At 44.8% G+C, this 57671-nt stretch carries 52 protein-coding genes (2 of these 52 only partly in view); 32 read left to right on the top strand and 20 right to left on the bottom strand.

The features are described 5' to 3' along the window. Both FR741_RS22515 and FR741_RS22510 read right to left on the bottom strand, forming a co-directional pair. Window positions 1–860, bottom strand: partial view of a S1 family peptidase gene (locus FR741_RS22515; protein WP_395185959.1) — the 5' portion only. 145 nt of this gene lie to the left of the window's left edge; only the first 860 of its 1005 coding nucleotides appear in the window; the start codon lies at window positions 858–860; its stop codon lies off the left edge, out of view. 125 nt (window positions 861–985) lie between these two features. Then, window positions 986–1876: a LysR substrate-binding domain-containing protein gene (locus tag FR741_RS22510; protein ID WP_046875754.1), complete on the bottom strand. Its 891-nt coding sequence runs from the start codon at window positions 1874–1876 to the stop codon at window positions 986–988. A gap of 129 nt (window positions 1877–2005) precedes the next feature. Here FR741_RS22510 and FR741_RS22505 point away from each other — a divergent pair, with 129 nt between their 5' ends. The 5 genes from FR741_RS22505 (at window position 2006) to FR741_RS22485 (ending at window position 5398) form a co-directional block, all read left to right on the top strand. Then, window positions 2006–2929: a DMT family transporter gene (locus tag FR741_RS22505; RefSeq protein WP_167427766.1), complete on the top strand. Its 924-nt coding sequence runs from the start codon at window positions 2006–2008 to the stop codon at window positions 2927–2929. Window positions 2930–3028: 99 nt separating this feature from the next. Continuing rightward, window positions 3029–3475 (top strand): SRPBCC family protein, encoded by a 447-nt coding sequence (locus FR741_RS22500; RefSeq protein ID WP_005394850.1) that lies wholly within the window; start codon window positions 3029–3031, stop codon window positions 3473–3475. Window positions 3476–3558: 83 nt separating this feature from the next. Next, the gene (locus tag FR741_RS22495) at window positions 3559–4311 is read left to right on the top strand and encodes a phosphatase (RefSeq protein ID WP_167427875.1); all 753 of its coding nucleotides are present in this window, start codon (window positions 3559–3561) and stop codon (window positions 4309–4311) included. 155 nt (window positions 4312–4466) lie between these two features. Next, entirely contained in the window at window positions 4467–4856 is a 390-nt protein-coding gene (locus tag FR741_RS22490) for a cytochrome b562 (RefSeq protein ID WP_005394852.1), read from the top strand. A gap of 176 nt (window positions 4857–5032) precedes the next feature. Beyond that, window positions 5033–5398 carry a hypothetical protein gene (locus FR741_RS22485; protein ID WP_080619260.1) on the top strand — a complete coding sequence of 122 codons (366 nt, stop codon included), beginning with the start codon at window positions 5033–5035 and terminating at the stop codon, window positions 5396–5398. On the opposite strand, the gene gloA2 is transcribed toward FR741_RS22485, so the two are convergent. The 3 genes from gloA2 to FR741_RS22470 all read right to left on the bottom strand — a co-directional run bounded on the left by gloA2 (window position 5378) and on the right by FR741_RS22470 (window position 7272). Further along, complete coding sequence (gene gloA2, locus FR741_RS22480; protein ID WP_048625392.1) at window positions 5378–5761, bottom strand: SMU1112c/YaeR family gloxylase I-like metalloprotein; 384 nt, start codon at window positions 5759–5761, stop codon at window positions 5378–5380. The two genes, FR741_RS22485 and gloA2, sit on opposite strands and share 21 nt — an antisense overlap. Window positions 5762–5791: 30 nt before the next feature. Further along, the gene (locus tag FR741_RS22475) at window positions 5792–6721 is read right to left on the bottom strand and encodes a LysR family transcriptional regulator (protein ID WP_167427765.1); all 930 of its coding nucleotides are present in this window, start codon (window positions 6719–6721) and stop codon (window positions 5792–5794) included. A gap of 77 nt (window positions 6722–6798) precedes the next feature. Continuing rightward, on the bottom strand, window positions 6799–7272 hold the full coding sequence (locus FR741_RS22470; RefSeq protein ID WP_167427764.1) for a hypothetical protein: 474 nt from the start codon (window positions 7270–7272) through the stop codon (window positions 6799–6801). 288 nt (window positions 7273–7560) lie between these two features. Here FR741_RS22470 and FR741_RS22465 point away from each other — a divergent pair, with 288 nt between their 5' ends. The 4 genes from FR741_RS22465 (at window position 7561) to FR741_RS22450 (ending at window position 11317) form a co-directional block, all read left to right on the top strand. Beyond that, window positions 7561–8244 (top strand): spondin domain-containing protein, encoded by a 684-nt coding sequence (locus FR741_RS22465; RefSeq protein ID WP_085342552.1) that lies wholly within the window; start codon window positions 7561–7563, stop codon window positions 8242–8244. 9 nt (window positions 8245–8253) lie between these two features. After that, entirely contained in the window at window positions 8254–8949 is a 696-nt protein-coding gene (locus FR741_RS22460; protein ID WP_114322784.1) for a spondin domain-containing protein, read from the top strand. Window positions 8950–9095: 146 nt separating this feature from the next. Beyond that, the gene (locus FR741_RS22455; protein WP_167427763.1) at window positions 9096–9827 is read left to right on the top strand and encodes a response regulator transcription factor; all 732 of its coding nucleotides are present in this window, start codon (window positions 9096–9098) and stop codon (window positions 9825–9827) included. 116 nt (window positions 9828–9943) lie between these two features. Continuing rightward, a complete protein-coding gene (locus tag FR741_RS22450; protein WP_167427762.1) occupies window positions 9944–11317 on the top strand; it encodes a sensor histidine kinase in 1374 nt (457 codons plus the stop codon). Window positions 11318–11347: 30 nt separating this feature from the next. Here the strand turns inward: FR741_RS22450 and FR741_RS22445 are convergent, their stop codons facing one another. Beyond that, complete coding sequence (locus FR741_RS22445) at window positions 11348–11863, bottom strand: superoxide dismutase family protein (protein ID WP_167427761.1); 516 nt, start codon at window positions 11861–11863, stop codon at window positions 11348–11350. Window positions 11864–12404: 541 nt separating this feature from the next. Between FR741_RS22445 and FR741_RS22440 the strand changes: the two genes are divergently transcribed. The 11 genes from FR741_RS22440 (at window position 12405) to FR741_RS22390 (ending at window position 26100) form a co-directional block, all read left to right on the top strand. Beyond that, window positions 12405–13814 carry an aminotransferase class V-fold PLP-dependent enzyme gene (locus FR741_RS22440; protein WP_006741963.1) on the top strand — a complete coding sequence of 470 codons (1410 nt, stop codon included), beginning with the start codon at window positions 12405–12407 and terminating at the stop codon, window positions 13812–13814. A 62-nt stretch (window positions 13815–13876) separates the two neighbouring features. Beyond that, entirely contained in the window at window positions 13877–14809 is a 933-nt protein-coding gene (locus tag FR741_RS22435; RefSeq protein ID WP_005394865.1) for a transporter substrate-binding domain-containing protein, read from the top strand. Continuing rightward, complete coding sequence (locus FR741_RS22430) at window positions 14806–17136, top strand: putative bifunctional diguanylate cyclase/phosphodiesterase (protein WP_167427760.1); 2331 nt, start codon at window positions 14806–14808, stop codon at window positions 17134–17136. Before FR741_RS22435 ends, FR741_RS22430 begins: the two co-directional genes overlap by 4 nt. A 212-nt stretch (window positions 17137–17348) precedes the next feature. Beyond that, window positions 17349–18542 (top strand): glycine C-acetyltransferase, encoded by a 1194-nt coding sequence (locus FR741_RS22425; protein WP_005394869.1) that lies wholly within the window; start codon window positions 17349–17351, stop codon window positions 18540–18542. Window positions 18543–18586: 44 nt separating this feature from the next. Beyond that, window positions 18587–19618 (top strand): L-threonine 3-dehydrogenase, encoded by a 1032-nt coding sequence (gene tdh / locus FR741_RS22420; protein WP_167427759.1) that lies wholly within the window; start codon window positions 18587–18589, stop codon window positions 19616–19618. Between the two features lie 377 nt (window positions 19619–19995). Beyond that, window positions 19996–20529: a Csu type fimbrial protein gene (locus FR741_RS22415; RefSeq protein WP_233059815.1), complete on the top strand. Its 534-nt coding sequence runs from the start codon at window positions 19996–19998 to the stop codon at window positions 20527–20529. Continuing rightward, window positions 20530–21066 (top strand): Csu type fimbrial protein, encoded by a 537-nt coding sequence (locus FR741_RS22410; RefSeq protein ID WP_233059814.1) that lies wholly within the window; start codon window positions 20530–20532, stop codon window positions 21064–21066. A gap of 39 nt (window positions 21067–21105) precedes the next feature. Then, complete coding sequence (locus FR741_RS22405) at window positions 21106–21864, top strand: fimbrial biogenesis chaperone (RefSeq protein ID WP_167427758.1); 759 nt, start codon at window positions 21106–21108, stop codon at window positions 21862–21864. Then, on the top strand, window positions 21857–24271 hold the full coding sequence (locus FR741_RS22400; RefSeq protein ID WP_167427757.1) for a fimbria/pilus outer membrane usher protein: 2415 nt from the start codon (window positions 21857–21859) through the stop codon (window positions 24269–24271). The genes FR741_RS22405 and FR741_RS22400 overlap by 8 nt, the downstream gene beginning before the upstream one ends. Next, window positions 24268–25239 (top strand): Csu type fimbrial protein, encoded by a 972-nt coding sequence (locus FR741_RS22395; protein WP_167427756.1) that lies wholly within the window; start codon window positions 24268–24270, stop codon window positions 25237–25239. The genes FR741_RS22400 and FR741_RS22395 overlap by 4 nt, the downstream gene beginning before the upstream one ends. A 141-nt stretch (window positions 25240–25380) precedes the next feature. Further along, window positions 25381–26100: a carbonic anhydrase gene (locus FR741_RS22390; RefSeq protein ID WP_104972908.1), complete on the top strand. Its 720-nt coding sequence runs from the start codon at window positions 25381–25383 to the stop codon at window positions 26098–26100. A 72-nt stretch (window positions 26101–26172) separates the two neighbouring features. Here the strand turns inward: FR741_RS22390 and FR741_RS22385 are convergent, their stop codons facing one another. Then, window positions 26173–27276: a mechanosensitive ion channel family protein gene (locus tag FR741_RS22385; protein WP_167427755.1), complete on the bottom strand. Its 1104-nt coding sequence runs from the start codon at window positions 27274–27276 to the stop codon at window positions 26173–26175. 300 nt (window positions 27277–27576) lie between these two features. On the opposite strand from FR741_RS22385, the gene FR741_RS22380 reads away from it, so the two are divergent. After that, the gene (locus tag FR741_RS22380) at window positions 27577–27924 is read left to right on the top strand and encodes a helix-turn-helix domain-containing protein (protein ID WP_005375109.1); all 348 of its coding nucleotides are present in this window, start codon (window positions 27577–27579) and stop codon (window positions 27922–27924) included. Between the two features lie 91 nt (window positions 27925–28015). Here FR741_RS22380 and lldD read toward each other — a convergent pair whose 3' ends face one another. Next, on the bottom strand, window positions 28016–29155 hold the full coding sequence (gene lldD / locus FR741_RS22375; RefSeq protein ID WP_005383962.1) for an FMN-dependent L-lactate dehydrogenase LldD: 1140 nt from the start codon (window positions 29153–29155) through the stop codon (window positions 28016–28018). A 315-nt stretch (window positions 29156–29470) separates the two neighbouring features. Further along, on the bottom strand, window positions 29471–31162 hold the full coding sequence (locus FR741_RS22370; RefSeq protein WP_006741952.1) for an L-lactate permease: 1692 nt from the start codon (window positions 31160–31162) through the stop codon (window positions 29471–29473). A 162-nt stretch (window positions 31163–31324) separates the two neighbouring features. Between FR741_RS22370 and FR741_RS22365 the strand changes: the two genes are divergently transcribed. After that, window positions 31325–32224 carry a LysR family transcriptional regulator gene (locus tag FR741_RS22365; RefSeq protein ID WP_005375112.1) on the top strand — a complete coding sequence of 300 codons (900 nt, stop codon included), beginning with the start codon at window positions 31325–31327 and terminating at the stop codon, window positions 32222–32224. 121 nt (window positions 32225–32345) lie between these two features. Further along, window positions 32346–34379 (top strand): prolyl oligopeptidase family serine peptidase, encoded by a 2034-nt coding sequence (locus FR741_RS22360; protein ID WP_167427754.1) that lies wholly within the window; start codon window positions 32346–32348, stop codon window positions 34377–34379. A 241-nt stretch (window positions 34380–34620) separates the two neighbouring features. Here the strand turns inward: FR741_RS22360 and FR741_RS22355 are convergent, their stop codons facing one another. After that, window positions 34621–36252, bottom strand: a complete 1632-nt coding sequence (locus FR741_RS22355; RefSeq protein ID WP_167427753.1) for an ABC transporter ATP-binding protein — start codon at window positions 36250–36252, stop codon at window positions 34621–34623. 86 nt (window positions 36253–36338) lie between these two features. Beyond that, window positions 36339–36836, bottom strand: coding sequence for a hypothetical protein (locus FR741_RS22350; protein ID WP_085342565.1), 498 nt, complete (start codon window positions 36834–36836; stop codon window positions 36339–36341). A 187-nt stretch (window positions 36837–37023) separates the two neighbouring features. On the opposite strand from FR741_RS22350, the gene FR741_RS22345 reads away from it, so the two are divergent. From FR741_RS22345 to FR741_RS22335, 3 genes are all read left to right on the top strand, one after another. After that, window positions 37024–39384: a Lon protease family protein gene (locus tag FR741_RS22345; RefSeq protein ID WP_005394880.1), complete on the top strand. Its 2361-nt coding sequence runs from the start codon at window positions 37024–37026 to the stop codon at window positions 39382–39384. Window positions 39385–39678: 294 nt separating this feature from the next. Next, window positions 39679–41307 (top strand): methyl-accepting chemotaxis protein, encoded by a 1629-nt coding sequence (locus FR741_RS22340; RefSeq protein WP_005394881.1) that lies wholly within the window; start codon window positions 39679–39681, stop codon window positions 41305–41307. A gap of 398 nt (window positions 41308–41705) precedes the next feature. Beyond that, a complete protein-coding gene (locus FR741_RS22335) occupies window positions 41706–42665 on the top strand; it encodes a porin (protein WP_005394882.1) in 960 nt (319 codons plus the stop codon). A 122-nt stretch (window positions 42666–42787) separates the two neighbouring features. On the opposite strand, the gene FR741_RS22330 is transcribed toward FR741_RS22335, so the two are convergent. Continuing rightward, a complete protein-coding gene (locus tag FR741_RS22330; protein ID WP_408646623.1) occupies window positions 42788–43534 on the bottom strand; it encodes a flagellar brake protein in 747 nt (248 codons plus the stop codon). 127 nt (window positions 43535–43661) lie between these two features. Here FR741_RS22330 and FR741_RS22325 point away from each other — a divergent pair, with 127 nt between their 5' ends. Both FR741_RS22325 and FR741_RS22320 read left to right on the top strand, forming a co-directional pair. After that, a complete protein-coding gene (locus FR741_RS22325) occupies window positions 43662–43937 on the top strand; it encodes a GNAT family N-acetyltransferase (protein ID WP_006741945.1) in 276 nt (91 codons plus the stop codon). Window positions 43938–43939: 2 nt separating this feature from the next. Next, window positions 43940–44914, top strand: a complete 975-nt coding sequence (locus tag FR741_RS22320; protein WP_408646639.1) for a phosphotransferase — start codon at window positions 43940–43942, stop codon at window positions 44912–44914. 46 nt (window positions 44915–44960) lie between these two features. On the opposite strand, the gene FR741_RS22315 is transcribed toward FR741_RS22320, so the two are convergent. Beyond that, on the bottom strand, window positions 44961–45461 hold the full coding sequence (locus FR741_RS22315) for a GNAT family N-acetyltransferase (protein WP_005462908.1): 501 nt from the start codon (window positions 45459–45461) through the stop codon (window positions 44961–44963). A 395-nt stretch (window positions 45462–45856) separates the two neighbouring features. Here FR741_RS22315 and napG point away from each other — a divergent pair, with 395 nt between their 5' ends. The 4 genes from napG (at window position 45857) to FR741_RS22295 (ending at window position 49349) form a co-directional block, all read left to right on the top strand. Next, window positions 45857–46627 carry a ferredoxin-type protein NapG gene (gene napG, locus FR741_RS22310; protein ID WP_167427751.1) on the top strand — a complete coding sequence of 257 codons (771 nt, stop codon included), beginning with the start codon at window positions 45857–45859 and terminating at the stop codon, window positions 46625–46627. Beyond that, complete coding sequence (napH, locus tag FR741_RS22305) at window positions 46627–47481, top strand: quinol dehydrogenase ferredoxin subunit NapH (RefSeq protein ID WP_167427750.1); 855 nt, start codon at window positions 46627–46629, stop codon at window positions 47479–47481. The genes napG and napH overlap by 1 nt, the downstream gene beginning before the upstream one ends. 203 nt (window positions 47482–47684) lie before the next feature. Continuing rightward, the gene (locus FR741_RS22300) at window positions 47685–48866 is read left to right on the top strand and encodes an MFS transporter (protein ID WP_167427749.1); all 1182 of its coding nucleotides are present in this window, start codon (window positions 47685–47687) and stop codon (window positions 48864–48866) included. Between the two features lie 171 nt (window positions 48867–49037). Beyond that, window positions 49038–49349, top strand: coding sequence for a YrhK family protein (locus tag FR741_RS22295; RefSeq protein WP_043884592.1), 312 nt, complete (start codon window positions 49038–49040; stop codon window positions 49347–49349). Window positions 49350–49473: 124 nt separating this feature from the next. Here FR741_RS22295 and FR741_RS22290 read toward each other — a convergent pair whose 3' ends face one another. From FR741_RS22290 to FR741_RS22260, 7 genes are all read right to left on the bottom strand, one after another. Beyond that, window positions 49474–50313 (bottom strand): energy-coupling factor transporter transmembrane component T family protein, encoded by an 840-nt coding sequence (locus FR741_RS22290; protein WP_005394899.1) that lies wholly within the window; start codon window positions 50311–50313, stop codon window positions 49474–49476. Then, a complete protein-coding gene (locus FR741_RS22285; RefSeq protein ID WP_167427748.1) occupies window positions 50310–52049 on the bottom strand; it encodes an ABC transporter ATP-binding protein in 1740 nt (579 codons plus the stop codon). Before FR741_RS22285 ends, FR741_RS22290 begins: the two co-directional genes overlap by 4 nt. Window positions 52050–52055: 6 nt before the next feature. Continuing rightward, entirely contained in the window at window positions 52056–52604 is a 549-nt protein-coding gene (locus FR741_RS22280) for an ECF-type riboflavin transporter substrate-binding protein (protein WP_005375133.1), read from the bottom strand. A gap of 338 nt (window positions 52605–52942) precedes the next feature. Further along, window positions 52943–54073, bottom strand: a complete 1131-nt coding sequence (locus tag FR741_RS22275; RefSeq protein ID WP_005394904.1) for an HlyD family secretion protein — start codon at window positions 54071–54073, stop codon at window positions 52943–52945. Then, window positions 54073–54453, bottom strand: coding sequence for a DUF3302 domain-containing protein (locus FR741_RS22270; RefSeq protein WP_006741936.1), 381 nt, complete (start codon window positions 54451–54453; stop codon window positions 54073–54075). The genes FR741_RS22275 and FR741_RS22270 overlap by 1 nt, the downstream gene beginning before the upstream one ends. A 243-nt stretch (window positions 54454–54696) precedes the next feature. Beyond that, window positions 54697–56280, bottom strand: a complete 1584-nt coding sequence (locus FR741_RS22265) for a diguanylate cyclase (protein ID WP_167427747.1) — start codon at window positions 56278–56280, stop codon at window positions 54697–54699. Further along, window positions 56264–57671: the 3' portion of a hypothetical protein gene (locus tag FR741_RS22260; protein WP_167427746.1), read on the bottom strand. 77 nt of this gene lie beyond the right edge of the window; only the last 1408 of its 1485 coding nucleotides appear in the window; its start codon lies off the right edge, out of view — the gene reads right to left on this strand; its stop codon occupies window positions 56264–56266. The genes FR741_RS22265 and FR741_RS22260 overlap by 17 nt, the downstream gene beginning before the upstream one ends.

The following is a 57671-nucleotide window of genomic DNA, read 5'->3' as shown; positions in this document are numbered from 1 at the left end:
TCACCTTCACTATGATAATCTTCTGTGCTTGCTAAGAGGGCATTGTAACGAGTCTTCACTCCCGAACTGGTTTGGGCTTCAATCCATGTTGTGTAATTTAGAACCTCAGTAAACACACTCGGAATCGCAGCGGATTCACAAACAGAAGAACCATAGCTTACAATACCGATTTGTTGATACATTCCGTTATTGTCTTGATAGGTGAGAGGGCCACCAGAGTCACCGCTACAAATACCGGTATAACTGCGCTCAGGAAACCCATTGGCACATAAGCTTTCTTGAGCATTAAACCCCGTCACTAAAGAAGCACATTGCGCATCAGTGAGTGGTTTTACTTCCGCCCATCGCAGATAATTTGGTCCATTTTCATCATCGGTCGAGGTTTGCCCTAAACCGAATATCTGATAAACCGATTTGCTGCTGTAATCACCAAAATCTTGCGGCAACGTAATGGATTGAACGTTGTCGGTGATCGGGTGGGTAAGTTCAAGTACGGCGATATCATTAATCCATAAATCACTAGGCTCGTAATTTGGATGAATGGTGATAGAGCGAACATCTTTGAATTCCTCAACAAACACATCGTTCATTGTCGGGTTTTTTACTAAGACTCGCAGATCATTGATTGTCCATCCATCAGAAAAAACACTCGGCTCTACACAATGAGCGGCGGTTAAAATGAAGCGGTCATTAACAATCGTGCCGCCACAGATGTTGGCAAATTGATTAGCGCCAGTTTTGTGTAGAATGAGTCGTGCGAAAAAGGGCAATTGATTTTGAGTGGCTTGTTGGCCGCCTATGATTGCCGTTGAGATGCCTTGCTCTGAATGAGCGTCTTCACTTTCAGCGACTGCACTCATGGGTACTGTGAGGCAGAGTACGCTTAACCATATTTGATACCGCTTCATAAACCATCCTTGGATGAAAAGTGCTCTTTCTAACTTTATACTAATTTTTCAATGAATGTGCTTAACAAAAGGTTTCTTTAATTGAATGATTGTTGCAACCACGAGCGCAGCAGATGAAACGATTCCAACTTTAGCTTGTGTGGCGGGCATACAAAGTAAAGCTGTTGATGAGGATTAATTACGGGTTCGCCCAGCTCGATTAACTGGCCATATTTGATGTCATCTTTCACAAACAAGCGATGAGTGACCAATAACCCCAAACGACGAGTTGTGGCCTGGACGGCTTGTATCGACATATTAAAAGTGATTGGTTTTTTGCTTTTAGGTCGCAGGATGCCAGTCGCATTCTGCCACACGTTCCAGTCATTTTTTCTTCGTTCGTTAGTGACTTCAATGATGGGATACTGCTTTAACAGTTGAGCGATATTTGAGTCATTCGTCTTAGCTATCAATTCAGGGCTACACACCAAAACCAGTTCATCTTCACTGAGCTTTTCACAGTAATAATCTTGCCATTCCTCGGTGTTTCCATGCACGAGTGCTGCGTCGATGCCTTCTTGTTCTAGATTAAACCTGCCAGACAGGTTGGATAAACGAACGTCTAATTGCGGAGCAAAGTCCTGCAAACTCGACATTCGCGGAATCCACCAATGCAGCGCCAAGGAATTCACCATATTAAGCGTAATACGTTGCAAGTTTTGGTCTTGGATTAGCGCTTCTGTGGCATCGACAATTTGTTCTAAAGCTGGCGCAACTTTTCGATAATATTTTTTACCGTCAGCATTAAGTTGAACTTGTCTGCCTACGCGATCAAACAGAGGTTTGTTGACCTGAGTCTCCAGTGATTTTATCGCCTGACTCACCGCCGAATGACTCACACTTAATATCTGCGCTGCTTCTGTCATGCTGCCAGATTCCGCCACAGCGACAAATGCATAGATGGATTTTAGAGGGACTAATTTACGCATATTTTAGAAACCATAACATGATGAGAGATAAGTTGACCTGTAAGTTTTTCTTACATTAATGGTTAATATTACTCGCTATTTACAATAAGTGATATCTCATAAAATACTCCATATATTAAGGAGTATCGAATGAATGCAGTAAATAAATCTATTCTTTTCATGCTGATGTCTACGTTAAGCTTATCTGTTACTGGGTTGTTAGCAAAGCAGTTGACAGGTGAACTTTCCGTCACACTGTTTAGTTTCTTACGCTTTTTGGCTCCTGCACTTATTTTGCTTGTCTTACTTCGTTTCAAAAATCTTACCTTTCCTAAAGCTGGGACGTTAAAATCGATTTTGCTTCGCGCCTTCTGTATCGGCTTATCACAGTTGTGTTTCATCGCGTCACTACAAACGTTAACGCTGGTAGAAGGGGTGGTATTGTTTGCCACTGGCCCATTATTTATTCCTTTGGTTGAAAAGCTGTTTATGGGAGGCCACATTCGCGTTTCAACATTGGCGGCTTTAGCAATGGCGTTTACTGGAGTGGTTATGTTGGCGGGAGTTGGTGGGGAGTTTACTTGGCGCTCGGATTTATTACTCGGTCTAGCTGGTGGACTCTTCAATTCCGGCTCTCAGCTTACGCTATATAAAGTGAGTAAAACTGATATGTCGCCATTAGAAATCAACTTTTGGGCGTTTGGGTTTGCTGCCGTATTTCTGTTACCGCTAACGTTGTTTAACGACATCGATGTTTTCCTCAAAGCCAATGTGATGGAATCTACGGTTTCTTCTAATATGCTGTGGCTCGGTGTGATGTCCCTGATGATCATTAACACCCAAGTTTTCCGCTCCAAAGCGTATCAATTGGCAAGCAGCGGCTCTCAACTTGCACCACTTATTTTTACTAACCTACTGTTCACCGCGGTTTGGCAGAGTGCGTTTTTCGATGACCGAATGAGTCAAAGCCAAATTATCGGGATGAGTTTAATCGTGCTCGCAACCATACTGAACACATGTTGGGTTCGCTTTACGGCGCATCGTGGTGGTAGGTTACAAGCGAGAACTTCTTAGCCTGTCGGAAAATAGAGGATTAAGTAAGGCAAATCAGAGGTGAGGTTTGATTTTTTCTGACAATGAACTAGCGTCAAGAAAGGTTCAGGGAGAGAAATAATGCTTACGCTAAATTATTACGTTGAGATTTCAGCTACACCGCAACGGGTGTGGGAAGTGCTAACCGATGCTGAGTTATACAAACGCTGGGCACAGGCTTTCTCACCCCAGTCTCAATTTGATGGGATATGGGAAGAAGGGCAAGACATCACTTTTTTTGATCCCGATATGGGCGGAACGCGAGCGACTATCGATATCGTGCAACCGCAACAGCGTCTTGAATTTCATCACATTGCCATTTTTAATCCGGATAATAGGCAGCAATTGGATGGGGATTTAGCATCTAAGTGGATTGGATCACGAGAGATCTATCAGATCGACACCAATAGTGATCGTTTGTTACTCAATGTCACCATTCATACGCACAGCGACTTTGTTTCTATGTTTAATCACGGATGGGAAAAAGCGTTGCCCCTAATAAAAGCCATCAGTGAGGAGCAAGCTTAAGTCTGATACTCATCTTGGGCTGACGGTACGTCACGTGTAGGTATACAATAGCACGCAAGATAGCGCACCTAAGAGAGTGGATGATGGAATTTAAAGTTGATACCCATACACATACGTACGCCAGTGGTCATGCGTACAGCACCTTGATTGAAAATGCAAAATTGGCGAAAGAGAACGGCTTGGATATGTTCTGTACGACTGATCACGCGGAATCAATGCCGGGCGCGCCGCATTACTGGTTTTTCTCCAACCAAAAAATCCTGCCTCGATTTTTAGACGGTATCGCGATCATTCGGGGTGTGGAATCCAACATTCTTAATACCGAAGGCGACATCGATATTCCGCTGAGTGTCGATCGTAACCTAGATTGGGTTATTGCAAGTTTCCATGAACCTGTTTTTCGTCCTGCAAACAAAGAAACTCATACGGAAGCGCTCATTAATGTGATTCAAAACGGTCGTATTGATGCGCTTGGCCATCTTGGGAATCCAAATTTCGACTTTGATTTTCAGGCCGTTTTAGCGTGCGCGAAAGAGTATAATGTTGCGATTGAAATCAATAACACCACGCTAAAAGGGAATAGCCGAGTGGGTAGCGTAGACCGTTGCCACGAGATTGCACAAATCGGTAAAGATCTCGGTGTCTTCTTCACAACAGGAAGTGATGCACATTTCTGCCATGATGTTGGTAATCTGGATTTGGTTGGAGAGCTAATGGATAAAGTGGGTATCGATAGCAAAAAAGTGATTACTCACACCGCCCAGCAGTTTTTGTCTTTCTTAGCTCTGAGAGGCCGTAAGCCAATTCCAGAGTATGACGACATTCGCAACGCATAAACTTGATTACATTTTAGGTATGCACCTGGCGTAAGATTGCTTTACACTGCGACCCGGAAATACTCAACTAAGCTAGTTTGTCGCCTTTTATGGCGTGGGTTATTTGGGTAAATAAAGCCGACACAGAATTCGGCACTATAAATGGAGAAGTGAAAATGTTACGTCCTTTAGTCCTAGGGTGTGCGATTGCGTTTGGCTCAACATACGCAATGGCAGAAGCGGTTGATTTAAAACAAAACATGAAGCAGATGAAGATGGAATTCAAACAGGCGGCAGAAGCGTCGGATGTTGAAACCATGAAGTCTGCAATTGATAGCTTGCAAGCAATCGTCGAGCAATCTAAGCGCGGTAACTATCCACCAGAGAAATTCGATACCTACTTAGAAGGCTTTAATAAACTAACGGTAACGTTAGACAAGATTGAAGCAGACTTAGACGCTGGTAACCTGCAAGACGCGAAAGCACAATTACGTGAAATTGATAGCCTACGTGAAGAATACCATGACAAGCGTAACCCAAGTATTTGGAGTAAGCTGTTCGGCTAATCGCGATAAAAGCTGACAATAGAATATGAAAATAGCCTGCCGTTTTGGTGGGCTTTTTTGTGTCTGTCAATTGCGTTATTGAAGAAAAGCTGTGAGGTGGCAACCACTTATTGATCCTGTTTTTGAGCTAGCACTCAGAATTAGTTACGCTGAATTAAATTTGTTAAGTCACCGTTATGCGTAGATTAATTCCTTTTTATCGCTCCATGCTATTTGCTAGTGCTCTAAGTTGGGTGCTAGTGACCCTGATGCCTGTTATCAATGCTCATGGTAACAGCATGGGTGTGTGGGCGACGCTATGTACGCTTAACGGTTTTGAATTGGTTCAAATCGAAGAAAGTGACAATGCCGTCAGCCATAAAGGCAAACCTTGTCCTTTTAGCCACTTCTCGACCTTTCATCATGATTCACTTCCAACTACACCAATACTTCCACAACTGAGCTTGGTCATTTCTGAAAGCTACACTTTTTTGGCTCTAAGTGTACGATTTGAAACGCCAGTTCCTCGTGCCCCACCAAAGTTAGCGTTGATAAACTTCTAGCGGCAAGCCATCTGGATCTTTGAAAAAGGTAAACGCTTTGCCTGTAAATTCATCGATGCGAATGGGCTCTACCTCAATTTCTCTCGTCTCTAAATATTCTTTAACATGCTCGACATCATCCACTTGAAAAGCAAGGTGGCGTAACCCCTGAGCTTCAGGAAAGCTCGGTCTCTCTGGTGCGTCCGGAAAGCTAAACAATTCAACTTGGCTGCCGTCAGGTAAAGCGAGGTCAAGCTTGTAGGAGTCTCTGGCTTCACGGTAATTTTCAGCAATGACTTTTAGCCCTAACAATTCGGTGTAAAAGCGTTTTGACCTTGGATAATCACTGCAAATGATCGCGACGTGATGAATGGCATTAAACATGGTTAACCTCTTCAAACATGGCTAGTATCCTCAAGCATGGTTAGCGTCCTCGGAGACTAAATGCTCCTTAACGAAGTCGATAAACACGCGCAGACGAGCAGGCATGTATTTGGTTTGCGCATACTGCATCGCGATAGCGCCGTGGTAGTTACTCTTGATCATCCAATCCGGCAATACTTCCACCACTTCTCCTTGCTCTAACGCGTCTTTGATCACGAAGTCATGGAAGATCCCAATTCCCAAGCCAGACTTAACCCCGTTCAAGCGCATTTGAGAGTGGTTGACGGCGTAGCGTCCACTCACGGCAATGGAATGAAAGGCTTCCTCTTTAAAGAATGACCAGATGTTGTCTTTGTCGTTCTCGGCAAGGTAAATACAGTCGTGTTGCTCAAGCTCGGTTGGGTGCTCAGGCATACCGTGTTTGGCAAGGTAATCTGGAGAGGCACACAAAACAAGATTGGTCTTGCTGATCTCTTTGAGTACCAGATTCTCATCGGGTTTGTCGGTGAGCTTAAATGCTACGTCGATACCTTGGCGAAAAAGATCAATCTCACCATCAGCAGCACGTAGCTTGAGCTGAATGTTTGGGTAGCGATCTAGGAATGGCAACACAAATGGTTGAAGCACCGAGTTAAGAAACGCTTCGGGCGCAGCCACTGTGAGTGCACCCGTGGGCTCGGCATGATCTTCAGCCGATAATTCAACCGCTTGCTGCGCCGCATTCACCATGGCGATGCTTTGGTCGTAAACCTTTTGCCCGGCTTGAGTGATGATCAACTTGCGAGTCGTTCGCTCGAACAGTTTCACTGAGAGGGCTTGTTCTAACCGTGTGATCAACTTACTTAAAGCCGATGGCGTCACGCCAAGCTGTTTGGCTGCAGCGGTAAAACTGCCCTCGTTTACCACTAAGATAAACGAAGCAAGATCAGGAAGTAGGGCAATGAGTTTTGGATTAACCATAATTGTTCAGTTCTGCGCAGCGGAATAACGATATTGTCTGGTACGGTTTCACGAGGTTCAAGTGTCACCGTCTCGCTTTAACGATATTTTGCCAAAAATGCATTGAGTGCAGGCAAGCCAGGTTCACCAGTATGGTGTTGCTGCCAGCAGTGATAAATGGCCGTTTCGTGGTCTGCAATCAACTCGATAGCTTCTCGCTCAGCGGTTGAATACTGCTGTGAAGCTTTCACTTCTTCATGCCACTCTCGATATTTGACCTCATAAGGTTCTACCCACTTCAGAAGAGTCGCCACCAACTCTTGCCATGGTAAACCAATCCACTTGGTTGCATCTGCCAAGCCTTTATCAAACATCTCTTGGTGTCGGCTTTCGATATTCATGCCATTTGTCAGCAGTACAGGTTTGAGCTTTTCTGCGGTTAGCTCTTCCACTTCAATCAAGGTTTTCCACAGTGTTTGTTGTTCACTTTGGGTGTAATGGCTCAAGTAGTGGTTGAAAAAAGAGATGCCGTAAATTTCGCCATAGTAGGCAGACAGAACGTTATGAATCATGGTGAGAATCGTGATTTAAACAGGGAATACTGCATTTTAGGAGGGGAAAGCGCGAAGTGTAAATAGCTGATTAAGAGTAAAAAAGTGCTGCTGACAGAATTCGTACAGAACTTGTGAGAATTTTATGAGAATTCGATGAAGTTGCTGATAGATTTGCTCGTCATTCTTAGAGGCAAGAACGCAAAACGTTCGAAACGTAATGCTTAACCTACTCAAGTCACGAACAAAGAAGTAAAGCCGTACACATGGGCTTGGGTAGTTCAACCCTCATTAAAGGATGGAATCACAATGAAAAAACGTACCCAACTCGGACTCGTCATGACTTCAGTCGCTATGGCGCTAGGCTCTGCATCAGTGAATGCGGCGGAATTGGAAATCACCGTGACAAACGCAACCAAAGGCATCTACTTTACGCCTCTTATTGTTGCCGCACATGGTTCTGAGCTTCAAATGTTCAGAACGGGTCAAGCAGCAACGCCAGAACTAGAAGCAATGGCAGAAGGCGGTGATATCTCTGGTCTTGCTAGTGTGATTGGTAACGCAGGTGGTGCGGTGGTTGAGAATCCTGCTGGTGGCATTTTGAATCCGGGTGTTGCAACCACCTTCACCTTGGACAGTGGCGACCACGGTTATCTTTCTTTGAGCGCGATGCTGCTGCCAACCAATGACGGTTTCGTCGGTCTAGATAGCTGGAAGATTCCAACGGAAGCGGGTACATACCGAGCAACGCTAAGAAGTTACGATGCTGGTACAGAAGCGAACGATGAGCTTGCGTCTAGCATGCCAAACCCACCTTTCATTACCTTTGGTACTGGCGGCACAGGCGTTGAAGCAACGGTAACTAACGATAAAGTCCACGTGCATCCGGGTAACCTTGGTGATAGCGACCCAACTGGCGGCATCAGTGACCTAGACAGCAGCAGCCATCGTTGGTTAAACCCAGTCGCAACCATCACAATCGTTGTGAAGTAAGGGGGATGTATGAAAGTCAGAATCTTACTAGTAGCAGCTTCAGTCGGCTTGCTCGCCGGTTGTCCAAGCGATGATGATAACGATGTAGTTAAGTCGTATCGCTACACCGTCAACGTCGCTAATCTAACCGCGAACCAACCTATGTCTCCGCTCGCAGTGCTCACTCATAACGGTGACTACCAACTGTTTGAAATTGGACAAGCCGCATCTGTTGAACTTGAGCACCTTGCCGAAGGCGGTAGTAACGCTGAGCTGATTGAGTTGATGAACAGCAATGACAGTGTTTACCAAGGTATTTCGGGCAATGGATTGGTGTTGCCGGGTGCATCGGACGAAGTCACCATCACGGTTGACCCAAGTCGTTACGGTTACTTGTCTGTGGCGTCTATGTTCGTGAATACCAACGATGCCTTTGTTGGCGAAACGGGGCTATCGCTCAAATCGCTCGCAGTGGGTGAAAGCTATGAAATGAGCATGAACGTTTGGGATTCTGGCACGGAACTGAACGATGAACTTGCCGCAACCATTCCGGGCCCAGCAGGTGGCGGTGAGGGCTTCAATGCCGCTCGTAATGACAGCAGTGACGTTGTTGCATTCCATGCCGGTGTTGTTAGCCACGATGATGGATTAGCAAACTCAGCACTTTCTGCGAACCATCGTTTCTTGAATCCAGGTGCGAAAGTCACCATCACTCGAGTCGAGTAACACAGGCTCCGATGACGTCTCCTTTCCAAAGCGCTTGTAGCCGAGCGCTTTATCCCTCATGGCGTCATCGGAACCTTTTTTGAAAGAATTTCTAATTTGTTCCGGTCATCTGCAAAGTGAGGATACTCGAAGGCAAGGAAAGGACCATGGAACAACAGGCAATCAATTTAGTCGCGAACATCTTGTTGGTGGAAGATGACGATGATTTGGCAGAACTGGTTCAGATGCATCTCAAGTTTCAAGGACACCAAGTGTCGCGAGCCACAAATGTCGCCGATGCTAAAACGCAATACCAACAACAACCCTTTGATTTATTGATCCTTGACCGAGGTTTACCAGACGGCGATGGCCTAGACATCTGCCATTATTTGCGTCAGCAACAAGATTGGAATCCAGTGCTCATGCTGACAGCCAGAGACGGTGAAATGGACAAGGTTGACGGTTTAGAAGCGGGCGTTGATGACTACATCACTAAGCCATTTAGCGTATTAGAATTCCAAGCACGAGTGCGAAACGTGCTGCGCCGAGTCAGTCAAACCGCAGAGGCCAAAGTAGCAAATGAAGTCCTCGACGAAGCGATGGATTTTGGTCCGCTAAGAATCATTCCGGAGTTGCACCAAGTATCCCTAAACGACAAGGATGTCACTCTTACCGCGACAGAGTTTACTTTGCTGCAGTTTCTCGCGACTCGTCCGGGCAGAGTCTACAGTAAAGATGAATTGCTCGATCACGTATGGAACACCAGTCACTCTGGTTATCACCACACGGTGTGTAGCACCATTAACCGTTTACGCAGCAAATTGTCTTTGTCTGATTCAGATCATCACTTCATCCAAACCGTGTGGGGCGTTGGGTATAAGTTTCAACCAAGACACTAATGCAAAAAAGCAAGTCAAAACATCAAGCCAAGACAGTAAGTCGGCAGTTGTTTTCACCGTCATTTTTCAATCATCACGGGTGTTTCAAAAACACCGCTGTTTAAGGAGGCGATAGGATGAGCTTCAAATCTCGCTTAGTGGTATTTACCAGCTTGTGGTTCTGCCTCGCGGCGGTGGTGATTGCACTGACTTACAATTGGCAAAAAGAAACCATTGAGTTACGCACTAAGCAAAGCCTGCACAAAGAGCTAGCCAGCCACATGCGCGATGATAATCCGCTGATGATTGGTACGGATTACAACCCTAAAGCGCTCAAGTCGATCTTTCATACCCTTATGCTGATCGGCCCTGATTTTGAAATCTATTTCCTCGATAGCCAAGGCAATATCACCACCCATGCTGCGCCAGATGGGGCAAAGCTTATGGACTCGGTGGATCTGAACCCCATTCAGCAATTCTTAAACAACGAACCGCTTCCCATCTTAGGCGAAGATCCTCGTAATCGCGGTGAACACAAAGTGTTTTCTGTTGCGGCGATAGAGGAATTAGGCTCTACGGTCGGTTATCTCTATGTGGTGATTGGCAGTACCCGACATGACGCCATTGCTAATGCGCAAGTCGATACCCCTTACATCGCGCTGGCAGGATTGGTCTTAGTGTCCATTTTAGGCTTTGCTCTAGGGGCTTATGTGCTGGTGAAACGTAGCCTATTGAACCCGATTGAGCGCGTGACCAAGCAACTTCAACAGCAAGCCGAACATGATTTTCACCTGCAACCTGACTTTACTCACCAAGTGCCGGAACTCGTGCCGATTGCGCACTCTTATCAGATGATGGCGAAGCACATTCAGCAGCAGTTTTTACAGTTGGAGTATCAGTCTTCTCATCGTCGTCAGAGCTTGTTGCAGCTCAGTCATGATTTAAAAACGCCGTTATCGAGCGTGCTTGGCTATCTAGAAACGTGGCGTTTGCAACATCCGGAATCCGATCCTTTGATTGAGGTCGCTTTCCGAAATTGTGAGAAGCTCTCAACTCAATTGCATGCTTTATTAGACGCCGCGCGTAAAGAGGAACCAATGCCAAACTACGAATACCGCCCCATAGATCTTGGCGCGTTGATGGCAGAATGTGCCGAGACGATGCAGAGCCAGTTTTCTCGTAAAGAAGTGGTGTTGAAAGTGGATATCGATAGCGAGATTCAAACTGTGGGTGATAAAGGACTCTTAGAGCGGTTGGTATTGAACCTGCTTGAAAATGCGTTGCGCCACAGCCCAATCGGCTCGGAAGTGCATTGCCAAGCGCATTTGAGTGAGGATAAGTCGCGAATCCTGTTCACTTTTGTCAACCGAATTGATAAAGATGCCGTCGGTGGCGCATTAGGAATTGGTACAAAGATAGTGCAGTCAATTTTAATGTTGCACCACAGCTACTTAGAGACGTGTGAGACGGACACTGAGTATCAACAAAAATTCGCACTTCTCGCTGCCTGAGGAGAAGCGCGAATTTGGCTTATCGAATGACTACTTAATAACGCCACATACAACGCGCGCACCGCCGCCGCCTAATTTAGCAGGATGGTCGGAATGATTGTCACCACCAGCATGAATCATTAATGCTCGGCCTTTTAAATCTGATAATTTTAGGCGAGGCGCGACAACGGGCTGATTAGCATTACCATCCATGTCCACGTAGAGTGGAGGCAGGTCGCCTAAATGATTGTCATCGGTCCAAGGGTAGCCATGTTTCCCTGTGTTGCTGGGGTCATAGTGACCACCTGCTGCACCGCCAAGGACGGTTTTGCCATTCTTCTCCGCGCTATCGCACGATGGATTAGTGTGAACATGGAAACCGTGCACCCCTGATGACAAACCTGATAACTGAGGCATAAATACCACGCCATAGTCACTTTGTGAAATCTCAATGGTGCCAGCGCTCTTCTTGCTGTTGAGATCGTTCATCGCGACAGTCTGCGCAAGTACGTTAGGTGCGGCTACGAGAGTGGCAGCAACTGAAATGCATAGCAATCCTTTTAACATGGGACTTCCTTCTTTTTGGTTGTACGCTCAAGCACATATTAGTGAAAACTTCTCTTCCTTATGTCTGTTGAGCGGTGGGTTTATGTCAGAGAGTGATGTGTCTCACTCTATGGTCTTAAACTGGTATCTATCTGCGAAACCAGCTCTCCATTATTAAGACTTAACATATTGAGTTTGTTCAGATATAAAAAGAATAGACGTCAATCAAAAAATAGCCTGAATATTTTTAAATTAACGCAAAGTTAAATTTTTAATGACTTTATAACAAAGCTCATAATTGTTTTATAAAGAAGTTGTCGGAATTGTCTTCTATAAAAAATAATCAATTTAATGAATATTTTAATGTGAATATGGTTGTTTATAGGTTTGTGGTCAAACTGTTGCTTATATCATCAAATAAGATAAAAAATTGGAACTAAAGTCACTTAATGGCAGAGGAAAAAATTAAACTCTGGTTTTAATGGGTAATAATGTTTTAGTAACAGATAGTTACGCACTTAAAATTAATAATATGGCTAATTTCCGACAAGGATTGAAAAAGATGAAAGACAAGGAATCTATTCAGACTAATAGCAGCCGCCGTAATTTTCTGAAAGGCGCAACAGGAGCTGTTGTTGCTGGTGTGAGTGCTTCCGCTTTCTCGGGCGCAGTTCAAGCACGAGAACAGAAAATTGATTGGAGCAGCCGCGGGCTAGGTAGAAAACACGATAAGCGCTTTTGGCGTAAAGTGCAACGACAGTTCGTTTTGGATAAACGTACGACTTACATGAACATTGGCACAACGGGTTCTATGCCAAGACAAGTTCTTCAAGATTACGAGCATAACAACAAGTTGGTGGCTAAGTATCCTTGGGATATGAAGGGCAAATTTGGCTCTTGGCCTTATGTCTCTGAGATGGTTCAAGAAGTAGCGCCTGGCTTTGGTGCTAACCCAGAAGAAATCATTCTCAGCCGCAATACTACTGATGGTCTATGTTCGATCATTAACGGCTTACACTTTGAACCAGGCGATGTGATTCTAACGACGCACCATGAGCATATGGCTGCAACATCACCGATGAACGTCGCAAAACATCGTTTTGGCGTCGATGTTGTTGAAATTCAACTACCAGTATTTACCGGTACTGAAGACGTTTCTGAACAAGATTACATCCAAGCTTTCCGCGACGCGCTTGATGCGCATCAAAACGTTCGCCTCATCATGTTCTCTCATATCACCTATAAAACGGGAACGGCGTTACCAGCCAAAGCCATTTGTGCTTTAGCGAAAGAATATGGTGTGCCTACGCTTGTAGATGGAGCGCATACTGTCGGTATGTTTGACCTCGATTTCCATGATATGGACTGTGATTTCTATGCAGGTTCTGGTCACAAATGGCAGTGTGGTCCTGGCGCAACCGGTATTTTGTACGTACGTGATAACGCCAATCGCTTGAATGAGTATTGGAGTGATCGTGAAAACCCGTTGTGGTTGATCAACTCTTCACTTTCTCATGCGGATTACTTAGGCAAGCAGTTACAGATGCAGTACATCGGGAACGACAACTATCCTGCGAAACAAGCGTTAGTTGATAGCTGCAAAATGTGGGATGAGATTGGTCGTGACCGCATTGAGGAACGTGTTCTAAGTCTTGGTAGTTTGTGTAAAACCTTACTACAAGAGTACTTGCCACAAGCCCAAATGTACTCGCCAAACGTGGAAGGTTTAACGAGTGGCTTAACCACAGTTAACCCATTCTCTGATGTGACGAATGAAGACATATTGACTGAATTCAGAGATCGTCTGCGTGAAGAATATGGCTATATCATTCGAACAACCAGCTTTAAGCTGCATAAAGATGATGACTTTGATACTTACGCACTCCGTATCTCCACGCACTTGTTCCATGACGAGCAGGATGTTGAAGGGCTCGTGGTGGCGATGACGAATTTGTATTACTCGTCGTTCTAACATCGTTGTTTATCACTCAAGCGCCCATGATTGGGCGCTTTGTGAAAGGTAAGGATATTATTATGTCAGTCAAAACATTCAAAAGAACTTTAGCGGCGATGGCGCTTATGGCGGCCTCTGTTATGTCCTCTTCCGCTTGGTCAGACGACTTACAACAGATCCGTGATCGCGGAGTGTTGCGCCATATTGGTGTGCCGTACGCTAACTTCGTTTCTTATATTGAACAAGGTGAAGTGGAAACCTTGACTGGCTTAGATGTAGAGATAGTCAAAGGCTTTGCCAAGTCGTTGGGCGTTAAGTACCAATATGTTCCAGCTCAGTGGAGCGATATGGTCGGTAAGCTGACGGGCCAAGATGTTCAATACCATAATAAGCAAGCCGTCGTGGGAGAAAGTGTTCCAATCGAGGGGGACTTGATCGCAAATGGCGTTACCATTCTTGACTGGCGTTCTGAAGTTTTAGACTTTTCACAAGATTACTTCCCGTCGGGCGTTTGGTTAGTTTCCAGAACAGATTCCACGCTGAGTCCGATTAAACCCAGTGGTTCGGTTGATGAAGATGTAAAAACCGTCAAGCAGCTTATTCATGGTCGCGAAGTGTTAGCGTTGGAGCACTCTTGCTTGGACCCTAACCTTTATGACTTATATGACACGGGCGCAAAAGTCATACTGCCTGATGGGGCTCGTCTTCTTAATGAGATGGTGCCAGCGATAATGAAAAATGATGCGGAAAGCACATTACTAGACGTCGCCGATACGTTAATTGCATTAGAAAAATGGCCAGGTGAAATAAAAGTCATTGGTCCAGTATCCGAAAATCAGAAAATGGCTGTTGCATTCCGTAAAAACTCGCCGGAATTACGCAAAGCATTTGATCGTTATTTAGATTCAATAAAGAAAGATGGAACCTACGAAAAATTAGTAAAAAAATACTATCCATCTATTTACTACTTTTATAACGATTACTTCATAGAAGATAGTAAGAAAACCCGATGAAAAAGGCCGTTAAAAAAATATCCAGTAAAAAATTTATTGCAATAAGCGCAATATTAGTCTCTATTTATTTAGCTATGCTTATTGTTGTGACAAGTTTGGGGCAAAATAAATTAAAAGAATCCCAACATAGGGAACTTGGTTTAAAAGTAAAAAGTTACGCAAGCACACTCGATAATTTATTTACCATTGCTAGTGAAGATGTTGATAACTTATCTACAGATAAAACAGTACAAACATTCTTTGCTAATTTAGCCTCTGGCATGTCAATGGAGTACGGATTAGGAGCGAGTTTAATTAACTTGAAGCGTCGTTTCGATGAAAAGATAGATGGTAAGTTAATTAATAGCAGCCAAATCTATAAAAAGCTCACACTGGTAGGCAGTGATGGCACAACGATTGTCACGACGGGCTCTGAAGACAACATAGAGCAGAAGATGGATATCCAAACCTTAATGACTCAACATGGGCATCCCGAAGAGGTTTGTGCAACTCGATATAACGACGACGTGCGTATTCAAGTCATTAAGCAAGTCAAGTTCTCTGGAAAGCCAGTTGCCTTTCTAATTGCAGATCTCAATAAAAACATTGTTATTGATCAGCTCACTAATCAAGAGCACGAAGACAGTTATAGCCGGCTGGTGCTCAAAATAAAAGACGTTGAGATGGTCGTATGGGATACAATAAATAAAACGTCTTCTCATAATAAAGATGAGAATTATTTAATATCTGAAGCCGTTGATGGAAAAATATATTTTGAAGTGCCTGTTGAAAAACATCACTTCAAACTTATGGCTTGGTTTGAGCCTTTGAGTGAGCGAGATATTTTCACATCACGGATCTTCATTCTCGGTTTGAGTATTCTTGCTGTTATGGTTGTTATTGCGCTGTGTTATGCGTTCATCACAAATAATAATAGAATTGAATTGAAAATTAAACTTGAAGAAGAGAAAAAGCGAAAAGACATTCTTTCTCAACAGAACCGAAAACTAACTAACGAAATTGAACGCCGAAAAGCGTCTGAAAAAGAACTCGCCTTCCAAGCTAAATACGATACGTTGACTAACTTGCCTAATCGCAGCTACGGTTCTGAGAGACTGGCTTTGGAGTTGATTAGAGCGTCACGTAGTGGTTCAAAAGTATTGGTCATGTTTATTGATTTAGACCACTTTAAGCAGATTAACGATTCAATGGGTCACTTTGTTGGGGACGAGATCCTTAAACTTAGTGCTCAACGACTTCATCAAGTTGCGAGAAAAACAGACTTACTGGCGAGAATTGGTGGGGATGAGTTTTTATTAGTGATTCCTGACTTGCCTGATAATGACACCGCGAAGCGCGTTGCTTCAAGCGTGCTTTCGGCGTTTAACGATCCATTTGTATGGAACAATCATGAATTCTTCTTGAGTAGCAGCGTCGGAATGTCCGTATTTCCGGATGATGGAGATAATGCCGAGCAGCTCCTCGCCTGTGCTGACATGGCGATGTATCGCGTGAAGCAAGATGGACGCGATGCCTTCTGCTTTTATAACCACAATATGAACCAAGACTTGCAACGCTATTTGGATTTGGAAAATCGACTAAGAAATGCCATCTCTAGTCAATTACTAGAGTTGTATTATCAACCTATTATTGAGCTAAGCAGTGGTAAAATTGTTGGCGCAGAAGCGTTAATGCGTTGGAATGATGAGAAGTACGGATTCGTAAATCCTGAAGAGTTTATCTCTATTGCTGAGAAAAATGGCTTGATTCATCAAATTGGTGAATTCGCTATCCAGCAAGCGTGCCGCCAAGCGGCGCAATGGCAAAATCTGACGCCGCTGTTTGTTTCTGTGAATTTCTCCAGTGTTCAATTTAGGTATTGTGATCGCTTACTTGCGTTTATTAAGAAGAGCCTTGAGGAGTCTGGTCTTCCATCAGATAAGTTCGATATTGAGGTGACAGAGAGCCTTCTCTTTAACCACGACTCAGAGCTATTAGACATGCTCAATAACTTAAGAGCGTTAGGCACTAAGCTTACCATCGATGACTTTGGTACTGGCTATTCTGCGTTGAGTTACTTACAGAAATTCCCGTTCGATCGCCTTAAGATTGATCGCAGCTTTATGCAAAATATGTTCGAGAACGACTCCGATCGTGAGCTCGTCAACGTGATCATTGCAATGGCGAAAGCGCTGAACCTTAAGATTGTTGCTGAAGGCATTGAAGAACAGCGTCATGTCGATTATCTAAAAGACTTAAACTGTGAGTTCGGGCAAGGTTTCCACTATAGCCGCCCGTTACCAGCTAAGGACTTTGAAGCACTACTTAAACAACCAACTGGGCTATAACTCCTTTTATTACAATATTATAGGAAAGCATTAATTGAATTTGTGCCTTGGATTCATTAATGCTTTTCCACCTTAAGGGATAATCCTTCTTCCTTCCTTGAATTACACTACAATTAATTGATGAGTGATAGCCCGTGATGCCCGTCACATAAAGGCTCAACCTAATTCTAAACGAGTAAATACTCGCCAAAATAACCAGGAAGGAATTTCAAATGTCTTCTGCATTCTACCAACAGATTCAGCAGCAAATTGAAGAAGTGAAGGCTGAAGGTCTTTACAAATCAGAGCGCGTAATCACGTCTCAGCAGCAAGCGGCTGTTAAAATCTCTACCGGTGAAGAAGTATTAAACTTCTGTGCAAACAACTACCTTGGTCTTGCTAACCATCCTGCGCTAATTGAAGCGGGTAAAGCGGGTATGGACGAGCACGGCTTTGGTATGGCTTCAGTACGTTTCATCTGTGGTACTCAAGACATCCACAAAGAGCTTGAGCAGAAGTTGTCTAAGTTCCTAGGTAAAGAAGATACGATTCTTTACACCTCTTGCTTCGATGCAAACGCAGGTCTGTTTGAAACCATTCTCGGTAAAGAAGACGCAATTATTTCAGACGCACTAAACCACGCGTCAATCATCGACGGTGTTCGTCTATGTAAAGCAATGCGCTTCCGTTACTCAAACAACAACATGGAAGAGCTAGAGCAACAACTGATTGCTGCGAAAGAAGCAGGCGCACGCCACATTCTTATCGTTACTGACGGTGTGTTCTCAATGGATGGTGTAGTGGCGAACCTTCCGGCTATTTGTGATCTAGCTGAAAAATACGGCGCACTGACCATGGTTGATGACTCTCACGCGGTTGGCTTCATGGGTAAAACGGGTGCAGGTACGCACGAATACCATAACGTGGTTGACCGTATCGACATCATTACAGGTACGCTAGGTAAAGCAATGGGTGGCGCTTCAGGCGGTTACACGTCTGGTAAAGCGGAAGTGATCGACTGGTTACGTCAGCGTTCTCGTCCATACCTATTCTCTAACTCTGTTGCACCAGCAATCGTAAGCGCTTCTATCCGAGTTCTAGATCTACTAGAAGAGAGCGGTGACCTACGTGACCGTCTATGGGAAAACGCAGCACACTTCCGCGCACGTATGGAAGCTGCTGGTTTCACAATGGGCGGCGCTGACCATGCGATCATTCCAATCATGCTAGGTGATGCGAAAGTGGCAGCAGAATTTGCTGAGCGAGCACTAGAGAAAGGCATCTACGTAATCGGCTTCTCATTCCCTGTGGTACCAAAGGGCCAAGCGCGTATCCGTACTCAAATGTCAGCAGCGCATTCTCGTGAGCAGCTAGATCGTGCAATTGATGCGTTCATCGAAGTTGGTAAGGACATGGGTCTTATTTAAGACTCTAGGTCCTAGATAATAGGGCCTTTAATGAAGGTTACATTATGAAAATTAAAGCATTATCAAAGCTAAAGCCTGAAGAAGGCATCTGGATGACTGAGGTTGATAAACCTGAAGTTGGCCATAACGATATTCTGATCAAAATTAAGAAAACCGCTATCTGTGGTACGGACGTACACATCTACAACTGGGACGAATGGTCACAAAAGACAATTCCAGTGCCTATGGTTGTCGGTCACGAATACGTGGGTGAAGTGGTTGCGATTGGTCAGGAAGTTCGTGGCTTTGACATTGGTGACCGCGTATCTGGTGAAGGTCACATCACTTGTGGTCACTGCCGTAACTGTCGTGGCGGTCGTACTCACTTGTGTCGCAACACGATCGGTGTGGGTGTAAACCGTGAAGGCGCATTTGCAGAATACCTAGTGATTCCTGCATTTAACGCGTTTAAGATCCCTGACGAGATTTCTGACGATCTAGCATCGATCTTCGACCCGTTCGGTAACGCGGTACACACTGCGCTTTCTTTCGATCTAGTCGGTGAAGACGTGCTCATCACTGGTGCTGGCCCAATCGGCATCATGGCCGCCGCAGTTGCGAAACACGTCGGCGCTCGTCATGTGGTTATCACAGACGTAAACGAGTACCGTTTAGAGCTAGCTCGTAAAATGGGTGTAACACGCGCAGTAAATGTTGCTGAAGAGAAGCTTGAAGATGTAATGGCTGAACTAGGCATGACAGAAGGCTTTGACGTAGGCCTAGAAATGTCTGGTAACCCAGCGGCATTCAACTCAATGCTAACCACAATGAACCACGGTGGTCGTATTGCATTACTCGGTATTCCACCATCAGATATGGGCATTGATTGGAACCAAGTGATCTTCAAAGGCCTAGTTATCAAAGGCATCTATGGTCGTGAAATGTTCGAAACATGGTACAAGATGGCTTCACTGATTCAATCTGGTTTGGATCTATCACCAATTATTACGCACCACTACAAGATTGATGACTTCCAAGAAGGCTTCGATGTCATGCGTTCAGGCATGTCTGGCAAAGTTATCCTTGATTGGGAATAATCTGCTCAAATAAGAAAGCGCTCCGAAAGGGGCGTTTTTTTTCGTTTTTTAAACGCTTAGATTTTTTATTATTTAGCTCACACCCTATCTCTTTTCGTTTCTAAAAGCTGTCTAATTCAGAAAAAACTGCCTTCTTCGTGTTTCAACGTATGCAGAATACACTAAAGACCTTTTATTTAATATGGTTAATTGGTGGTTTTATATTCCAACCTAAAAGAATATCTCGGTGTAAAGCTCTGCTTTTCTTTTGACAACTACAATGAACTGACTTCTTTTTATCTTTTTAATCTCGATATGCACTTTGTTTTATTTGTTGAGCTATAACTAATAATACAATCATCTGTATAGAGTTCACAGAGATAGAAATGGAGCTTCATATGAAAATTTTTTGTTTGATTATTCCCTTGTTATTTACAGTGTTGAGCTTACAAACGAGGGCAGAGACAATTAGCGGTACGATAGACGTTTCGATCAATTTAGTGGAAGGCTGTGTCATTAATGGCAACAATGCGGTGAACGGTTCCAGTAATATTGGTTTTGGCTCATTAAATTTTGGTGACGTTCCGGCCATTTTTACTGAGCAAGAAGCAGTCTTGACTGGGGAAGGTGGTACGGGGATCGAAATACTTTGCAGCAATGGAGTCACGCCTACTTTCTCTTTAGTCAGTGGTGCCAACGATCCCAGTTCGACGACAGGTAATCACGCAATGACCAACGGATCCGAGTTTGTGGATTACACTCTCTTCACTGATTCAGATCGTTCTACCCAGTTTACCTCGAGTAACCCTATAGCACTCTCTACATTTAATGGTGTTGATTCAGAGACCATTAATTTGTACGCCACGGCATACGGTACCAGCAGCGTCGCAGGAAATTATGTTGATACACTAAACGTAACTCTGAGTTGGTAAGTGAACTCTATATTACTCAAAGTATTTTTATTCACCGCGTGTGCTACTTTTCCCTATCCTATTTTTGCAGCGCAGAGTGAAACTTTCCAAGTGTCAGCGACCATTGATACGGGGTGTCTGATCAATGGTTCGCTGACAGAAGAGAGTAACACTCAAATTGGAACAATAGGAGAGTTAAACTTTGGTGAACATTCAGCTATTTATGCTGCGGAAGTCGAAGGCAGCATCACCTACAACGGTGGGCTTACGTTAAGTTGTACTCCAGGCATAGCCATGAATATTAAGATTGACGGTGGTTTGAACGCTTCGCTAGGGGTGCGCAAGCTGAAGCACACAGAAAAGTCGAGTACGGTGGATTATTTATTATTTGAAGATGCAGAACACTCTCAAGTATTAGACATTGATACCCCCTATTCTGTTGGAACTAATGAAGACCCTGACAACATTCAGGTGCCAATTTGGGCAAAGGCGATATTAAATGGAAATGAAATCGCTGGTATTTATACAGATACTCTTACCTTAACGCTTGAGTGGTAAGCGCTGTTTCGAAGAAATGATAACCTTCGGAGAAATTAAATGGATTTAATAATAAAAAGACTGGTTTTCGTCATTATTTTCTTATTAACGTTAACTTCACAGGCCTATGCTAATTCTCTCCTTATTTGGCCTATTTACCCTAAAATATCTTCTGAATCGAATGCGACATCAATTTGGATGGTTAATCAAGGCACTGAAGATTTTTATTTGCAGGTTCGTATTTTTCAGTGGGGGCAGAAGGATGGGCAGGATACATATGCGCAGCAACGACAACTGATAGCTACGCCTCCTTTTGTGAAAATTGCACCTGGTGCCAAGCAACTTATTCGTATATTAAATCAAGATGGAGCGCTTTCGAATAAAGAGTACGCATATCGTATTATCATCGATGAACTCCCGCCAGCTAAAGGGCCTCAAGATGAAAATAAAGAAAATGATCTGGCAGTAAAAGTGAGAATGAGATATTCCATACCATTGTTTATGTACGGTAAAGGGATGAAAAGACAATCCCAAGGAACAAATGAAGTTTGGAGCGGACTACAGGCAAAGATTATAAAGAGTAAAGATAAGAACCTTATTCATATAGAAAACACCAGTAATCACTATGTCAGATTAGTCAACCTAGCAGTGACCGCGCCAAACCAATCGCCTTTTATCGTTTCGAAAGGGTTAGCAGGGTATATATTACCTGAGCAATATAAAACGTGGCCTATTTCTTACTCCAATATGAAAAATATAAAAGTAAAGGCGGATATTGAAGGTAAGCGTTACGTTATTCCACTCGAACAAAATGAATAAGATTTTATATCTATCTTGTTTATTTACCAGTATGACGCCTGGCGTGGGTTGGTGCGACAACGTAGTGACCCATTTATCGCAGTTACCTAGTCCTGAAAACTTTTCTTATGAGAACTTTGAAAATATTCATTTGTCGTTAGAACTAGTAATTAATCAACGACCGACTGGTTTAATCGCGGATGTTGAACGTAAAGGCGAGCGTTACTTCGTGTATAGAGACGATTTACTGTCTGCTGGCGTGGTCGCGGATATATTACCTGGGACGCAAGAGAAGTTAGACATAACATTAATATCGGGTGTAGAGGTCGATTATTTGCAATCGTCACTGCAATTATCAATCACAGTGCCTCCGAATTGGTTGCCGATGCAACGCTTTTCTGCGCAGAACAGGAGGCGTTTTTCCCCCGCTAAATTCGGAACTGGTGGGTTATTTAATTACAGTATGTTTGGTGTTTATGATCACGAAAGTAGTCAAAAAGAAGTATCTATTAACCACGAATTGAGAGCCTTTTCTGAATTCGGCGTACTTTCTACGACGGGAATATTTAAATCTAACCTTCATCGAGACGTTCAAGCGCAACAAAGTAATAAATATACACGCTTCGACACGCGGTACGAATATGTTGATCAAAGTCGTCGATTACGCTTTGAAGTAGGGGATTACATTGTGAGGCCCCTTGCGTGGAGTCAACCAGTTCGAATGGCTGGTATTCAACTGTCACATGACTTCTCTATGCGTCCAGATGTGGTTACCGCCCCTTTACCTGCATTTTATGGCGAAGTAACTGCTCCCACGACGTTAGATTTATTTGTAAACGGATTAAAAACCGATTCAATGTTTGTGGGGCCGGGACCGTTTGTTATTAATGATATTCCAATGGTATCGGGAGCTGGTGAAGCGACAGTGATTGCAACGGATGCCCAGGGAAGGCGGACTGCAATGACCAGTCCATTTTTCCTTTCAGCTAACTTGCTAAAGGCTAACTATACCTCTTACAACGCCAGTTTTGGTACTTTACGCCGAAACTATGGCAACGCGTCAAATGACTATGGCGATGGTGCTTTTGTCGCAGCTGCGAGGCACGGAATGACAAACTGGCTAACGTTGGAGGCACAAACCGAAGCGAAAGATGACTTGATTGTTGCGGGAGTCGGTTTTGTTACCAACCTATTCAATATGGGAACGATTGATGGGGCGGTAAGGTTTAGCAATTATGAGCAGAGAGCGAGTTCCTATTCAGTTGGTTATAGTTATCAATCTCGAATGTTTAGCTTTGCCGCTCGTACCCAAGTTGAGAGCGAGGGATTTTACACGCTCTCCCAAACACCAGAGAGCTTGAGAAGTGATGACACTAACGAGCGAGAGAATTTATCTCGGCATGTCTCTCAGATAAATGTTGGCGCCCGGCTGAATGAGTGGGGTTCGTTATCAGGGGGATACTTTGATGTTCAGCAAACCGACTCTCGATCGAGAATACTTAATGTAACTTACAGCCGCTCGCTTCCGTTCGATATCAACATGTCATTATCGTTTAATCGGAGCATAGGTGGAGAGGCCGTTACGCTAGCACAATTCTCATTACCTTTGAGTGCCTTCTCTGGTAGCGCGGGATTAACCATGAAGCGTGAAAGCGATGGTCATATTGGTGGCCGTGCTAGTGTTAGTCGACTTGCGCCGATTCGAGGTGGTTGGGGAATCAACTTAGCGCATGATATTAATGAAAAGCCTGACAATAGAAAGCAGGCCGATGTTACTTACCGAGCCTCTTGGGCGGAGTTCCGAGCGGGCTTAAATGGGACGAGTGGTAATTACGATTATTTTGCCGAAATGTCGGGTTCGGTTGCGTCACTCGATGGTGAAATATTCCCTGCAAATAATGTGTATGATAGTTTCGCTGTTGTCAGTACTAGCGGTTTTGAAGGTGTGCCCGTCAAATATGAGAATCAAGTTGTTGGATTGACTGATGATGACGGTTACTTACTTGTGCCTTGGGCAATGGCATATTACACCGCAAAATATGAAATTGATCCGCTTAGATTACCAGCCAATGCTTTTTTCCCAACAACAGAACAATACGCGTCGATACATTCTGGGTATGGCTATTTGCTCGAGTTCCCAATAGCTTTGCAAGTTGCGTTAAGCATGGAGGTTGTTGATGAAAATGAAGCCTACTTGCCGTTAGGAACTTATGGTCAATCAGATACTGGAGTGGTTGGGCAAATTGGTTGGGATGGAGTAACGTATTTTGAGGGGCGTAATGTAGGTGAGTACATTATCTTTTACCCCGAAGGCTTTCCACCATGTAAAGTGTTTATAACGGGACTCTATCAAACACGGAGCGAGAAGATACAGACATTAGGTAAACAAGTCTGCACGAAAGAGCAAAAAGCAGAGGTGCAATTATGAGTCGGTATTCTCGTTATCTTTGGTTTTTTCTTCTTTTTATGTCGTCCGGTAACATGGCTTGTGAGCTCACTGCGCCGACGCCTTTGATTCAATTTGGAAGCGTTTCCTCGTTTACCGTTTCAACTATTCAGCAACAGAGCTCAGCCCAGCCTCACGCAGGGATAACGTGTGACTTTTCTACACTTGTTTCTTTGTTGAGTGGCGATTATGTGTCTGCAACGTTTAACAGCGCTAACGATGGGCGGTTGCTTAATGCGGCGGATATCAGTTCGGAACTTAGCTATCAGATTTTTGGAGACCCAAGCCTTTCGCAAGAGTACATTTTTGGCCAAACTTACAATTTTTTTGAAATTGGGCTGCTCGATTTACTAGGTTTATTTGGCACTCAAGCTGAATTTCCGCTTTATGCCCGGACAGGAGCTGGTAGTAATCTCTCAGCAGGGACTTATCGAGACCAAATTACGGTGTCTTGGATTTGGAATTATTGCTCAGGAATTGGAGTTGGAGGCGTATGTCTTGGGCGAGAAACAGGCAATGCACAAAGCTTGATTACGGTAGAGTTGGAAGTGACTCCCGATTGTATGATCACGGCACCAGATATTAATTTTGGTTCATCACCGTTGGTGGCAGGTTTTGACCCTGTCAGTCAGGTTATATCATTAACCTGTACCAAGAACAGTGCTTTTACCATTGGTTTAAACGACGGTGTGAATGCCTCCGGAGGCCAACGACGGATGGCATCTGGCGGTAACTATTTGGAGTATGAAATCTATAAATCCTCATCGACGGAGCGGTGGGGGGGGACTGGTTCTGAACGTCGTGAACAGAGCGATGTGGATACGGGTGACACCATTCCCGATGGCATCACTCCGCAGAACTTCAATTATCGCGCAGAGATAATAACAAGCCAAACCACCCCACCAGCTGGCACTTATACCGACTCGATAATCGTTGATGTTCAATTTTGAGCATCATATCAATTGCATAACTAGAGGCATCTATTCCAAAAAACTTTTGTAATCATAGTTTTCACTCTATTCCCGCTTAATTCTGTGCGATTAGTATGGTTTTGTTTTCACAACATTTAACTTGAAGGAATAAGGAAAACTATGAAGAAGTCACTGGCAGCACTAGGTTTGGCGTTGGTATTTACAGGAACAGCTTACGCAGCAAGCTGGGGTTACGAGGGGAGTCACGGGCCTGAGCATTGGGGCGAGTTTGCGTCTGAATGTTCCAAAGGTCAAAACCAAAGCCCAATTAATATTGTCTCCGCAGCAGAAGCGAAGTTAGACAAATTGCAGTTCGACTACCATGGCAAAGCAATCTCATTGCTCAATAACGGCCACACCCTGCAAACCAGCCTAGAGGGTGACAACACACTGTTGATTGATGGCAATGCATTCACGTTAAAGCAGTTCCACTTCCATACCCCGTCAGAAAACCATGTGGATGGCAAAGAATACCCTTTAGAAGCGCACTTTGTGCATGCTGATACAACTGGCCATTTGGCGGTTGTGGCCGTGTTTTTTCAATCCGGAAAAGCGAATCCAGATTTAGCGAAGTTACTAGCAAACATACCAAGTAAAGATCAAGGTGTAGAGATTAAATTGCCATTTGAAGCGGATGCGTTGCTTCCAAAAGACAAAGCGTATTATCGCTTTAATGGCTCACTAACGACACCACCATGCTCTGAAGGGGTACGTTGGTTAGTGATGAAAGAAGCACAAACCATTTCCCCTGAGCAGATTAAAGCGTTTACGAAAGTGATGGGGAAAAACAATCGTCCCATCCAACCATTGAATGCTCGTATGGTGTTAATGCAGCACTAACCAATCCAAGCAAATAAAAAATGAAAAAGCCCGCTTGAATAAAGCGGGCTTTGTTATTGGTATTGGTGGAAATTAGAAGCCGTGATCTTCTTGCGCTTCAGCTTTTATCATTTGAACTGGGTCGAGCTTGAGTGTTTGAGTTGGGAAGGCGATATCTGCTTCGTATTCTTTAATGATGTTAATTACTTGAAGAAGAACATCCTGTTTAACCTCATGGTATCTCACCCAATTCACGGTTTTTGTGAAGGTATAAATGAAGAAATGCAGTGACGATGGACCGAACGTATCAAAGTTGACGATAAGCGTTTGGCGTGCATCAATATCTTTGTGATTCTTAAGCATCTCTTTCACCGTTGTAATGATTTGCGGCATTTTTTCGGCGTCGTCGTAACGAAGTCCAATTTTTTCGTAGATGCGTCGGTTTAGCATGCGAGATGGGTTTTCTACGACTATGTTGCTAAACACAGAGTTTGGCACATAAAGAGGACGCTTATCGAAAGTTCGGATGATGGTCATTCTCCAGCCAATTCGTTCTACCGTACCTTCAATTTGGCGATCTGGAGAGCGGATCCAGTCGCCAACTTTAAACGGACGATCGAAGTAGATCATAAGGCCGCCAAAGAAGTTCGACAGCAGATCTTTCGCCGCTAAACCAACGATTAAACCACCGACACCACCAAAGGTGAGCAATCCTGACAGTGACAAGCCAAACGCCTGCATCACAGTGAGAATTCCGACGGTAATAAAGAACAAGCGCGCGACTTTAGCTATCGCTTGCACTGTGGTTTCATCTCGGTTTTTTTGTTCTAGGACGTACTCTTCAACATTGGTGATGAGTCGCATAACGGTCCAGACGAAGATACTGATCACCAAAATCAGTTTCAGCGTGCTTAACCAGTTTATTTTATCGTTGAGCTCGCTCTCTAATATGATGCCGATAGAGACGGTTGCTGGCCAACACCAAATGAGTGTACTGACTGGCGCTTTTAGCGCATCAAGCAACATGTCATCCCAGTGGAAAGGGGTTTTCTCTACTAGTACAGCGAGACGAGAGCGGATCAGTCGCCAAGCTATCCAAGCAATAAAGCTGGCGAGTGTAATGAAAAGGACACTCCCACTCCAATCTTGATGAGATGTTTCAATATAGCTTTGCAAATCGGTAAACCACTGTGACATATGTAACTTCTTTCTAGTGAACCATGGAAGGAAAGGTAGCAGATATTACTCCTTCACCCCAGTGATTTCCTTTAAATCATTTACTTATGTATAAATCGCCTGAGGTAGGCTATTTCGTGAGGTGAAAAGTGAGTGGTCGAAACTGGGTGATGAGCCGCTGTTCCATTCGTGTGCGGAGCTTCGTTATCTCCGATATGCGTTGATATTTGAACGATCAATTATAACTTCTCTGACTTATCGCTAACATTTATCTTAAGTAAGTGTGAGAGTGTATTGGCTCTTGAATTAGCGGAGGCAGATATGGAATTTACAGAGCTGGATCGAAACGCGCTCTACGACATCTGGATGTCACAAAAAGCCAAAATGCACATCACTCAAATGGAAATGGCGAAGCGCCTTGGTTTGAGTCTACACGAGTTTTCTGGCTTGTTACGTGGTAATTCTCCACTGACGCTAGGTTTTGTAAAACAGCTATGCGAGCAGCTACATGTACGTCCTGGTCAGGTGATTCCGTCTTTGACGGAGCGTGATCTATCTGCATCTGGTACGGTTTATTTACAAAATCGTGTGACGGTGGATGGTGATATCAGTAACGTGTTTATCGACGGCAACCAAGTCGTGATTGAGTACGTTCACCAAGTAAGCTAGCTTGCTCGTCAAATTATCGGGTTGAATAGCAATAAAAAACGAGCCAATTGTGGCTCGTTTTTTCGTTTCTGTTTTTAATCGCCTGCAAAGATTATGGGATTTTCACTAGCGAATCGCGAGAAAGATCCGCGATAGACTTTGCGCCTGTCAGCGTCATAGCTACACGCATTTCTTTATCGTACAGATCCAGTAGGTTTTCAACGCCTGCGCCGCCTTGTGCAGCCAATGCGTACACAAATGAACGACCAAGCAGTGTGCAGTCTGCGCCCAGCGCGAGCATACGAACCACATCAAGACCAGTACGGATACCTGAGTCAACAAAGATCTTAAGATCGCCTTTTACCGCATCTGCAATGCTTGGTAGTGCTTTAGCACTTGAAAGTACGCCATCTAACTGACGACCACCATGGTTAGATACCACAATGCCATCCGCGCCGAAACGTACCGCATCTTTCGCGTCTTCTTCGTCGAGGATGCCTTTGATGACCATAGGGCCATCCCAAAAGTCACGAATCCACTCAAGATCTTTCCAGGAGATAGACGGGTCGAAGTTTGCGCCTAACCAGCCGATGTAATCTTCTAGCTTTGTTGGTTCGCCACGATACGTTGAGATGTTACCTAAGTCGTGCGGCTTACCAAGTAGGCCCACATCCAGTGCCCAGCTTGGGTGGCGCATCGCCTGGAATACACGACGCATGGCTGCGTTAGGGCCGCTCATGCCTGAGTGCATGTCACGGTAACGCGCGCCAGGAACTGGCATATCAACGGTAAACACCAGCGTTGTTACGCCCGCAGCTTTTGCACGTTCAAGCACGTTCTTCATAAAGCCACGGTCTTTAAGCACGTAAAGCTGGAACCACATTGGACGTTCAATTGCAGGTGCGACTTCTTCAATCGGACAAACCGAAACAGTCGACATAGTAAACGGGATGCCCTTTTTCTCGGCTGCTTTTGCTGCTTGCACTTCGCCTCGGCGCGCGTACATACCAGTTAGACCAACAGGAGCTAGCGCGATTGGCATTGCCAGTTTCTCACCGAAGATCTCGGTTTCTAGGCTCAAATCTGTCATATCGCGTAGGACGCGTTGGCGAAGAGCGACATCACCTAAATCGTCAGTATTACGCTTCAGCGTGCGTTCGTCGTAAGAACCGCCATCAATATAATGGAATAGAAACGGGGGAAGCTTGGCTTTCGCGGCAGCGCGGTAGTCAGTAGAAGCTGAGATAATCATAATGGTGTCCTAGCGGTTATTCTAAGCAAAGTTGTGGAGCAATTTGCTCTTTCGTTGAGCCTTCATCGCAAAGCAGTGAAGGCATCAAAATGAGTATAGTTACCTATGGTTCACTTACGTTTGAACTGGTGATGTTGGTAACTCATTTACATAATTGATTGAAAAATTTTGTTAAATAACTCAATCAGTTATACAAATTGGAAAGGATGACACAGCTGCCGGGGGGATTGATGTAGCAAGCTAAATCAACATGTCGGGGTAGTAGTGCTGACAGCTGTGTCAAATTAGGCAGGGCTACAAACCCTGCGTTTCGCGTTACTTCATCAAGACATCCGTCATTTGGAGGCCGTAAATCAACACCAAACCAATAATGCCCGTCATTACAATGTAGTAGAACGTAGGGATAATAGTCTTACGTAATGTTGCGCCTTCACGGCCAAGTAAGCCTACGGTGGCTGATGCGGCAACAACGTTGTGAATCGCAATCATGTTACCTGCGGCAGCACCAACGGCTTGAAGCGACACTACAATCACACTCGAAATAGACAGTGTTTGTGCGACTTCGAATTGGAACTGGCTGAACATCATGTTTGAAACCGTATTTGAGCCAGCGATGAAAGCACCCAGCGCACCAACAGTGGCACTCAGTGCTGGGAACGCAGAACCGACAAGGTCAGAGGCAAAGTTCGCTGTTGTGACCGGCATACTTGCTAGGTCAGCGCCGTTAATACCAGAGTTGATAAAGATACGAACCATCGGGATGGTAAATACCAAGACAAACCCCGCGCCAATCAGTGTTTTGCTTGACTCGCCAAACGCTTCACGCAATGGCTTTGCGCTGCCGCTTTGTAACATTGCGGCAAGCAGTGCGACAAACACCAGAATGCCACCAGGAAGGTACAACGGCTGAATTGCAGCGCTAACGCCAGTCTCACCAAGAATGTTGCTGAACGACAAACTTACGCTTTGTACAAAGCCTTTCAGTTCTGGGCTTACGCGGCTTGCGACGAGAATTACCGCCAGCATTACATATGGAACCCAAGCTTTTACGATGCTCATTGGCTTGCCTGGATTGTCGTTTAGATCGACTTTTAGCGAGCCCAGCCATTCAGCAGGCCATTTGTCTTCGCTTTCGAAATCCCACTTAGTCTTTGGTACTAAGAAGCCTTTTTTCGCTGCGGTAACAACAATAGAAAGACCAACCAAACCACCGATTAGTGAAGGGAATTCTGCACCCAAGAACACACCAGTTAACGCGTATGGCACAGTGAAAGAGACGCCTGCGAATAAAGCAAATGGTAGAATATCCAGACCTTCACTCCAGCTTCTGTTCTTGCCGAAGAAACGTGTTAACATCATCGCCATTAATACAGGGATCATCGTACCTACAACAGCGTGAATCACAGCAACGTGCGCGGTGATATCTTGCAGGTACATTTCCCATGTTGCGCCTTGTGCAGCCAAAGACTCACTGATGTTATGCGTGTCTAAACCTTTGTTTACACCCACGATGATTGGTGTACCCACCGCACCGAATGAAACAGGCGTTGACTGAATCATCATGCCCATTAGGACAGCGGCTAGCGCAGGGAAGCCGATTGCAACCAGTAGTGGTGCAGCAATTGCTGCCGGGGTACCAAACCCTGATGCGCCTTCAATGAATGAGCCAAAACACCAAGCAATGATGATGGCTTGCACACGGCGGTCAGCTGAAATATCGGTAAATCCATTACGGATAGTGGTGATCGCTCCAGTGTGTTTTAAAGTGTTGAGCAAGAAGATGGCACCAAACACGATCCATAGAACAGAGACAGTAATGCCTAGCCCTTGGAATACAGAAGCCAGTACGCGATTGGCTGACATATCCCAAAACATTAGGGCAATAGCGACGGTTAAACCGAACGCAACAGGCATGGCTTTTTTAGCAGGCCAGTTGAGACCAACCAATAAGATGGCGGCAACAACAATTGGCGAAAATGCCACTAGGGCAAGTAGGGTTTCACTCATTTGTACATCCTTCGTACGCTGACTTCTCGAACGGTGTCAATCCGCTGTAGAGGTGACTTTTTGTTGTAATGGTTTTGTTAATTTGGCGTGAATTTACTCCTTTATTTTTTGTTGATATAGGGAAATAATGAAAATAATTAATTCCAAAAGTGACATAATCGTATGAGAGCAGACGACTTAATCCTATTTTCTCAAGTAATCGAACTGGGCAGTTTTAGTAAGGTTGCAGAAGCAAATAACCTTACAAATTCGGTAGTTAGCAAAAGAATGGCAAGGTTGGAGGAAGAGATAGGGGCGCAGCTATTATATCGAACAACGCGTAAATTGACCTTAACCGAAGCAGGTAAGGTGTTACTCCACAGTGCTAAAAATGTGAAGCAGGCCACTCAGGAGGCTATGGACGCTGTTGCAGGCTTTGGAGAGAATGTGAGCGGTCACATAAAAATGTCCGTGCCTTGTATCTCTGGAGATTTGATACTTGCTGATGCCGTTGCGGAATTTTGTAACCTTCATCCGGGTCTGACCGTGGACATGTCATTGGATAACCGCTTTGTCGATTTGGTGGCTGATGGTTACGATTTAGTCATTCGAACTGGCTACCTAGCCGATTCCAGTTTGATCGCACGACATATTCTCGATTCCCAATGGGTGGTATGCGCGTCCCCTTCATATATCGCTAAAAATGGGAAGCCGATCGAGCCGATTGATCTCACCACGCACAATTGTCTGCAATACGCTTACCAAACCACAGGTGCAACAGACTGGGAGTTTAAAGGCGAAGATGGTAATTACATCGTCAAAGTATCGGGCTGCTTTTCTACTGATAACGCGACCGCATTACGTAAAGCCGCTCTGGGCGGCCATGGTATAGCTTACGTCCCGCGATGCTTGGTGTATCACGATATTCGCAATGGCCAACTGGTGGATATTTTTCCTGAACTAGTGGGTAAAAAGTTGGGTATCTATGCGGTGTACCCGTTTACTCGTCAACCACCGAATAAAGTGAAACTGCTTATTGAGCACATTCGTGATCGTTACTTAACGATATCTCATTATTTCTAGTTCCTTCATAGATTTAAAACAATGTCGTTGAAATCAATATTGGGTGCTCTAAGGTAATCACCGCAATAAAACGATATGAAAATAAACAACTTAATAAAAACAACGGAGTAACACGGACGTTATGCATTACCCAAAAACACGTAAAGATTCTGTCGTGGACACTTACTTTGGTCACGACATTGCCGACCCTTATCGCTGGTTAGAAAATGATCGCAGCGAAGAAACCGCACAATGGGTTTCGGGTCAAAACTCAGTGACCTTCGATTTTCTTGGTCAGGTCCCGTACCGTCAACAAATCCGTGACTTGGTCGCGAACAGCCAAAACTACGAAAAATATTCCCAGCCATTTGTACGTGGTGACTACACCTATTTCTACAAAAACGACGGTTTGCAAAACCAAAGCGTATTGTATCGCCGTAAAGGCGAGGGAGAAGCCGAAGTCTTCCTTGACCCAAATACGTTCTCTGAAGAGGGCACGACCTCTCTTGGCGAAGTCAGCTTCTCGAAAGATTATCGTTTGGTCGCGTATTCCATCTCGGAAGGGGGCAGTGACTGGCGCAAGATCTTTGTTATTGATGCGGAAACCAAAGAACAGTTAGAGCCTGAGATTGTGGATGCGAAGTTTACGTCGATTTCTTGGCTGGGCAGCAAAGGCTTCTATTACTCAAGCTATGATAAGCCGCAAGGCAGTGAGTTATCTGCGCGAACTGAACATCACAAGCTTTATTATCATGAACTTTGTACACCTCAGTCTGAAGATAAAGTGATTTTCGGTGAGTTGGATACGCAGGTTCATCGTTATGTGTCTGGTACCACGACGACGGACGATCGCTTCCTCATTATTTCTGGCGCAGAATCCACATCGGGTAATCGTCTGTTTTATATCGATTTACAGTCTGAGTCCCAAGCGATTGTGACGCTTCGTGATACAACGCAAGGCGACACCTACTTGATTGATAGTCAAGACGAAACCTTGCTGCTTTACACCAACCTAGATGCGCCGAATGGCAAAGTTGTCAGCTACAACACCCGAACAGCGCAATGGATGGATGTGATTGCTGAACAAGAACAGCCGTTAGAAATCAGCAAAGGTGGCGGTTATCTGTTTGCGACTTATATGGTGGATGTGCTTTCTAAAGTGCAGCAGTTTAACTATCAAGGTGAGTGGATTCGAGATGTTGAACTGCCGGGAGAGGGCACGGCTTATGGTCTAGCGGGTAAAAAAGAAGAAACAACGCTGTATTACACCTTTACTAACTACGTGACGCCACCGACGATCTTCTCATTTGATGTTGAGTCTGGTGAATCGACGCTGTTTCAAGAATCAAAAGCGCCATTCGATCGCAGTGAGTATGAATCAAAACAGGTGTTCTACACCTCAAAAGATGGCACGCAAGTTCCGATGATCATCTCATACAAGAAGGGCATCGCGCTTGATGGCAGTGCGCCAACCATGCTGTATGGTTACGGCGGTTTTAACATCAGCCTCACTCCGATGTTTTCTGGCAATGTGGCCAACTGGCTGGAATTGGGTGGTATTTACGCTGTAGCCAACATGCGAGGCGGCGGTGAGTACGGTAAAGCTTGGCACAACGCAGGCACTCAGCAGCAAAAGCAAAACGTATTTGATGACTTTATTGCGGCGGCGGAATACCTGATTGAAAACGACTACACTAGCTCCGAGCGCCTAGCGATTCGTGGTGGTTCAAATGGCGGCTTGTTGGTTGGTGCGTGTATGACGCAACGTCCTGAGTTATTTAAGGTGGCGCTGCCAGCCGTGGGTGTGCTTGATATGCTGCGTTACCACACGTTTACGTCTGGAGAAGGCTGGAAGTATGACTATGGCACGTCTGAACAAAGCGAAGCGATGTTCCAATACTTGCTTGGCTACTCTCCTGTTCACAATGTAAAAGAAGGCGTGCAGTATCCTGCGACATTGGTGACAACTGCTGATCACGACGACCGAGTTGTGCCAGCACATTCGTACAAGTTTATTGCGGAGTTGCAAGACAAGCAGCAAGGTGCTAATCCAGTATTGATACGCATTGATGTCAATGCTGGTCATGGTGCAGGGATGCCGCTGAGTAAGCAAATTGACCTCACCACAGACGTGTATGCATTTACGTTATACAATATGGGTATTGAGTCGATTTAATGCCTTAGTTGCTCGAAGCTTCTGAGAATAAAAAATGCCGCGACACTGTCGCGGCATTTTTCATGGTTGGGGGAACTCAATTCATACTGTTTACCAGTATTTGAGCCAGGTTGACTAAGTCTGACTCTTGAACCAACCAGTCTCGGCGGCCAAACCGAAAGGCAGCTACGCCATTCTTAAGACAAGATGAAATCATCACCTTTTCTTAATCCTAGTTTATGAATATGAAACTGTGATGAACCTAAGCCGCATTGTGCTGATTTTCACTGTTTTCAAGATCAAATGAGGCATCTATCAGTTTTTTCGTGTAGTCATTTTTAGGGTTTTGGAAAATATTTTCGGCTGTACCTTGTTCCATGACCTCGCCTCTTTGCATGACAAGAACACGATCAGAAAGGGCTTTGACGACTGATAGATCGTGGCTAATAAACAAGTAGCCAATGTTATGCTTTTTCTGCAAATCTTTCAGGAGATCAATCACAGTCAGTTGAACCGAGCGGTCCAATGCAGAGGTCGGCTCATCAAGCAAAATAAACGAAGGTTCAAGGATCAGTGCTCGCGCGATAGCAATACGCTGACGCTGGCCTCCCGAAAACTCGTGCGGATAACGGTTGATGGACGCGGGATCTAAGCGAACCTCTCGAAGCACGTCGCGTGCTTTCTGCATACGTTCTTTTTTACTCAACATTGGCTGGTGGACAGTTAATCCTTCAGTGATGATCTCGCCGATAGTCATACGAGGAGAAAGCGAACCATAAGGGTCTTGGAACACCATCTGAACGTCTTTTTTCAGCTCAAAACGTTCTTTGTTTGTCAGCAACGCCATATCTTGGCCTTTGTATTCGATTTTACCTGTGGATGGTAGGAGGCCTATCAGTGCGCGGCCGAGGGTAGACTTGCCTGAACCGGATTCCCCAACAATCCCGAGTGTTTCCCCTTGTTTGAGCTCAAGAGAAATGCCTTTTACGGCTTCGAAGTACTCATTTTTACTGGCAATAAAATGCGACTTTATCAAGAATTTGACTCGTATATCGTCAGCTTTTAATAGTTGTGTAGCACTCTCGCTAATAGGGGCCTTACTGCCTTTTGGAATAGAGTTGATCAGCATACGTGTGTATTCGTGTTTTGGGTCTTCGAAGAGTGTTTGCGTTTCGCCTTCTTCGACGACTTCCCCTTTACACATCACAATGACACGGTCGGCAAAGTGTTTTACAACGCCTAAATCATGAGTAATAAAAAGTATCGCCATGCCCATCTGAGCCTGAATTTCTTTAATCAGGTGCAGCACTTCTGCTTGAACCGTGACATCTAACGCGGTGGTTGGTTCGTCGGCAATCAAAATATCGGGTTCGTTAATCAGTGCCATTGCAATCATGATGCGTTGTAACTGACCGCCAGAAAACTCGTGCGGATATTTGCTGTACGCTTTCTCTGGCTCAGGCATGTGAACCAGTTCAAACAGCTCTAACACTCTCGCTTTGGCTTTCCGTCTATCCACTGGACGGTGGCACATGATGGCCTCAGCGACTTGGATCCCCACCCGCATGTATGGATTCAATGAGGTCATCGGCTCCTGAAAAATCATACCGATACGATCACCGCGAATACTTTGCATTTCACGCTCCGTTTTATCCAAGATGGAGCTACCCTCAAACATGATGGATGAGTCCGTATGCAAAATAGCGTTGTCTGGCAATAGTTTCATCAGTGCATTGGTTGATACTGACTTGCCAGACCCAGACTCGCCAACGATGGAAAGCGTCTCGCCTGCTTTTAAATCGAAGCTAACATTCTTTACTGCATCGACGATCCCATCGTTTGTCGTAAAGCTGACCGATAGGTTATTCACCGAAAGAATGGTTTTAGAAGACATCACAGATCCTTGTGGTTGATAAAGCAAATGAAACACAAGCAATGGGCTGCGCTAAGTCTGGCAGACCTCAATGCTTGGGCTTTAGATTAATTATAAAGGTGAGAAGGCGAAGACTTTGCCGAACTCATCGCTTGCAAATGCAAAAACTGCTCATGTGCGCGCGTCACATGGTCTAGCTCAATCATCCATTGAGCATTACGTTGAGCGGAGCAAAATGCCGCCATATGAGCTAACAAGTCTTCACTTTGTTGACCAAGTAAATGACCCACACGCTCAATAAGTTCATGATTCTCTAGTTGCAAGAATTGGAATAGTGCGTACGTTTGATTGAGTGTTGAAAAAGCATCGCGCTGTAATCCGAGTTTGTTGAGAATCTCCGATTGTGCAACGCACGCATCTCTCAGCCCGGTGATGAGACAGACAAATTGACAAGGTTTGGTGTGAGCATTTTCGAGCGCCGAATGAATGTGGTTGGGTAGATTGCTGAGTACATCGTCGTATAAACGATGTGCCTCGGGCCAGTGGCCTTGTTCCATCAATTGCTCTGCTTTCAAGTAGCGCATCCAGCATTGCTCAATATTCATGTCCATCTCCACAAGAGTTGATTTGTTTTGATATTAAATGAAATTGATTATCAATTGCAAGTGCGTATTAATATCACTTTTGTGCTCATAAAATGTCCAATCAAACTAGGGTGGAAGGTAAATCACTTAAAATTAAGCAAATAATCTCTACACTCAAATGACGAAAATAAGAAAAAAGGAAGTGGATATGGCAATACTAAGATTGGAAGCTAAGCAGCTATATTCTGTAGCAGATCTAGAGAATATGCCATGTAAGTCGACCAAGGAGTTACCTCCAATTGATGAGATTGTGGGCCAAGAGCGCGCGCAAAAAGCGGTCGAGTTTGCGATGTCCATCAAAGAGAAAGGGTATAACATCTACGCCATTGGTCAGAATGGGCTAGGTAAACGCACCATGATCCTGCGCTATCTGAATCGTCACCAGCACGATGCAGCAGCTTTGTTTGATTGGTGTTACGTTGCGAACTTTGAAGATACCCGCACACCCAAGGTGTTGAAGCTGCCTTGTGGTATCGGGAATAAGTTACGTGTTGATATTGAAGCCTTAATGGGCAAACTACTGAATGCTTTACCCCTAGCGTTCGACAATGAAATGTACTTTAGCCGAGCTGAGCGATTAAAAAACCAATTGGCGGCGAAGCAACAAAACGAGCTGGACCGCATTAGCCGAGAGGCAAAAGAGAAAGGCATTAGCTTGACGCTTACCACACAAGGCGATTATCAGTTTGTCGCCATGAATGGTGACGAGCTTCATACGGAAGAGTCTTTTGATGCACTAAGTAAGAAAGAGCAAGAGCAGTTCAGTGATGCTATTGATGAACTCGAAGTACGATTACGTTCGATGGTCCGTGAACTCACAGAGTGGGAAGAAACTTACAGCGACAAAATCAAAAAGCTTAATGATGAAGTGACGCTCGATGTGATTACTCACTTCATTAAAAAGCTCAAAGTGGATTACGCAGAATATTCTGAAATCAAAACGTACTTAACTGAGCTGCAAAAAGATATTGTTGAAAACGCAGATATCTTCCTTGACCAAAGTGGTGAGCAAGGCGAAATTGCAACGGCGTCGTTGGATAAAAAATTGCCACGTCGTTATAAAGTGAACGTCTTGGTAAGTCGCAACAGCAGTGACTTTCCTATCGTTGTTGAAGAAAACCCCAATTACCATTCGCTCTTCGGTTCGATTGAGACAGCCACTTTCAAGGGAACCGTGTTTACCGACTTTTCGCTGATTCGTGCGGGGAGTTTGCATAAGGCGAATGGCGGCGTTCTGTTAATGGATGCACAGAAAGTGCTTGAACAGCCTTACGTTTGGGATGGTTTGAAGCGCGCACTGCGTGCTCGTCAATTGAGCTTTACCTCCCTAGAAAAAGAAGTGACATTGACAGGGGCGGTATCACTCGATCCCGAGCCTATCCCGCTCGACATTAAAATCATTTTGTTTGGTGACTACCGAACTTATCAATTGCTGCAGCATTACGATCCAGAGTTCAGTGAGTTGTTCCGAGTGACAGCGGATTTTGAAGATGAGATGAAGCGAACGCCAGAGTCGGAACTGCACTATGCGCGCTTTATTTCTAGCGTCGTGAACGACAACAATATGCTGCACTGTGATAGAAAGTCCATGGGACGGATTATCGAATACAGTTCACGCTTGTCTGGTGATCAAACCAAGCTATCACTCCACTCTGCCAATATTGCGAATTTATTACGTGAGTCAAACTACGTTGCTCGTCAAGCCAACTCCAACATGATCCGTATCGGTCATGTGGAAGAGGCGCTCAAGAACCAAGAAATGCGAGTGAGCCGATTACGCGACAATGTGATGGAAACGTTTGTTAACGGTACAACCTTGATTCGCACTGAAGGGAAGGCTATCGGTCAAGTGAATGCCCTCTCGGTATTAAGCACTAGCGACTACATGTTTGGCGCGCCGAATCGCATCACCGCGACGACGTGTTACGGCGATGGGGATGTTATCGATATCGAACGCAGTGTGGATTTGGGCGGCAGTATTCACTCTAAAGGCGTGATGATTCTATCGGCCTACTTGTCTTCCGTGTTTGGTAAAACGGCGCGAGTACCATTAACCACAACGATTACGTTTGAGCAATCTTATGGTGGTGTCGACGGTGATAGTGCCAGCATGGCAGAGCTATGTGCTGTGGTGTCTGCTTTTTCAAAGCAACCAAACCGACAAGACATTGCGATTACAGGCTCGATGAATCAGTTTGGTGAAGCTCAGCCGATTGGTGGTGTGAACGAAAAAATTGAAGGCTTTTACGATGTGTGTGTGATTAAAGGTCGTCATGAAGGGCAGGGGGTCATTATCCCGCAATCTAACGTTCACAACTTGATGCTCCGTTCCGACATCGTGAAAGCAGTAGAAAAAGGTGAATTTAATATTTGGGCGATTGATCATGTCACTGAAGCCATCGAGCTGTTCACGGGGAAAGTCGCCGGTGAGCCAACCGATGAAGGTTCTTATCCAATAGATACGATTTTTGGCCTTGCTCAAGCTAAGCTCAATTCGTTGAGAAAATAGCCTAAAACCGCCCTAAATGTGAATGTATCTCATCATAAGTGATCACAATTTATCATAACGACAATATCCCGACACTACTGTCGGGATATTGTCAATAACAGATTGAAAATGGGGACTTTTTGTACTAGACAAAAGTGTGATCGACCTCTAATATTCGCCACTTGTTTATTCGTCTGGGAACTTTCCCGTCGCAAGGAAGCATAGATATTCAAATAACCGAAATGCAGCTTCAGTATTGAGAGTTGCTTGAGTTCGTTTGGATATAGGCATCACGCATACAACTGAGGTCCAGTCATGCAGTTATCACTGAAAAATTTGTCAGTACGAACGCAAATTTTGGTTCCGGTATTATTTACCGCGATTGTTTTGTTTATTGCTTTGTGGATTACTAAAAACAATCTTCAAGCTGAGCAAGATGTTATTGCTTCCAACCAAGAGTCTTTGGTTTTCCATAAAGACACTTTGGCGCGTATTGACGATGAAATTTATCCACTTCGTATTACAGCGGTTTACGCTATCTACGACGCTTCCCGTCGTGAAAATTTTCTTAATGAATTGAAAGAAGGCTTAAAGCAGGTTGAAGCTGATTTAAGTGCGATTGAAGCTCGTAATCTGTTTCGTGAAGATGCGATTAAAGTTCGCCAAGCGATCGAAGCCTATGTTCGATATTCAGAGCGCTCAGTGGCTTTCTTTAACCAGTACGATCAAGGCTTGAAGTCGGACAGTGAGTACCGTGCATTCATTAAAGAGTACCGTAATGTTGGCCGAGAAATGGTTCAACAAATCAATACTCTGTCGAAGCATGTGAATGATCAAGCAGAGCAGTCAACCATAAGAAGCCATCAACAGAATGAGCGTGTACAAAACAACGCTATGCTGACAGTTCTTGCGGTATTTGCGTTCTCATTGGTGGGGGCGTGGATCTTATCAGGCATGATTGTTACGCCTATTCAAAAACTTCAAGAAGTGATGCGTCAGTTAGCAATGGGCAACTTGTCAGTTCGCGCAGATGTAGACGGTGATAACGAAATTGCGAAGCTGAGCAAAGATGTTAACCAAACAGCAGAACAGCTTTACAACACGGTCGACCAGCTAACTCGCATCAGTGAAGAGGTGGCATCGGCATCGACTGAGCTTGCCGCAGTAATGACGCAAGCAGAAGCGAATGCTCAGCTAGAGCTCGCTGAGATCGAACAAGTTGCATCGGCTGTTAATGAACTTGCTAGCACGGCAAACAACGTGAGCGATAATGCAACGTCTGCGGATTCGACAGCTCGCGAAGCTGATGGTCTTGCGCAATCAGGTCTGGCTATCTTCCAAGAGAGCGCAGAAGCAAGCGCACAGATGTCTCAGGCATTGAACGATGCAGCGCAAGTCGTACTGCGTTTAAAAGAGCAGTCGGTTCAGATCAACGACGTTATTGAAGTGATTCGCGGTGTCTCTGAGCAGACCAACTTACTCGCATTGAACGCTGCGATTGAAGCAGCGCGTGCTGGTGAGTCTGGTCGTGGTTTTGCGGTTGTTGCGGATGAAGTACGTATGCTCGCGGCACGCACGCAAGACTCGACTCAAGAGATCCAAACGATTATTGAAGAACTTCAAGCGCAGTCTGGGCTTGCGAATGACAGCATGCAAGTCAGCCTTGATATGCTCAGTCGTAACAACGAACTGACGCAACAAGCGAATGAGGCATTGGTTGGTATTACCGAGTCGGTAGCCAACATTAACGATTCAAACACGCAAGTGGCAACCGCAGCCGAAGAGCAGTCTCAAGTCACTCAAGACATCAACCGCAACGTGGTTAACATGTCTGAACTGGTTAACCAGAATGTGGCGGGTATTAGTCAAAGCGCAAGCGCGAGTACGGAACTTTCATTACTCGCAGAGAAGCAGAAAGAGCAATTGAGCTTCTTTAAGCTTTAATTCGCTATTCGCCTAACAAAATGTATAAATCCCTGAGCTATTGCTTGGGGATTTTTTTGTTTGTGAGAAACTGATTTAAAATCAGGAAGTCTATCTAAAACAGTCATTTAGTTAAAATATTTTGCGAGCAAAATCACATATAGTGAGATTATTTTTACATTTTTTGCGTCAAAATTTTTTTGACGCGAACGATTTTTTTACCTCAACCGATAACTTGATGGTTGAGAGGTATTCATATCGTCATTTTACTTGGTGTTTTCTTCTATAAGTGCTGTTTATTCAACGCGTTGCGTGAAAAATAACAGCTGCTACTATGCCGCCAGTTTTCTCGTTGGTACAGAAAAGTCCTGTTTTTCTGGTGAGAAAACACATATAAAACAATGATATGGAAAATAACAATGAAATTAAAAACTTTAGCTGTAGCAGTGGCGCTAATGGCATCAGGATCTCAAGTTGTCGCTTCAGAACTATACAACCAAGATGGCACTTCTCTTGAGATGGGCGGCCGCGCTGAAGCGCGTCTTTCTATGATGGATGGTAAGGCAAAAGACCGTACTCGCATCCGTCTTAACTTCCTAGGCAAACAGGAAATCAATGAAAACCTATACGGTGTTGGTTTTTGGGAAGGTGAGTTCGAAACAAAAGAAGAAGGTGCCGTAGATAACAACAGTGATCTTGAAACTCGTTACGCTTACGCAGGCCTAGGCGGTAAATACGGTGAAGTAACTTACGGTAAAAACGACGGTGCATTATTCGTTCTTACTGACTTTACCGATATTATGGCTTACCACGGTAACACTGCAGCACTTAAGCTGCCTGTATCTGACCGTACAGATAACATGCTTTCTTACAAAGGCCAATTCGAGCAACTAGCTGTACGTGCTAGCTACCGCTTTGCTGATCGCACAACAGATGCAAAAGGTTTTACAGACAACGAGGAAGATGGCTTCTCTCTATCTGGTATCTACGCATTTGCTAATACTGGTATTGAACTAGGTGCTGGTTATGCAGACCAAAACGATAGTGATGAGTTCATGCTTGCTGCTGCATACTCTGTAGGTGATTTCTACTTCGCTGGTAACTACACAGGCGCAGACGTGGATGTTGCAGGTGAGTCTGCGGATTACAAAGGCTACGAACTAGCTGCATCATACACTATGGGTCAAACTGTATTTACTTCTACGTTCAACAAAGGTGAGCTAGAAGATGCTGATACTGTAGAAAACCTAGCTGTTGATGTTACTTACTACTTCAAGCCTAACTTCCGTGGCTACGCATCATACAACTTCGATCTAATGGATAACGAAGGCGCTGATGAAAAAGATGAGCTAGCGCTAGGTCTACGTTACGACTTCTAAGTCGAAACTGTTATCTAAGATACTGCCTTATTCTTAGTAAACAAAACCCCTTACTTTACAGTAAGGGGTTTCTTGTTTACCGGGTATCAAAACTGGCCGCTACTTGGTGCTCATTATCAAAGCTACCTTTTTAGTGTGAGTTTAGTCCCATCAAATTTTAGGTGACTCAGGAGACTTTTAGCGTTGGTTTTACCAACCTCATCAAACTCCATTCCATAGCGAGCATGGTGTGTCGATTTTTGTAAGTTACAAATACGACCTCGCAATGGCGCGAGCATGTGGCTTTCACCGGGCATGGTTAGGTCCAATGAAACGCGATCACCAATCTGAAGTGGTCGGCTCATTGGTGATGTCACAAAGCGGCACCCACTACGAGATAAATCTCTTATCTCGCATTCAGTTCGATAGGCTTCTAAACAAACGCGCGCTCTCAAATTCACTTCGTAACGTACTTCTTTACGAAGCTGAAAGACCTGCATGGTGTTAGGTAGACTTAGCACTAAAATTGGATACGGGTCGCCGAGTCGGTGCTGCAATTGCGCCCGAAATGGAATGACAGCACCTTCCCCTCGATGAGAGTACGCTTTTACATTGATCCAAAAGCCTTCTTGAAAATAGAATTTCAAGTCCTCATCGGAGATGTTCGGAACCTCTATCAATGCGGTATTATTTGAGTGACAGCCGACAAATGTGCTGGTTGTAATAAACTTGGTACCAACAGGTGTCGTGACGTTTAAACTTACTTCACTGCCATGTTCGACCATTGCCATTGCATCGGTGCTATTTAGTGTACTTGCCTGACGTTCGGGTGCCTTCTTGCTTTGCAGAGGTAGTTTGCCGTCTCTGGCAATAGGGCTCATATTTCTCATTATTATTGTCGTACCTGATTTGAGAAGGTAAGGGCGTGAAGTGACAGAGCACTTCCGCATGGTGTTGATTCTATTCAGTGATATAGTTTGATTCAATCAATCCGTAACAAAAATTAGAGCGCAAGATATGCATAAAGTAACTCATGAAGTTGAAAACAACACATTTTGGGTTGATTTAGAACAAGGTTATAAAGCCAAGGTGGTTTATCAGCTTGAGAATAATGTCATGCACATCACATCAACCGTAGTTCCTGAAGCATTACGAGGTAAAGGGTACGGAAAAGTGATGATGGAAGCGGTATTGCCAGAAATTGAGGCACTCGGTTATCAAATCAAACCAGTCTGTCCATATGTCATTCATTATATGGAGAAAAACCAAGCGTGGTCACATCTGCTTGCATGATGATGAACGACAACCACCAACGTTACCAAAGCATTGGCCAGGAGCTAAAGCTCGGGAATTATCAATCGGTAGAAGTCATACAATCGCTATGGGGAGGCTATGGTGAGTTAGTCCGAGTTACTTATTCAACTTGTTCGGTGATCATTAAGCATGTAAAACTCCCTAAGCCTTCAGAGCATCCAAGAGGTTGGAATACTGACCGATCTCACCAAAGAAAGCTGCACTCTTATCAGGTGGAAGTGAATTGGTATACGCATTTTTCCAGAGAGGTGAGCACTCGCTGCCGAGTACCACAAGGTCTAAAAACATTCCAATCGGAGAATGAATGGCTAATTGTGATGGAAGACCTCGCCGAGGCGGGCTTTCCAAAAGTCATCACCGATGCAAAGCTAGAACATCTGCGAGCCTGCCTTACTTGGTTGGCGAATTTTCATGCGCGTTACATCGGTGTTCGCTCGGATAAGCTGTGGCATAGCGGCACGTATTGGCACTTGGCAACCAGACCCGATGAGCTTGAGGCATTGCAAGACAGTGAGCTAAAAAATGCCGCTCAATTGATTGATCAAACGCTTTCGCAAGCCAAGTTCAAGACGCTTGTACACGGTGATGCCAAATTGGCGAACTTCTGTTTTGCGCAAGATGAATTGAGCGTTGCTGCGGTCGACTTTCAATACGTCGGACATGGCTGTGCGATGAAAGATGTGGCACTGTTTATGAGTAGCGCCGTCAAGCCAGAGCGTTGTGCAGAGATGGAAGTTTGGGTCTTGGATACGTATTTCGCTCAGTTGCAACAGGCGTTAATGGTTTATCAGCCGAATCTCGACCCCGATGAAGTCGAGCGTGAATGGCGTCCTTTGTTTGCGGTTGCTTGGGCTGACTTTCAGCGCTTTGTGAAAGGTTGGAGTCCTGACCACTGGAAGATCAATCCCTACACAGAAGCATTGACTCGCAGAGCGTTGGCTTACTTACGAAAGTGAGTCGAAGTTTAAAAAGAAAAGCCTCCAACTAGTAGGAGGCTTTTCTTTATTTTTTACTTGGTCTGATACGTGCCATGTAATAGGTATTGATGAACTCGCCATCTCGGAATGAGGCATCAATCGCCTCTCCTTCAATTTCAAAACCATGCTTTTTGTACAGGCCAATCGCGGCCTCGTTGTCGGCATTCACTTCTAACTGAATGCGTCTTACATTCAACCAGTTATCCGCCAACTCGGTGATGGTTTCAATCAACTTACTTCCCACGCCTAGGCCGTGAAACTGATCGTGAACGCCAATACCAAACGCGGCCGTGTGCGCCGTTCTTGGGCGCTGCGAGTGATGAAAGCCAATGTTACCCACTACTTTACCATCGATTTCAGCGACGTAGCTGTAAACACCAGCGGGCATATTTGACAATCGTTCTACCCACATTGCGAGCGAAGGTTTTGGGAGTTGCAGGGTTTCACGTTGTGCTTTTGGTTGTGAATAGATTTCTACGAGTGCCGCTGCGTCTTCAACGGTCGTTGGACGTACGATAATTTCCATGCTTCTCTCCTTCGCTTTTTAGTATTAATTTTCAATCTAACCACAGTTCTTTATTTTGGATAGTATTTTTTGATGTTTGAGAGATAAACACCTTTTAAATTAGGTTGTTATAGGGATGTTTTTCTAAATTTTAGTAGTCATTTATCTTCGAATTTAGCAAATAGATTGCAAAGGTGTTGAATTATTGTACTGAAAATGGCGTGCACGGCAGAGTATCGTGGTGAATTTCATGTTGGAGGAAATAAATGGAATTATTCAAACTGTGACGACGGCACTGTACATCAGTTGACTTGAATCAATTGAGGGTGGAGTTACCTCTTATGAGGTATGGGGAAGAGGTACGTTTAGCGCTATTTATGCTTAACTTGATAAAGGAGTTTCGTTGAGGAAATAGCATGAAATCCTCTCAGTCTAAAACATCGCAAAGTCGGCGCCGATTTTTGCGTGATACTGTCCGAACTGTGGCAGGTGTTGGCGCAGCGGCGTGTGTGTTGGGCTTACAATCGCTGCAAAGCCAAGCTCGAGAAACCAAAGGTGTGCCTATTCGCCCACCCGGTGCTTTGCCAGAAGGCGATTTCGAATCAGCCTGTATTCGATGTGGCTTGTGCGTTCAAGCATGCCCTTACGACACATTGAAACTCGCGACATTACTTTCTCCTGTAGCCACTGGTTCTCCTTACTTTACTGCGCGCGATATTCCCTGCGAAATGTGCGAAGACATTCCTTGTGTGGTGGCTTGCCCGAGTGGGGCGCTGGATCCGACGTTAACCGATATTGATGATGCTCGAATGGGTACAGCGGTTCTTATTGACCATGAAACTTGCCTTAACTGGCAAGGGCTACGATGCGACGTTTGCTATCGCGTTTGCCCGCTGATTGATGAAGCCATCACATTAGAGATGGTTCATAACGACCGAACTGGCTATCACGCCAAACTTATCCCTACAGTGAATTCAGAAGTGTGTACTGGGTGCGGTAAGTGCGAACAAGCGTGCGTGTTGGATGTCGCTGCTATTAAAGTCGTCCCGACGGATCTGGCGAAAGGCAAAGTGGGCAGCCATTACAATTTTGGTTGGAAAGAGATCGACAAACCACTCGAAAATATCCTCCCAAGTGAGACGCCTGTACCGGAAGGTGCGCTTGAATCGCTAAAAGGAGGTAAGTAATGGCAAAGAACTTAGCTCAAAATGCTGGCAAAGAAGCGGTTGAAAAGCTTGGTTGGTGGCGCGCGCATCGGTTTCTGATTTTACGTCGGCTATGTCAGCTCACCATTATTGCGCTGTTTATGGCAGGGCCGACATTAGGGGTTCTAACCGGTAACCTCTCATCGAGTATGTTGTTCGACACGGTCCCTTTAAGTGACCCGTTAATTGTGCTTCAAGCTTTGGCAACAGGGCATATCCCGGAGTTTAATGCGTTGTTAGGCGTAGTGATTGTCGTGGTGTTCTACGCGATTTTAGCACCGCGCGCATTTTGTGCTTGGGTATGCCCGTTGAACATCGTGACGGACTTAGCGGCGTGGCTGCGCCGAAAGTTCAACATTAAAGCGAGCTATCGTTGGTCTCCGGCTATTCGCTATTGGCTGATCCCTGTTTTGATGTTGGGCAGTGCGCTGTCTGGCGCGATTCTTTGGACATGGTTAGATCCAGTGGCTGCACTGCATCGCGGATTGGTGTTTGGTATAGGCGCAGGTTGGGTGCTGATCGCACTGGTGTTCGTACTGGATTTACTCTTAGTTGAGCATGGGTGGTGTGGGCACTTATGTCCACTGGGAGCTACCTATGGCGTGATAGGCCGAAAAAGCCTGTTGCGCGTTACCGCTGTTCGCCGCGAGGATTGCACGAAATGCATGGATTGCTTTTACGTTTGCCCAGAACCAGAAGTGCTTCGACAGCCTTTGAAAGAGGGAGATCGTCGAGTTATGGATCAAAACTGCATAAGTTGTGGCCGCTGTTTGGATGTTTGTCCAGAGCATGTGTTTGAGTTCAAAACTCGCCTTAATGTGAAAAACATCGACTAAGTCGATAAGTCACTCATCAACCTTTTTCTTGCCTTTTACACATCGCGCTCACTTTCATCATTGGGCGCGATGTTTTCTGTATTGGTCATATCCTCAGTGCACTTAGAATCGCAACAGTGCGTATGTGACCATAAATAATAATGATATTGCGAATTTGTTACATTTAAAGCTATGATGATGCCTTCATATTTAAAGGAAACATCATGACTACCTCATCGCAAGGCTGGAGAACGCCGCAAAATTTCCTCCTGTTAATTTCCATTATCGTGCCCATTGCTTTTTCTACTTGGATGGCGTTGTTGAACAACTTTGTTATCGAGAAAGCGAACTTTGATGGCGCTGATATCGGTTTACTTCAAAGTGTTAGGGAAGTACCTGGCTTTCTAGCTTTCACTGCGGTATTCGTTTTACTTTTTATCCGTGAACAACGCTTTATGCTCGTCTCTTTGGCGATGCTTACGCTTGGTACGGCATTAACAGGTTATTTTACCACTTTGTACGGTCTACTTTTTACAACCTTATTGATGTCTACCGGCTTTCATTACTTTGAAACACTAAAGCAGTCTTTGTCTTTACAATGGCTATCGAAAGAAGAAGCCCCGGAAATGCTGGGTAAATTTATTTCTGTTGGGGCTTTGGCTTCTCTGTTTACCTACGGCGCCATTTGGGTTTCGCTCGAACAGCTCAAACTTGATTTTAAAACGGTCTATCTAATGGCAGGTGGTTTAGGTTTTGTGCTTATTTTGGTGATGGCATTTGCTTTCCCTCAATTTAAAACAAAAGTGCCTCAAAACAAGAAACTCATTCTGCGTAAACGTTACTGGTTGTACTACGCGCTCACGTTTATGAGTGGTGCTCGCCGTCAGATTTTCACTGTTTTCGCTGGCTTCTTGATGGTAGAGAAGTTTGGCTACTCTGCCGCAGACATTACCTTGCTGTTTTTGATCAACTATGTCTTTAACTTCTTGTTTGCGAAGCGAATCGGCCGCTTCATCGGCGTTGTTGGTGAGCGTAAAGCGCTGATGTTTGAGTACGTCGGTTTGATCTTCGTATTCGTCGGTTATGGTTTGGTGCAAACCGCGGAGTGGGCTGCTGCATTGTATGTTGTCGACCATTTGTTCTTCGCGCTAGCGCTTGCTATCAAAACCTACTTCCAAAAAATTGCTGATCCTGCCGATATGGCGTCGACCGCTGGGGTTGCGTTTACTATTAACCATATTGCGGCGGTTGTGATACCCGTTACGTTTGGTGTGATTTGGCTGGTTTCTCCTGCTAGCGTATTTTACATCGGTGCAGGTATGGCGGCTGTGAGCTTACTGCTGTCACTCAATATTCCAGCGAAGCCAGAAGAGGGCAATGAGACCCGCTTATTAAAGTGGAGCTAAGTTGGTACTTACTATCTAGTAATAGAAGTTAATTACTGTTAGTAGCTTCATTGAATTGGGTGCTTAGGCACCCCTTTCTTTATCTTCATGTTGTTTCCTCTATGGTTGTACATATCTATTGAGTCCGTTAGGGTTTTATACCTAAGTATGTTGAAATTACTCGGGTACAACATGAGTCGAAACACTAAGGAGGGTTTTACAGTGCAGGTACATGGCAGGGAGTTGGATTTAGATCTAGGAAACCGTCACGTCGTTATTCAACGTCGCTATGAGGCGTTAGGTGCTGCCAACGATCTGCTCATAGCTATTTGGTTTTTAATTGGTAGTTTTTTCTTTTTGAATGATTCGTTGATTGAAAGCGGGACTTGGCTGTTCATCGTAGGCAGCGCACAGTTGATCATTAAGCCCCTGATAAAACTGATGAGTTTAGTTCATGTTGGTCGCTTAAATAAGCAACTTTCTGGCACATCAACGAGCCGCTGAGATTACACGCCTATTTTGAGCACCTGCAAGCAAGAGGCTAATGAGCGGGTTATCGAGGGGAAAGAGGGAAACATAACGTGGTCACAACACTAACCACGTTATGTTCAGCTTGAAGCTTTAGAATTTAAAACGGATACCAGAACAGTTGTGTGTCCATAACACGCTTGCTGATCGCAGCAATCACTATCACCGCAATCCCCGCCATACAGATCATATCGGCTTTGGTCAGGGGTTTTAAGCTGTACCAAGTGCGAGATGAATGACGGCCGAAGCCACGCAGTGTCATCGCGTTTGAGATTTGGTCTGCTCTGTCCAAACTAGAGAAAATAAGAGGGCCAAGAATCTTCGCCACGTTCTTCATACGAGTGAACAACGGAGCCTTCTTACTCAGTTCTACTCCGCGTGCTTGTTGCGCGTGCATGATGTTAACAAAGTCCTTTTTCACTTCCGGCAAGTAGCGCAGCGTTAAGCTCACGGCATAGGCGATTTTGTAAGGCACACCCAAGCGGTTCAAGCTGGCTGAAAACTCCGTCGGGTGAGTGGTAAATACAAACACCAACGCGATTGGGAACATGCTGAAGTATTTCAACGTCACTGTTACTAGATAAAACAACGTCTCTTGAGTGAGCGAGTAATTACCGGGTAATGAGAGTAAAACCGTTGATGAGCCCATGAACTCAGTACCTTGTTGCGGTGCTAACGCGAACATAAACAGGGCATTGATCAGCAATACCGTGCCTGTACCGAGTAAAAGTGGTTTGTAGACATGAAATGGCACTTTGGTCATTTTCAATAAGCCCAAACCAAGCACGATCAACAGTGCAATGATTCGCAAGTCAAACGTGGTCAACACCACCGTTACCCAAGCAATGAAAAGCAAGAACTTAGTAATGCCATTCAACTTATGAAGTGGCGATTGGGTATCGATGTAGTTGATACCAAACTTCATCTTATTGTCTTTCATGCCACTGCTTTCTCTGGTTGGTTTACTTCGCCGCTTTTTTGTTGGCGGTGCGCTTTTTCTACATTGATAAAATGCTGCATAAAGCCGTTGGTGTCTTCGATGCCAACTTTCGTAGCCAACTCAAACAGACTTGTTGTGGTGAGGTTCGCTTGTTCTAGTAGCTCTGGACTGCTGAATACCTGCGTCATTGGTGCATCCGCGACTAATTTACTGTCTGCAATCACGATAGAGCGCGTGGTGTATTCCAGCACTAAATGCATGTCGTGGGAGATGATCATCACGGTTACGCCCAACTCGCGATTGAGCTTTTCGATGAAACTCAGCATAGACGTGTAGTTCCGGTAGTCCTGACCTGCCGTCGGTTCATCAAGGATCAGAAGCTCTGGTTCCAAGACCAAAATTGACGCAATGGTCACGCGCTTTTTCTGGCCGTAGCTCAATGCTTCGATTGGCCAGTGACGGTATTTGCTCAAACCGCACAGCTCAAGGACTTCAAGTACTTTAGCTTCGATTTGTTTCTCCTCAATGCCACGATTACGGAGGCCGAAGGCCACTTCGTCGAAAATCATGTGATGGGAAATCATGTGATTCGGGTTTTGCATCACCACGCCCACTTTCTGGCTGCGCTCGAAGATGGTCAGTTCGTTAAGATCTTGACCATTCATGCTCATTGAGCCGCTATCCGCTTCAATAACGCCCATAATCAGTTTGGTGATGGTCGATTTACCCGAGCCATTTTTACCAAGTACAGAGACAAACTCGCCACGCTTGATGTCAAAACTCACGTCTTCTAACGCGTTTTTCTCACCGTCGTAAGAATAGGTGAGGCCACAGACTTCAAGTAAAGTCTCGGCTGGTGTTTTAGGTCGTTGTGCTGTTGAACCATCAAACCATGCTTGTACTGCTGGTTTATATTGCTCTAACGGTAATGTGGTTAAGCTAGAAGGTTTTGCATCGCCCTCAATCGCGCAGCCTGCTTCTTTCAGAGCCGAAATATAAAGCGGTTCGCGGATGCCGTAATCTTCTAGCAGAGGCGACGCTAAAATTTCATCTGGCGTTGTATCGGCAATGATTTCGCCGCTTTCCATCAAGATAATACGGTCAACTGAGCGATGCAGAACGTCCTCAAGACGATGCTCAATGATTACGATGGTTTTGCCTGTTTCGCGGTGTAGCTCATCGATGATCTCGATGGTTTTTTTACCCGTTTTAGGGTCAAGCGCAGCTAGTGGTTCATCAAACAAAAGAATATCGACGTCATCGACGAGAATGCCCGCCAAAGAGACACGCTGTTTCTGGCCGCCAGATAAATCGTGGGGAGAGCGATCTAACATCTGTTCCAAGTCGACCATTTTGGCCGTGGCTTTGACCAATGGGTACATGTCGATGTTAGAAGTTAGCTGGTTTTCCAGCGCAAATGCGATGTCTTCGCCAATGCTCAAACCGACGAATTGGCTGTCCGTATCTTGCAGTACGGTGCCAACTTGCTCAGTGTATTGGTGCATGTCGAAAGGGGCGGTGTCTTGACCATTGATGGTCAATGTTCCACTGGTTTCCCCTTTGATTGCGTGTGGGATCAGTCCGTTAAGACATTGCCCAAGGGTAGATTTACCACTACCACTTGGACCGATAATGACGATTTTCTCTCCTTTCTCTATCCTTAGATTGATATTTTTTAGCGTCGGTTTGTCCAGCGACTCATATCTAAAAGAGAAGTTAGAAAATTCGATTGTCATTCGACATTAAGCCTCTGTTAAGTTACGGCTTTGCTTGTTACGTTTAGCGACAGACTTAAGAATGAAGAAGCCAACAATAGCAATAAGAATAGTGTTACCGATCGCGATAATTGAAAGCTGGGTAAACACTTTAGTGAACGGTTCTGCGTATAAAATCGTGTCGAGGAATGCAGAGCAACCGTAACCAAATACGTTGCCTAATAGCGCAAGTACTACGAATAACGCGAAGTCTTTCATATTGAAATCGCCTTTCTCTAAACGGTAGCGCGTTAGAGAAGGGAATAGACCAATAATCAAACCAACAATACCTGAACCAAGTACCCAAGTGAGCCATACGCCCCAACCTGCGAATAGGTCAGTGACCCAGTGGCCAATAAAACCAACCAAAAAGCCAACAAGTGGGCCAAATAGTACTGAGAACAATGCTAATACTGCCATGGCTGGTTTTAGCGTTGTGTTTGCAAACACAGGGATGCCAAACATAGGTAAGCCACCGATGCCGTAAAGAGCAGCACCAATTGCAATAACCACAACGGTTTTAGCAGAAAGATTCATAGATAACCTCAGTTCAATGGTCGATTTTAAAGAACGTTCATTTATATTGTTGGAAAGCATTGGTTATTTGATTGTGTAACATATATCCAAAACAACCAAGTTGCTTATTGTTTGCTCTATTTTTCTTCAGGAAATGTGTGATTTGATTCACGTATCCCTTTGACTGGCTTTGTTTTTTTAGCAAGCATTAAAAATAAGGCGCGCATTATACAGAATATTGATAAAAGTGGGAATGCTATCTGTCTGGATGGCTAGAATGAAATCGGAGGCTGATTGTCAGCCCCCGATTACACTTTCTGATACTATTTTCATCGATAAATGAATGAGCTAGCTGTTCATTAATGGTCTAGGTACAAATAGTTCTGCCAGCTCTTCATGCGAATCAGCACTTTGCGCATCACTGACACGTGAGTAAAGCTGTCTGAGTAAACGGCGACTTCAACCGCGGTACCCATTGGTAGGTGGTATTCGCTCAAATCGTCCGTGATTTTCAGCTTCGCAAATACACGTCCGCTTGTGCGCAGGGCATCGGTACCAAGCAGAGCACCTCTGGCTTGAATTTGGCTTTCACCAATAGCTGGAATCACGTCGATGACTTCGCCACGGAATACCTTGCCCGGTATCGCACGGAACATAAACTCCGCTTCAAAGCCTGCCTTCAAACGTTGTAGCGAGTTTTGTCTGAACGCTGCGGTGTACGTAATGTCTTCGGTATGAACGAAGGTCATTGCAGGGGCAAGCGGCAACGGCACAGCCATCACACCAGGGCGCAAAGCCAATTGCGTAACGTAACCATCGGTTGGCGCACGAACGACGGTTTGCTCAAGGTTGAACTCTGCTTTACGTAGCTCAGCGAGTAGTTGCGCGACTTGGGTATTCTCACCGCCGATTTCCGACTCTAATGCGATCTGTGCTTGCTCTTGCTGCAAAATGGCAACGTCTAGCATGGCTTCTGCCGCTTTGTACGCTTGGCGTCGAGTATCTAGATCTTGTTCTGTAAACGCGCCGCGATCAAAGCCCCTTTGATATCGGCTAAATTCTCTTTGCGCTTTATCTCTATCGGCTTGCGCTTTCAAAACCGCCGCTTCTGCTTCTCTCAAGTCAGACTCTAAACCCAACGCACCTTGGCTTGCTTCTTTCACTTTCGCTTCAAGGCGTGCGACTTCCGCTTCAAAAGGCACAGGATCGATTTTGAAAAGAATATCGCCCGTTTTGAGCGGTTGGTTGGCCTGGACTGGTACTTCCACCACGCGGCCACGTACACCAGAGACGATAGGCGTAGTTGGGAACACTTGGTTACCTAACTGAGTAAATGGGTGGTTGTAGTTCATAAGAAGGACGAGTGTGCCCACCAACACTACGCCGCCAAGTACGGCTGTAGGTACGGTCCATTTGTTCAAAGGAATATTAAAGACTTTAAAAATGGCGATACAAAGGGCTGTATAAGTCAGAATCAGCAATAAATCCATTATTCGTCCTCTTTACTTTGTTCAGTCAAAGGCCTTTGCTGAATCTTTTGTTGTTTCAACATCGATACTTCGTTTTTGAGTTCGTTGACTTCGTCGATGAGCTCTTCAAGACGGTGATGAATGTCGTGCGTTTCTTGCTCAAGTTGTTTGAAGCCCCAGCCTCGCTCCTTGCGCCACAATGTTGCCCATATCCATAAAAATGGCCACAGTGCATGTAAAGTGAAAAGGCTAACCCAGCCTGCGTAATGAATTGCGTCTTGATGAGGGTGTTCGCGTTCTTTAGCAATTTCATACGGAATATCATGAATAACGATAATCCCGTAGAAGATCACCAAAGCAACGAAGATGAGTAACCCAAGTGCAAAATAGTCTAGAAACATCTTACCTGCCTGTGCTTGTTACCTAATGGAAAATCTTACGTAAATGAACAGTTTAAGTATTTGTCTTAACTATCGTTCAATCAAGTTATTTTGTACTTGAATTATGTTTATGCGATATCCGTATCGATTGCGATTCGAGGACAATAAGAAGTGAAGGCGACTATATTCAAACTAAGTAGTAATAAAGGAAGGAATAGAGAATCAAAGCCACGGTTATGCCCCAAGTGAAGATTGGGGCATGGTTTAAAGTTCGGTACAGACTTGGTTTCGGCCATTGGCTTTGGCGCGGTACAAGGCTTTGTCGGCGCGATAGAAGGTACGTTGGGTATTCTCTCCTTCTCGATGTAAGGTAATCCCGATCGATACGGTCAACCCCCGCTCGCCAAGAATATCGTCCCAACCATATTGATAAATGCGTTCGCGGTAATTCTCGGCATGCATTTCTGCCCGTTCTAGATTGCTATTCTCTAGAATGACAAGAAACTCTTCACCGCCAAAGCGAACGCAAGAAGCGCCTTTAAATTTGAAGTATCCTGCTAATTCTTGAGACACACGTTTAATCGCTTTGTCTCCAACAAGGTGACTGAGCTCGTCATTGATGGACTTAAAGTGGTCAATATCGATGACCATCAACGCAAATTCAGTATCGTGCAAAAGCAGGTCTTTGAGTTTGACTTCTAACCAGCGCCGGTTGTGCAAAGAGGTTAGCGGGTCAGTAAAGACATCTTGCTGTAGTTGGGCGACCGTATTCTTATGTTGTTTGGTGGTTTCCTTGAGTTCTTTGTTTTCAAGTTCTGACAAAATGAGTTTGAGCTGTAGCTCAAAACGAGAAATTCGACGTAATTGAGTAGAACCCAACTCACCAATTGGAATGTGTTTGACAAGGTCAGATTCAATGCGAAACGCTTTTTTTTCACAGTTTAATGCTTTCTGAAATAACCCTTGAGAAGCGTAAACTTGACTCATTGCGTTGTAAAAATGCTGAGCGACAAGAGGAGACGAGTGCTTCTGAATTCGTTTACCGATAGAGTCCAGTACTAAGTTGGCTAAAGAGATGTGTCCGACACCGTTTAGACAATATGCGGTCTCGATTTTGACCATTGTGGACAACCAGTACGTGGTAGCACTGCCCGTCGTATACTGAACATTCGAGATAGCAAGCAATGCGTTAGGGTAATCCTCTTGCAAACGATGCAGTTTGGCTCGGTAGAGATGAATTTGCGCAGCAAGGTTTTTATCACTGACGAGGATACTTAGCTCTTCACACTCACTCAATAATTCTTGTGCATCTGCGGTACGGTTCAAACTGATGTAACAGGCAAGCATGTAAAGTTTGTAGCGCAGACGTAGGGAGCGACTGCTAATGGCGTGATCGATCGCATCGATTTTTTGGTAATAACGCAAGGCGCGATGGTGATCCCCATAGGCATCGCACAAATTGCCCATTCCAATAATAGCCAGTACGTACTCATCAATATAGCCATATTCGACGGCGATATTCGTTGCAGCGACATACTCGGTTAATGCTGCGTTGTAGTCACCTACTTCTACTAAACGATCACTCAAGCTTGCTTTTACAGACAGAATATCTTCTACATCGTCGGGTAAAACGAGCAACTCAAGGGCTTGTCGTAGTTCTTCGATGCTGTCGTTGAGCTGTTTAATTTCTCGTCGATACTCGGCACTAATGATATAGCAATGTGCTTTTTCTCGGTTCGTGGATGCAATATGTAACCCGATGTGCTCCCACAGCGTAATCGCTTCTTCACCAGAGACGGAAGAAGGATCGATGCCTGCGTCAGTCACCTTGCTAAGCAGTTGTTCCATGCTTCATTACCTCAATATAGCTTTCTTCGAGTTGCTCCAAAGTGAATGGGAAGGTCAGGATATCTTGCAAATACAGTATCGGTTTGGGACCTTTTAGCCCGCGACGTTTCCATGGATAGATGTCTAACATTGCCTGAACCGTACGATAGACATCTTCTGCTGCTTGACCTTTCTCTGCAATTAACATAGCTAGTCTGTCACTGGAAATTCGTGAGATGAGATCACTTGAGGTCGTCAATGCATGAACTAGCTCAGTACAAACATCGAGAAATTCGGGGTTTGCATGCTGAATCATAATGATCGCGTGGTTGGAGCGTTTGAGCTCTGTTTTAAACAGAACTAACTGTTCCCACCAGTAGGTCTCGGACACAACATTAGAAAACTGCTTTTCAGGGTCATATTCATGTTGAGAACGGATTCGATTAATCAGCTTACGCGCTCGTTGCTCTAGCTGGCGTTTGGAGCCGCGTGCTTTATCCATACTGACTCGATGAGTCTGTTCTTTGAGCATTTTAAGTGCATGTTTACGGTATTTTTTAAACGCGTTAAACGCTGATTCAAAATCACCTTGCTCTTCAGCAACTCGAGATTGCTGAAAGCAGATCTGACTTAGTAGCTCGCCGTTGTCAAAACTAAGCGCGGACTCTTCTGCTGCGAGTAGTAACTTTGCTGCACTATCCGTATTTTTGCGCAAGAGTTCGAGCCTTGCGCGGCTAATAAACGAGTGTGCTTTCATCCAAATTAGATCATGTTCAATAGCGAGTGTATGGGCCTTTTGTGTGGCTTCTTCTGCGGCATCAAGGCGTTCTAGCCCAAGTAGCGCTAGGCCTTTAAAGTCCCAGATCTCGGCTTGCCATGTGCTGTCATCATGATCTTTTAGTACTTCGGTTGCACCATCCAGCACAGTGAGCATTTCGACAAACTTATTCAGTAAGTAATAGTCCCAAGCCAACAGGATACGAGCTTTGCCTTCCAACCAAGCAATACGGACGTTGTTTGCCACTTTAACCGCCAACTCATGAGTGGAAGCGGCAAGTTGATGCTCATTTGTGATGCGCCATACGTTGCCAAGCCCAATTAGAGATTCGATTTGAATTTCAATATCATCAACGAGGGCGGATTGTTCGAGTGCATTAATCCAATATTGTTGGGCTGAGTAATACTTTGCTTGTCCCCAATATTGGAGAGCAAATAAATGAAGAATTTCGGGCAGGTGGTCGTCGGTTTCAAGTTGGGTTTGCTTGTTGTAGGCGTCTTTGACTAGCTTTAAGCCTTGTCGGTAATCCATTAGGCACCAACAGCACTGCGCCATTATCAGCAATGCTCTGATTTCACCATCCACAAATAAAATTTGCTCCGCGCGGATACGGTATTGCTGCGCAATACTGAAG

It is taken from the genome of Vibrio diabolicus, from assembly GCF_011801455.1.
GTDB classification, from domain to species: Bacteria; Pseudomonadota; Gammaproteobacteria; order Enterobacterales; family Vibrionaceae; genus Vibrio; species Vibrio diabolicus.
The sequence above is the reverse complement of the archived record's forward strand: the minus strand, read 5'-3'. Positions and strand labels throughout refer to the sequence as shown.

Excerpts from the sequence above, each read along its gene's own strand:
- FR741_RS22510 (WP_046875754.1), bottom strand. The coding sequence starts at position 1,876 with ATGCGTAAATTAGTCCCTCTAAAATCCATCTATGCATTTGTCGCTGTG.
- FR741_RS22505 (WP_167427766.1), top strand. The coding sequence starts at position 2,006 with ATGAATGCAGTAAATAAATCTATTCTTTTCATGCTGATGTCTACGTTA.
- FR741_RS22500 (WP_005394850.1), top strand. The coding sequence starts at position 3,029 with ATGCTTACGCTAAATTATTACGTTGAGATTTCAGCTACACCGCAACGG.
- FR741_RS22495 (WP_167427875.1), top strand. The coding sequence starts at position 3,559 with ATGGAATTTAAAGTTGATACCCATACACATACGTACGCCAGTGGTCAT.
- FR741_RS22490 (WP_005394852.1), top strand. The coding sequence starts at position 4,467 with ATGTTACGTCCTTTAGTCCTAGGGTGTGCGATTGCGTTTGGCTCAACA.
- FR741_RS22485 (WP_080619260.1), top strand. The coding sequence starts at position 5,033 with ATGCGTAGATTAATTCCTTTTTATCGCTCCATGCTATTTGCTAGTGCT.
- gloA2 (WP_048625392.1), bottom strand. The coding sequence starts at position 5,761 with ATGTTTAATGCCATTCATCACGTCGCGATCATTTGCAGTGATTATCCA.
- FR741_RS22475 (WP_167427765.1), bottom strand. The coding sequence starts at position 6,721 with ATGGTTAATCCAAAACTCATTGCCCTACTTCCTGATCTTGCTTCGTTT.
- FR741_RS22470 (WP_167427764.1), bottom strand. The coding sequence starts at position 7,272 with ATGATTCATAACGTTCTGTCTGCCTACTATGGCGAAATTTACGGCATC.
- FR741_RS22465 (WP_085342552.1), top strand. The coding sequence starts at position 7,561 with ATGAAAAAACGTACCCAACTCGGACTCGTCATGACTTCAGTCGCTATG.
- FR741_RS22460 (WP_114322784.1), top strand. The coding sequence starts at position 8,254 with ATGAAAGTCAGAATCTTACTAGTAGCAGCTTCAGTCGGCTTGCTCGCC.
- FR741_RS22455 (WP_167427763.1), top strand. The coding sequence starts at position 9,096 with ATGGAACAACAGGCAATCAATTTAGTCGCGAACATCTTGTTGGTGGAA.
- FR741_RS22450 (WP_167427762.1), top strand. The coding sequence starts at position 9,944 with ATGAGCTTCAAATCTCGCTTAGTGGTATTTACCAGCTTGTGGTTCTGC.
- FR741_RS22445 (WP_167427761.1), bottom strand. The coding sequence starts at position 11,863 with ATGTTAAAAGGATTGCTATGCATTTCAGTTGCTGCCACTCTCGTAGCC.
- FR741_RS22440 (WP_006741963.1), top strand. The coding sequence starts at position 12,405 with ATGAAAGACAAGGAATCTATTCAGACTAATAGCAGCCGCCGTAATTTT.
- FR741_RS22435 (WP_005394865.1), top strand. The coding sequence starts at position 13,877 with ATGTCAGTCAAAACATTCAAAAGAACTTTAGCGGCGATGGCGCTTATG.
- FR741_RS22430 (WP_167427760.1), top strand. The coding sequence starts at position 14,806 with ATGAAAAAGGCCGTTAAAAAAATATCCAGTAAAAAATTTATTGCAATA.
- FR741_RS22425 (WP_005394869.1), top strand. The coding sequence starts at position 17,349 with ATGTCTTCTGCATTCTACCAACAGATTCAGCAGCAAATTGAAGAAGTG.
- tdh (WP_167427759.1), top strand. The coding sequence starts at position 18,587 with ATGAAAATTAAAGCATTATCAAAGCTAAAGCCTGAAGAAGGCATCTGG.
- FR741_RS22415 (WP_233059815.1), top strand. The coding sequence starts at position 19,996 with ATGAAAATTTTTTGTTTGATTATTCCCTTGTTATTTACAGTGTTGAGC.
- FR741_RS22405 (WP_167427758.1), top strand. The coding sequence starts at position 21,106 with ATGGATTTAATAATAAAAAGACTGGTTTTCGTCATTATTTTCTTATTA.
- FR741_RS22400 (WP_167427757.1), top strand. The coding sequence starts at position 21,857 with ATGAATAAGATTTTATATCTATCTTGTTTATTTACCAGTATGACGCCT.
- FR741_RS22395 (WP_167427756.1), top strand. The coding sequence starts at position 24,268 with ATGAGTCGGTATTCTCGTTATCTTTGGTTTTTTCTTCTTTTTATGTCG.
- FR741_RS22390 (WP_104972908.1), top strand. The coding sequence starts at position 25,381 with ATGAAGAAGTCACTGGCAGCACTAGGTTTGGCGTTGGTATTTACAGGA.
- FR741_RS22385 (WP_167427755.1), bottom strand. The coding sequence starts at position 27,276 with ATGTCACAGTGGTTTACCGATTTGCAAAGCTATATTGAAACATCTCAT.
- FR741_RS22380 (WP_005375109.1), top strand. The coding sequence starts at position 27,577 with ATGGAATTTACAGAGCTGGATCGAAACGCGCTCTACGACATCTGGATG.
- lldD (WP_005383962.1), bottom strand. The coding sequence starts at position 29,155 with ATGATTATCTCAGCTTCTACTGACTACCGCGCTGCCGCGAAAGCCAAG.
- FR741_RS22370 (WP_006741952.1), bottom strand. The coding sequence starts at position 31,162 with ATGAGTGAAACCCTACTTGCCCTAGTGGCATTTTCGCCAATTGTTGTT.
- FR741_RS22365 (WP_005375112.1), top strand. The coding sequence starts at position 31,325 with ATGAGAGCAGACGACTTAATCCTATTTTCTCAAGTAATCGAACTGGGC.
- FR741_RS22360 (WP_167427754.1), top strand. The coding sequence starts at position 32,346 with ATGCATTACCCAAAAACACGTAAAGATTCTGTCGTGGACACTTACTTT.
- FR741_RS22355 (WP_167427753.1), bottom strand. The coding sequence starts at position 36,252 with ATGTCTTCTAAAACCATTCTTTCGGTGAATAACCTATCGGTCAGCTTT.
- FR741_RS22350 (WP_085342565.1), bottom strand. The coding sequence starts at position 36,836 with ATGAATATTGAGCAATGCTGGATGCGCTACTTGAAAGCAGAGCAATTG.
- FR741_RS22345 (WP_005394880.1), top strand. The coding sequence starts at position 37,024 with ATGGCAATACTAAGATTGGAAGCTAAGCAGCTATATTCTGTAGCAGAT.
- FR741_RS22340 (WP_005394881.1), top strand. The coding sequence starts at position 39,679 with ATGCAGTTATCACTGAAAAATTTGTCAGTACGAACGCAAATTTTGGTT.
- FR741_RS22335 (WP_005394882.1), top strand. The coding sequence starts at position 41,706 with ATGAAATTAAAAACTTTAGCTGTAGCAGTGGCGCTAATGGCATCAGGA.
- FR741_RS22330 (WP_408646623.1), bottom strand. The coding sequence starts at position 43,534 with ATGAGAAATATGAGCCCTATTGCCAGAGACGGCAAACTACCTCTGCAA.
- FR741_RS22325 (WP_006741945.1), top strand. The coding sequence starts at position 43,662 with ATGCATAAAGTAACTCATGAAGTTGAAAACAACACATTTTGGGTTGAT.
- FR741_RS22320 (WP_408646639.1), top strand. The coding sequence starts at position 43,940 with ATGAACGACAACCACCAACGTTACCAAAGCATTGGCCAGGAGCTAAAG.
- FR741_RS22315 (WP_005462908.1), bottom strand. The coding sequence starts at position 45,461 with ATGGAAATTATCGTACGTCCAACGACCGTTGAAGACGCAGCGGCACTC.
- napG (WP_167427751.1), top strand. The coding sequence starts at position 45,857 with ATGAAATCCTCTCAGTCTAAAACATCGCAAAGTCGGCGCCGATTTTTG.
- napH (WP_167427750.1), top strand. The coding sequence starts at position 46,627 with ATGGCAAAGAACTTAGCTCAAAATGCTGGCAAAGAAGCGGTTGAAAAG.
- FR741_RS22300 (WP_167427749.1), top strand. The coding sequence starts at position 47,685 with ATGACTACCTCATCGCAAGGCTGGAGAACGCCGCAAAATTTCCTCCTG.
- FR741_RS22295 (WP_043884592.1), top strand. The coding sequence starts at position 49,038 with ATGAGTCGAAACACTAAGGAGGGTTTTACAGTGCAGGTACATGGCAGG.
- FR741_RS22290 (WP_005394899.1), bottom strand. The coding sequence starts at position 50,313 with ATGAAAGACAATAAGATGAAGTTTGGTATCAACTACATCGATACCCAA.
- FR741_RS22285 (WP_167427748.1), bottom strand. The coding sequence starts at position 52,049 with ATGACAATCGAATTTTCTAACTTCTCTTTTAGATATGAGTCGCTGGAC.
- FR741_RS22280 (WP_005375133.1), bottom strand. The coding sequence starts at position 52,604 with ATGAATCTTTCTGCTAAAACCGTTGTGGTTATTGCAATTGGTGCTGCT.
- FR741_RS22275 (WP_005394904.1), bottom strand. The coding sequence starts at position 54,073 with ATGGATTTATTGCTGATTCTGACTTATACAGCCCTTTGTATCGCCATT.
- FR741_RS22270 (WP_006741936.1), bottom strand. The coding sequence starts at position 54,453 with ATGTTTCTAGACTATTTTGCACTTGGGTTACTCATCTTCGTTGCTTTG.
- FR741_RS22265 (WP_167427747.1), bottom strand. The coding sequence starts at position 56,280 with ATGGAACAACTGCTTAGCAAGGTGACTGACGCAGGCATCGATCCTTCT.